General features: G+C 66.7%; 55 protein-coding genes and 1 pseudogene (1 of these 56 cut by a window edge). 28 read left to right on the top strand and 28 right to left on the bottom strand.

Features of this window, described 5'->3' with window-relative positions:
- Both BN972_RS16870 and BN972_RS16865 read right to left on the bottom strand, forming a co-directional pair.
- Window positions 1-529 carry the 5' portion of an SDR family NAD(P)-dependent oxidoreductase gene (locus tag BN972_RS16870; protein ID WP_167659578.1) on the bottom strand. 224 nt of this gene lie to the left of the window's left edge, so 529 of the gene's 753 nt are visible here — the first part of the coding sequence; it begins with the start codon at window positions 527-529; the stop codon falls past the left edge of the window.
- A 13-nt stretch (window positions 530-542) separates the two neighbouring features.
- Complete coding sequence (locus BN972_RS16865; RefSeq protein ID WP_142277109.1) at window positions 543-974, bottom strand: tautomerase family protein; 432 nt, start codon at window positions 972-974, stop codon at window positions 543-545.
- Between the two features lie 121 nt (window positions 975-1,095).
- Here BN972_RS16865 and BN972_RS16860 point away from each other — a divergent pair, with 121 nt between their 5' ends.
- Together BN972_RS16860 and BN972_RS16855 are read left to right on the top strand one after the other, a co-directional pair.
- On the top strand, window positions 1,096-1,929 hold the full coding sequence (locus BN972_RS16860; RefSeq protein WP_036360021.1) for a hypothetical protein: 834 nt from the start codon (window positions 1,096-1,098) through the stop codon (window positions 1,927-1,929).
- Complete coding sequence (locus tag BN972_RS16855) at window positions 1,926-2,654, top strand: hypothetical protein (RefSeq protein WP_036360020.1); 729 nt, start codon at window positions 1,926-1,928, stop codon at window positions 2,652-2,654. Before BN972_RS16860 ends, BN972_RS16855 begins: the two co-directional genes overlap by 4 nt.
- A gap of 62 nt (window positions 2,655-2,716) precedes the next feature.
- Here the strand turns inward: BN972_RS16855 and BN972_RS16850 are convergent, their stop codons facing one another.
- The 3 genes from BN972_RS16850 to BN972_RS16840 all read right to left on the bottom strand — a co-directional run bounded on the left by BN972_RS16850 (window position 2,717) and on the right by BN972_RS16840 (window position 4,855).
- Entirely contained in the window at window positions 2,717-2,986 is a 270-nt protein-coding gene (locus BN972_RS16850) for a hypothetical protein (protein ID WP_036360018.1), read from the bottom strand.
- Between the two features lie 100 nt (window positions 2,987-3,086).
- Complete coding sequence (locus BN972_RS16845; protein WP_036360017.1) at window positions 3,087-4,508, bottom strand: amino acid permease; 1,422 nt, start codon at window positions 4,506-4,508, stop codon at window positions 3,087-3,089.
- 74 nt (window positions 4,509-4,582) lie between these two features.
- Window positions 4,583-4,855 (bottom strand): EF-Tu/IF-2/RF-3 family GTPase, encoded by a 273-nt coding sequence (locus BN972_RS16840; RefSeq protein ID WP_036360015.1) that lies wholly within the window; start codon window positions 4,853-4,855, stop codon window positions 4,583-4,585.
- A gap of 22 nt (window positions 4,856-4,877) precedes the next feature.
- Here BN972_RS16840 and BN972_RS16835 point away from each other — a divergent pair, with 22 nt between their 5' ends.
- A complete protein-coding gene (locus tag BN972_RS16835) occupies window positions 4,878-5,246 on the top strand; it encodes a hypothetical protein (protein ID WP_036360013.1) in 369 nt (122 codons plus the stop codon).
- A 56-nt stretch (window positions 5,247-5,302) separates the two neighbouring features.
- Here BN972_RS16835 and BN972_RS16830 read toward each other — a convergent pair whose 3' ends face one another.
- Window positions 5,303-6,538, bottom strand: coding sequence for a TetR/AcrR family transcriptional regulator (locus BN972_RS16830; RefSeq protein ID WP_036360011.1), 1,236 nt, complete (start codon window positions 6,536-6,538; stop codon window positions 5,303-5,305).
- A gap of 45 nt (window positions 6,539-6,583) precedes the next feature.
- Window positions 6,584-7,477: a haloalkane dehalogenase gene (locus BN972_RS16825; RefSeq protein ID WP_036360010.1), complete on the bottom strand. Its 894-nt coding sequence runs from the start codon at window positions 7,475-7,477 to the stop codon at window positions 6,584-6,586.
- Between the two features lie 85 nt (window positions 7,478-7,562).
- On the opposite strand from BN972_RS16825, the gene BN972_RS16820 reads away from it, so the two are divergent.
- Window positions 7,563-8,171 carry a TetR/AcrR family transcriptional regulator gene (locus BN972_RS16820; RefSeq protein WP_036360008.1) on the top strand — a complete coding sequence of 203 codons (609 nt, stop codon included), beginning with the start codon at window positions 7,563-7,565 and terminating at the stop codon, window positions 8,169-8,171.
- Here the strand turns inward: BN972_RS16820 and BN972_RS16815 are convergent.
- On the bottom strand, window positions 8,161-9,174 hold the full coding sequence (locus BN972_RS16815) for an NADP-dependent oxidoreductase (RefSeq protein WP_036360006.1): 1,014 nt from the start codon (window positions 9,172-9,174) through the stop codon (window positions 8,161-8,163). The genes BN972_RS16820 and BN972_RS16815 overlap by 11 nt on opposite strands.
- 89 nt (window positions 9,175-9,263) lie before the next feature.
- On the opposite strand from BN972_RS16815, the gene BN972_RS16810 reads away from it, so the two are divergent.
- From BN972_RS16810 to BN972_RS16805, 3 genes are all read left to right on the top strand, one after another.
- On the top strand, window positions 9,264-10,112 hold the full coding sequence (locus tag BN972_RS16810) for a class I SAM-dependent methyltransferase (protein WP_036360004.1): 849 nt from the start codon (window positions 9,264-9,266) through the stop codon (window positions 10,110-10,112).
- Window positions 10,113-10,277: 165 nt separating this feature from the next.
- Entirely contained in the window at window positions 10,278-10,484 is a 207-nt protein-coding gene (locus BN972_RS28345) for a hypothetical protein (protein ID WP_080696881.1), read from the top strand.
- 133 nt (window positions 10,485-10,617) lie between these two features.
- On the top strand, window positions 10,618-11,667 hold the full coding sequence (locus BN972_RS16805; protein WP_036360002.1) for a M48 family metallopeptidase: 1,050 nt from the start codon (window positions 10,618-10,620) through the stop codon (window positions 11,665-11,667).
- Window positions 11,668-11,706: 39 nt separating this feature from the next.
- Here BN972_RS16805 and BN972_RS16800 read toward each other — a convergent pair whose 3' ends face one another.
- The 4 genes from BN972_RS16800 to BN972_RS16785 all read right to left on the bottom strand — a co-directional run bounded on the left by BN972_RS16800 (window position 11,707) and on the right by BN972_RS16785 (window position 15,317).
- Window positions 11,707-12,510 carry a glycoside hydrolase family 16 protein gene (locus tag BN972_RS16800; protein ID WP_036360000.1) on the bottom strand — a complete coding sequence of 268 codons (804 nt, stop codon included), beginning with the start codon at window positions 12,508-12,510 and terminating at the stop codon, window positions 11,707-11,709.
- A gap of 64 nt (window positions 12,511-12,574) precedes the next feature.
- Window positions 12,575-13,768: a PPE family protein gene (locus BN972_RS16795; RefSeq protein WP_036359998.1), complete on the bottom strand. Its 1,194-nt coding sequence runs from the start codon at window positions 13,766-13,768 to the stop codon at window positions 12,575-12,577.
- A gap of 27 nt (window positions 13,769-13,795) precedes the next feature.
- The gene (locus BN972_RS16790; protein WP_036359996.1) at window positions 13,796-14,983 is read right to left on the bottom strand and encodes a PPE family protein; all 1,188 of its coding nucleotides are present in this window, start codon (window positions 14,981-14,983) and stop codon (window positions 13,796-13,798) included.
- A gap of 34 nt (window positions 14,984-15,017) precedes the next feature.
- Window positions 15,018-15,317: a PE family protein gene (locus BN972_RS16785; RefSeq protein WP_036359995.1), complete on the bottom strand. Its 300-nt coding sequence runs from the start codon at window positions 15,315-15,317 to the stop codon at window positions 15,018-15,020.
- 742 nt (window positions 15,318-16,059) lie between these two features.
- Between BN972_RS16785 and BN972_RS16780 the strand changes: the two genes are divergently transcribed.
- A complete protein-coding gene (locus tag BN972_RS16780; protein ID WP_051545661.1) occupies window positions 16,060-16,299 on the top strand; it encodes a hypothetical protein in 240 nt (79 codons plus the stop codon).
- Here the strand turns inward: BN972_RS16780 and BN972_RS16775 are convergent, their stop codons facing one another.
- Window positions 16,300-16,968 carry a cutinase family protein gene (locus BN972_RS16775; RefSeq protein ID WP_051545533.1) on the bottom strand — a complete coding sequence of 223 codons (669 nt, stop codon included), beginning with the start codon at window positions 16,966-16,968 and terminating at the stop codon, window positions 16,300-16,302. It abuts the gene before it with no gap.
- A 222-nt stretch (window positions 16,969-17,190) separates the two neighbouring features.
- On the opposite strand from BN972_RS16775, the gene BN972_RS16770 reads away from it, so the two are divergent.
- Entirely contained in the window at window positions 17,191-17,781 is a 591-nt protein-coding gene (locus tag BN972_RS16770; protein ID WP_036361115.1) for a rhodanese-like domain-containing protein, read from the top strand.
- Here BN972_RS16770 and BN972_RS16765 read toward each other — a convergent pair.
- Together BN972_RS16765 and BN972_RS16760 are read right to left on the bottom strand one after the other, a co-directional pair.
- Window positions 17,778-19,148 (bottom strand): MBL fold metallo-hydrolase, encoded by a 1,371-nt coding sequence (locus tag BN972_RS16765; RefSeq protein WP_036359992.1) that lies wholly within the window; start codon window positions 19,146-19,148, stop codon window positions 17,778-17,780. The genes BN972_RS16770 and BN972_RS16765 overlap by 4 nt on opposite strands.
- A gap of 101 nt (window positions 19,149-19,249) precedes the next feature.
- Window positions 19,250-20,512 (bottom strand): L,D-transpeptidase, encoded by a 1,263-nt coding sequence (locus BN972_RS16760; protein WP_036359989.1) that lies wholly within the window; start codon window positions 20,510-20,512, stop codon window positions 19,250-19,252.
- A gap of 76 nt (window positions 20,513-20,588) precedes the next feature.
- On the opposite strand from BN972_RS16760, the gene BN972_RS16755 reads away from it, so the two are divergent.
- Together BN972_RS16755 and BN972_RS16750 are read left to right on the top strand one after the other, a co-directional pair.
- Entirely contained in the window at window positions 20,589-21,416 is an 828-nt protein-coding gene (locus BN972_RS16755) for a hypothetical protein (RefSeq protein ID WP_036359986.1), read from the top strand.
- Between the two features lie 17 nt (window positions 21,417-21,433).
- Window positions 21,434-22,216, top strand: coding sequence for a DUF1906 domain-containing protein (locus BN972_RS16750; protein ID WP_036359983.1), 783 nt, complete (start codon window positions 21,434-21,436; stop codon window positions 22,214-22,216).
- 150 nt (window positions 22,217-22,366) lie between these two features.
- On the opposite strand, the gene katG is transcribed toward BN972_RS16750, so the two are convergent.
- The 3 genes from katG to BN972_RS16735 all read right to left on the bottom strand — a co-directional run bounded on the left by katG (window position 22,367) and on the right by BN972_RS16735 (window position 25,871).
- Window positions 22,367-24,604, bottom strand: a complete 2,238-nt coding sequence (katG, locus tag BN972_RS16745; RefSeq protein ID WP_036359980.1) for a catalase/peroxidase HPI — start codon at window positions 24,602-24,604, stop codon at window positions 22,367-22,369.
- A 34-nt stretch (window positions 24,605-24,638) separates the two neighbouring features.
- Window positions 24,639-25,073: a Fur family transcriptional regulator gene (locus BN972_RS16740; protein ID WP_036359978.1), complete on the bottom strand. Its 435-nt coding sequence runs from the start codon at window positions 25,071-25,073 to the stop codon at window positions 24,639-24,641.
- Window positions 25,074-25,166: 93 nt separating this feature from the next.
- Window positions 25,167-25,871 carry a DUF899 domain-containing protein gene (locus BN972_RS16735; RefSeq protein ID WP_036359976.1) on the bottom strand — a complete coding sequence of 235 codons (705 nt, stop codon included), beginning with the start codon at window positions 25,869-25,871 and terminating at the stop codon, window positions 25,167-25,169.
- Between the two features lie 177 nt (window positions 25,872-26,048).
- Here BN972_RS16735 and BN972_RS16730 point away from each other — a divergent pair, with 177 nt between their 5' ends.
- The 3 genes from BN972_RS16730 (at window position 26,049) to BN972_RS16720 (ending at window position 28,047) form a co-directional block, all read left to right on the top strand.
- Entirely contained in the window at window positions 26,049-26,912 is an 864-nt protein-coding gene (locus BN972_RS16730; RefSeq protein WP_036359974.1) for a cyclopropane mycolic acid synthase family methyltransferase, read from the top strand.
- A gap of 65 nt (window positions 26,913-26,977) precedes the next feature.
- A complete protein-coding gene (locus tag BN972_RS16725) occupies window positions 26,978-27,256 on the top strand; it encodes a hypothetical protein (protein ID WP_036359970.1) in 279 nt (92 codons plus the stop codon).
- Window positions 27,257-27,360: 104 nt separating this feature from the next.
- Complete coding sequence (locus tag BN972_RS16720) at window positions 27,361-28,047, top strand: class I SAM-dependent methyltransferase (protein ID WP_036359968.1); 687 nt, start codon at window positions 27,361-27,363, stop codon at window positions 28,045-28,047.
- On the opposite strand, the gene BN972_RS16715 is transcribed toward BN972_RS16720, so the two are convergent.
- The 3 genes from BN972_RS16715 to BN972_RS16705 are packed head-to-tail and all read right to left on the bottom strand — an operon-like array spanning window position 28,028 to window position 31,099.
- Entirely contained in the window at window positions 28,028-29,104 is a 1,077-nt protein-coding gene (locus tag BN972_RS16715) for a prenyltransferase/squalene oxidase repeat-containing protein (protein ID WP_036359964.1), read from the bottom strand. The two genes, BN972_RS16720 and BN972_RS16715, sit on opposite strands and share 20 nt — an antisense overlap.
- On the bottom strand, window positions 29,091-29,849 hold the full coding sequence (locus BN972_RS16710) for a class I SAM-dependent methyltransferase (RefSeq protein ID WP_036359960.1): 759 nt from the start codon (window positions 29,847-29,849) through the stop codon (window positions 29,091-29,093). The genes BN972_RS16715 and BN972_RS16710 overlap by 14 nt, the downstream gene beginning before the upstream one ends.
- Window positions 29,843-31,099, bottom strand: coding sequence for a glycosyltransferase family 4 protein (locus tag BN972_RS16705; RefSeq protein ID WP_036359954.1), 1,257 nt, complete (start codon window positions 31,097-31,099; stop codon window positions 29,843-29,845). Before BN972_RS16705 ends, BN972_RS16710 begins: the two co-directional genes overlap by 7 nt.
- A 245-nt stretch (window positions 31,100-31,344) precedes the next feature.
- On the opposite strand from BN972_RS16705, the gene BN972_RS16700 reads away from it, so the two are divergent.
- From BN972_RS16700 to BN972_RS16690, 3 genes are all read left to right on the top strand, one after another.
- A complete protein-coding gene (locus BN972_RS16700; RefSeq protein ID WP_036359950.1) occupies window positions 31,345-32,154 on the top strand; it encodes a lysophospholipid acyltransferase family protein in 810 nt (269 codons plus the stop codon).
- A 1-nt stretch (window position 32,155) separates the two neighbouring features.
- Window positions 32,156-32,590 carry an SRPBCC family protein gene (locus BN972_RS16695; protein WP_036359947.1) on the top strand — a complete coding sequence of 145 codons (435 nt, stop codon included), beginning with the start codon at window positions 32,156-32,158 and terminating at the stop codon, window positions 32,588-32,590.
- A gap of 201 nt (window positions 32,591-32,791) precedes the next feature.
- On the top strand, window positions 32,792-34,177 hold the full coding sequence (locus tag BN972_RS16690; protein ID WP_036359944.1) for a PPE family protein, SVP subgroup: 1,386 nt from the start codon (window positions 32,792-32,794) through the stop codon (window positions 34,175-34,177).
- Window positions 34,178-34,210: 33 nt separating this feature from the next.
- Here BN972_RS16690 and BN972_RS16685 read toward each other — a convergent pair whose 3' ends face one another.
- Window positions 34,211-34,852, bottom strand: coding sequence for a cutinase family protein (locus BN972_RS16685; protein WP_036359942.1), 642 nt, complete (start codon window positions 34,850-34,852; stop codon window positions 34,211-34,213).
- Window positions 34,853-34,908: 56 nt separating this feature from the next.
- Window positions 34,909-36,195: an Rv1453 family transcriptional regulator gene (locus BN972_RS16680; RefSeq protein WP_051545531.1), complete on the bottom strand. Its 1,287-nt coding sequence runs from the start codon at window positions 36,193-36,195 to the stop codon at window positions 34,909-34,911.
- 119 nt (window positions 36,196-36,314) lie between these two features.
- Between BN972_RS16680 and BN972_RS16675 the strand changes: the two genes are divergently transcribed.
- Both BN972_RS16675 and BN972_RS16670 read left to right on the top strand, forming a co-directional pair.
- Entirely contained in the window at window positions 36,315-38,159 is a 1,845-nt protein-coding gene (locus BN972_RS16675) for an adenylate/guanylate cyclase domain-containing protein (protein WP_080696879.1), read from the top strand.
- Window positions 38,160-38,225: 66 nt separating this feature from the next.
- The gene (locus tag BN972_RS16670; protein ID WP_036359936.1) at window positions 38,226-38,546 is read left to right on the top strand and encodes a hypothetical protein; all 321 of its coding nucleotides are present in this window, start codon (window positions 38,226-38,228) and stop codon (window positions 38,544-38,546) included.
- 4 nt (window positions 38,547-38,550) lie between these two features.
- Here BN972_RS16670 and BN972_RS16665 read toward each other — a convergent pair whose 3' ends face one another.
- Window positions 38,551-39,012 carry a PPOX class F420-dependent oxidoreductase gene (locus tag BN972_RS16665; protein WP_036359932.1) on the bottom strand — a complete coding sequence of 154 codons (462 nt, stop codon included), beginning with the start codon at window positions 39,010-39,012 and terminating at the stop codon, window positions 38,551-38,553.
- A 57-nt stretch (window positions 39,013-39,069) separates the two neighbouring features.
- On the opposite strand from BN972_RS16665, the gene hrpA reads away from it, so the two are divergent.
- Both hrpA and BN972_RS16655 read left to right on the top strand, forming a co-directional pair.
- The gene (gene hrpA, locus BN972_RS16660) at window positions 39,070-42,987 is read left to right on the top strand and encodes an ATP-dependent RNA helicase HrpA (protein ID WP_036359929.1); all 3,918 of its coding nucleotides are present in this window, start codon (window positions 39,070-39,072) and stop codon (window positions 42,985-42,987) included.
- Window positions 42,988-43,095: 108 nt separating this feature from the next.
- Window positions 43,096-43,419, top strand: a complete 324-nt coding sequence (locus BN972_RS16655) for a DUF732 domain-containing protein (RefSeq protein WP_036359925.1) — start codon at window positions 43,096-43,098, stop codon at window positions 43,417-43,419.
- 24 nt (window positions 43,420-43,443) lie between these two features.
- On the opposite strand, the gene BN972_RS16650 is transcribed toward BN972_RS16655, so the two are convergent.
- Window positions 43,444-44,523, bottom strand: coding sequence for a YihY/virulence factor BrkB family protein (locus BN972_RS16650; RefSeq protein ID WP_036359922.1), 1,080 nt, complete (start codon window positions 44,521-44,523; stop codon window positions 43,444-43,446).
- A gap of 92 nt (window positions 44,524-44,615) precedes the next feature.
- On the opposite strand from BN972_RS16650, the gene zwf reads away from it, so the two are divergent.
- Entirely contained in the window at window positions 44,616-46,115 is a 1,500-nt protein-coding gene (gene zwf, locus BN972_RS16645; RefSeq protein ID WP_036359919.1) for a glucose-6-phosphate dehydrogenase, read from the top strand.
- A gap of 89 nt (window positions 46,116-46,204) precedes the next feature.
- The gene (locus BN972_RS16640) at window positions 46,205-47,440 is read left to right on the top strand and encodes an osmoprotectant NAGGN system M42 family peptidase (protein ID WP_036359917.1); all 1,236 of its coding nucleotides are present in this window, start codon (window positions 46,205-46,207) and stop codon (window positions 47,438-47,440) included.
- 8 nt (window positions 47,441-47,448) lie between these two features.
- Here BN972_RS16640 and BN972_RS16635 read toward each other — a convergent pair whose 3' ends face one another.
- On the bottom strand, window positions 47,449-48,297 hold the full coding sequence (locus BN972_RS16635; RefSeq protein ID WP_036359914.1) for an aldo/keto reductase: 849 nt from the start codon (window positions 48,295-48,297) through the stop codon (window positions 47,449-47,451).
- Between the two features lie 106 nt (window positions 48,298-48,403).
- Here BN972_RS16635 and BN972_RS16630 point away from each other — a divergent pair, with 106 nt between their 5' ends.
- On the top strand, window positions 48,404-49,279 hold the full coding sequence (locus BN972_RS16630; protein WP_036361112.1) for an HpcH/HpaI aldolase/citrate lyase family protein: 876 nt from the start codon (window positions 48,404-48,406) through the stop codon (window positions 49,277-49,279).
- A gap of 6 nt (window positions 49,280-49,285) precedes the next feature.
- Here BN972_RS16630 and BN972_RS30505 read toward each other — a convergent pair whose 3' ends face one another.
- Both BN972_RS30505 and BN972_RS16620 read right to left on the bottom strand, forming a co-directional pair.
- Window positions 49,286-49,678: a Crp/Fnr family transcriptional regulator gene (locus BN972_RS30505; protein ID WP_235192480.1), complete on the bottom strand. Its 393-nt coding sequence runs from the start codon at window positions 49,676-49,678 to the stop codon at window positions 49,286-49,288.
- Between the two features lie 314 nt (window positions 49,679-49,992).
- Window positions 49,993-50,250 carry a hypothetical protein gene (locus BN972_RS16620; RefSeq protein WP_036361110.1) on the bottom strand — a complete coding sequence of 86 codons (258 nt, stop codon included), beginning with the start codon at window positions 50,248-50,250 and terminating at the stop codon, window positions 49,993-49,995.
- Window positions 50,251-50,331: 81 nt separating this feature from the next.
- On the opposite strand from BN972_RS16620, the gene BN972_RS16615 reads away from it, so the two are divergent.
- The 4 genes and pseudogenes from BN972_RS16615 to BN972_RS28340 form a co-directional block, all read left to right on the top strand.
- A complete protein-coding gene (locus BN972_RS16615) occupies window positions 50,332-51,444 on the top strand; it encodes a spore photoproduct lyase family protein (protein ID WP_051545660.1) in 1,113 nt (370 codons plus the stop codon).
- Between the two features lie 25 nt (window positions 51,445-51,469).
- Window positions 51,470-52,573, top strand: a complete 1,104-nt coding sequence (locus tag BN972_RS16610; protein WP_036359911.1) for a M28 family peptidase — start codon at window positions 51,470-51,472, stop codon at window positions 52,571-52,573.
- 86 nt (window positions 52,574-52,659) lie between these two features.
- Window positions 52,660-55,272: an ATP-binding protein gene (locus tag BN972_RS16605; protein WP_051545530.1), complete on the top strand. Its 2,613-nt coding sequence runs from the start codon at window positions 52,660-52,662 to the stop codon at window positions 55,270-55,272.
- A gap of 76 nt (window positions 55,273-55,348) precedes the next feature.
- A pseudogene (locus BN972_RS28340) lies at window positions 55,349-56,233 on the top strand (PE family protein); the annotation flags it as partial.

The following is a 56,233-nucleotide window of genomic DNA, read 5'->3' as shown; positions in this document are numbered from 1 at the left end:
TCCCGTGCGGCGCATACTCGCTGGCGAGCGATTTCGTCAGGGTGATGACCGCACCCTTGGCGGCCGCGTAGTGGGCCATGTTGGGCGAGCCCCGCTGGGCACTCGACGAGGAGACCATCACGATCCTGCCCCACCCCGCGGCGACCATGTCCGGCAGCGCGACCTGACAGCAATGGAAGGTCCCCGTCAGGTTGATGTCGATGATTTCGGCCCACGACTCGACGGTGATGTCGGCGAAGGGCGCAAACGCCGCCTTGCCCGCACTGGTCACCAGGACGGCAACCGGACCCAGCTCGGCGCGTACCGCGCCGAACGCGGCCTCGACGCCCGGGCGGTCCCGCACGTCGACCTCGATACCCGTTGCGGTGACACCGTTTTCACCCAGCTCTGCGGCGACCCGCCCGGCGGCGCCGCCGTCGATATCGAGCACCGCGACTCGGTGACCGCGGCGGCCGAGCTCATGACAGATGGCCTCGCCGATTCCCGACGCGCCACCGGTGACCACCGCCACCCGATCCTGCACCGACAACCTGGTACCCCCTTCAAGATTCGTCCGTCAGATCCTGCACGTGGCGGCGGTATACGACTCTGCCGGCGCCCGCCCAATTGCCTTCCGGCACCTCTTGGATCAATGTCCACACGTGGTATGCGCGCGGACCCACCGGGTCGATGTCCGCCGCCGCGCAGACCGCCGCATGCACATCGGCGGCCAGCTGCTCCTTACCCTCCGTCGACAATGCCGCGTCGAACGCCGTCACATCCACCCGGAACCGGGGTTCGCCGGGGTGCCGCCCCCCGACCAACTGCGCATCGGGGTCGGTCGGGTGCAGATAGACCACGGTGTTGTCCCGCAGGAACGGGGTGTCCGGCGCGCGCTCGGCGCGCAGCAGCGCCGTGACCAGTTCGTCGGCCAGCGTCCGTAGCGCGTCATCACGTATCGATCCGCGCACGTACGTCAGATCGATCATCGGCACTTGGCGAGCCTAACCGCTGTGTCGATCGGCTTTTCTGCGGCCGTGCCGCGATAGTGTTACGCCCGGCAAACCCCGGTGGCGATGCGGTGCCGCGCTGGCCGGCCCGCGGGGAGGAGAGCGGATGGCAGCCGCCGCCCCCACTGCCGCCGCGGCGCGCCGCGCACTCTGGCCGCGTCTGGTGGGCGGTGCCGCTCTTGTCGTCCTCGGTATGTGTGCGGCCGGCGTGTTGGTGACCGCGCCGCGCTCGACCACCGGCAGTCTGGCCACGCGCACCAACTGGGCGCTGGCGACCGCGCTGCCGGTGAGCACCGATTTCCCGCAGGATTGGGGTTATTCGTTGACCGGACGGTTGGAGCGCCCCGCGGCGGCACCCGTATCCAAGACCGTCTCCAAAGCGTCGGGTCCGCCAAGCCAGGGTCCGGTTGCCGCGCTGTATGCCCCGGACAGCTGCAGGGACATCCCCGCCGTTCTTGACCATGCCGGTTCCGCGTTGGCCGCGTTTGTACACGTGGACCGGTACGCCCAGTTGTTCGTCCAGGACGCTCCGCCGGCCGATGCCGCAGCTACCGGGGAGTCGCATGAGCACGGCCCCAACGCCCGCTTCGCGATCTGGGTCGTCGACGACGGTCCGGGGCAGATCGCCCAGTACTCGACCTGGCTGGACCGATGCGGCTCATACCAGGTCACAAATCACTTCCTGGACGGTGAGGTCAAGAACCGGCGAGAGGTGAGCACGTCGGTCGAGGCGCGTTCGACCGAGGGCGCCGACGCAGCGGTCGCGGTGACTCGCACGTTCAAACCGATCGCCGGGCGTGACCCGGCTTCGACTTACCACGTCGAGTACTACGCCGTGCGTGGCGTGCTGCTGGAGTGCACGATCTATCTGGAAGGCGACGAACTCGGCCGCGCCAAGCAGATCGCGGCACGCACGCTGCAAAGGTTGCGTGCGTTGTGAATTCGCGGACTCCCTGGCTGGTCACGGGTGCGCTGTGCGTCGTCGCGGCGGCGGCAGTGCTGATTTCGGTCCCGGCCGTGCTCAAATCCGAACGCCATCAGGATAATTCGAGTCAGGGCGCGCTGGCCCCGGACCTCGCCGCACTCAGCGATAAGCAGCTGGCCGACCTGCTGCCCAAGGAGAACGATTTCCCGGCCGCATGGACGGTCAGCGAAATCAAGCAACTCTCGGATACGTTCGGTTACTTCAGGTATCACGTCGACGACGAGGGCCTGGGCATCAACCCGGTGGAGTGCTTCTCGGTGCTGGGCGTGGCGTCCACCGGCGCCTTCGATGCGGCCGAGGTCTTTGGACATGATCGCGCCGATCCGCCGGAAGTTGCCGCCCGCAGGGACATTCGACTGATGATCGGCCGGGAGTTCGATCCGGCGGGGTTCGACGCATTCACTCATCAGGTGTCGCGTTGCCTGCAGTTCAGCAGTGCCGCCGCGGGCAGCTACACCGTTCGTATCCTCGAGGACACGCGCTCCGGCGGTGGGCCGCAACGGTTCCGCTATTCGGTCACCACCACGATCGGCACCGACCCGTCCGACGAGACACGTACCGACTACTACTCCTATGCGCGCGCCTCGGGATTGATCCTGACCGGCGCGGCCAGCACCGGTCATGAACAACCCTTCGACGCATTGTTCGACAGCACGCTGAGCCGGATCGCCAACCGCTGACACCGGCCTTCAAACGGGAAATGGTTCCGGACCCCAGGGTCCGGAACCATTTCGGCTACCGGTCAAAGGCGGTCCGACTCGGCGCCCTTGTAGTAGCGAGTCAGGAATCCGGTCGCGCCGATGGCCGCGGCGATGCCGACGACGGCGGTGAACACCAGGCTGAAGGCCACCGACCCGGCGAACCAGCCGAACGTCATGGCGATGTAGAGCATCCAGAGCAGCCGGAAGAAGGACAGACCGGCCAGCACGGCCAGGCTGATGCCGATCCACAGGCTGCGCTGCCGGTCGACACGGTTGATTTGCGCTTCGATGCCGGCGGGGACGATGTTCATGGGAGTGTCTTCCTCTCGTGGGGCGCCGCCTCGTTGGCGTCGTCGTTGCGCCAACTACACATCCGCCGCACGGCTACCGATCCCAATCCTTGGTGCCTTATCAATGTTGAGGCGGGCGGCTCATCTCGTCCTGGAACATCCGGTACCGCTCGGCGCGGCCGGGTCTGCGCCGAACGATCAACCAACCCGCAACCAGGAGCACAAACCACGCCGGGAACCACATCATCCCGACGGCCGTATCCGGCTGGGTGGACAGTGTCCAGATCACAAATGCGAAGAACGCCAGGATTGCCCAGCACATCGCGACACCCCCAGGCATCTTGTAGATCGATTCGGTGTGCCGCGCGGCATACCGCCGGCGATAGACCAGGTAACTGATCACGATCATCGTCCAAATGAACATGAACAGCAGCGAGGCGACGGTGGTAACCACGGTGAAGACATCCATCACCGAGCCGCCGAGGTAGAGCAGCGGGATCGAGACCAGCAACAGCGGGGCGGTCAACAGTACTGCGGATGCCGGCACCCCGCCGCGATTGAGCCGGCTGAACAACGACGGCGCGCTACCTTCGTCAGCAAGGCCGAAAAGCATTCGCCCAGTGGAGAATACGCCGGAATTGGCCGAGGAAGCCGCCGATGTGATCACGACGAAGTTCACGATCGACGCCGCGGCGCCGAGGCCGGCCAGGGCGAACATGGTCACGAACGGCGACTCACCACTGGCGACCTTCCGCCACGGCACCACCGCCAGAATCGCCAGCAGGGCACCGATATAGAAAATTGCGATGCGCATCGGAACGGCGTTGATCGCGCGGGGAAGAGTACGTCGGGGATTCGCTGTTTCGGCCGCGGCGGTGCCGACGAGTTCCACGCCGACGAAGGCGAAGAACGCGATCTGGAAGCCGCCGACCAGTCCCATGACTCCGGTTGCGAAGAATCCGCCGTCTGTCCAGAGGTTTCCGATTGTGGCGAGGTCCCCAGTGGGGGAGACGAACCCGGTGGTCACCAGGACCACTCCGACCACGATCAGTCCGAGGATTGCGATGATCTTGATCAAGGCGAACCAGAACTCGATCTCCCCGAAGTGGCGGACGCTGAACAGGTTGATGAGCACCACCAGCGAGACGGTGGCCAACGCCGGCAGCCACAACGCAAGGTCGGGCCACCAAAACCGCGAATAGCCCACGATCGCAACGATTTCACCGATGCCGGTGACCACCCAGGCAAACCAGTAGGACCACCCGACGAAGAATCCCGCGGCCGGCCCCAGCAGGTCGGCGGCGAAGTCGACGAAGGACTTGTAGTTGAGGTTGGACAGCAGCAGTTCGCCCATCGCGCGCAGCACGAAGAACACAAAGAATCCGATCACGGCGTAGACCACGACGACCGCAGGGCCCGCCTGGGTGATCGTGCGTCCCGACCCCATGAACAAGCCGGTGCCGATCGCACCGCCGATCGCGATCAGCTGTATCTGGCGGTTGGACAGCGCCCTGCGCAGGTGGGAGACGCCGCCGGTCAACATGGGACGACAATAGAGGTCGCGGCGGGCAATTCAACCGCTTTGCCGAACCTTGCCCAGCAAGCCTTTTCTCCCGACTAGGCCAGGAAGGCACCACCCGTCGAGGTGATGATGTCCCCGGCGGCCAGGTCGTCCTTCTTAAGTTTCGACAACAGGATCCCGATGTTGTCGCCGGTGGTCGCGGTGTCCACCTTCTTCCGGAATTGCTCGATGGCGTCGACCCGCACCGTCGGCCCGTCGTTGATGCGCACCTGATCACCGACGCGCAGTTCTCCGTATTCCACTCGGCCGGTGGCTACCGCACCGCGGCCGCGGATGACGAACACGTCTTGCACGGTCATGCGAAACATGCGCCAACGCTACTCTGAGCCCGTGGGCTGGTTCGAAAGGGCAAGGAAGGCCAGCGCGGGCCGGCGAGTCACCCGGGCCGATCAGCGGGCGGCGCTGGAATCACTGGCAGAACTGCACGCCCTGAACGGCGACCGGGAGCGTCTGATGCGGGACGGCATCGAGGGCGTCGCCACCATCGCCGCGATCCGGCCGAACGTGGCAACCACCGCACTGGGCCATTGGCACGAGCTGGTGCTGGATGTGCGGCTGCCCGACCGAGACGAATACCGGGCCACGCGACGCATCGCACTCGAACTGTCTACGGCGCCGCACATCTCGGCGGGCGCCGAAGTGCCCGTCCGCGTCGACCCGCGGGATTCGTCGAAGGTCCTGGTGTTGGCGGATCTGTAGCCCGGTGGGCGCGAGCAGACCTAAAACCCCGCACACGCTCGCCGTGTCGCGGGCTTTTACGCCTGCTCGCCAGTCATGGCCCTGCCCAGCAGGGTGATCTCCATCAGCCGTCGCAGCACGGCATACGCACTCTGGTCCGCGGCCGGGCCGGATAACCGGCCGATATCCACGGCGAGGGCGAAGGCCGCGTGCACGGCGTACCGGGCCCGGCCCATGGTTAGCTCCGGCCGGGCGGCCACGGCGAGCCGGGCCCAGGATTCAACGGTGGAGCGCTGGATGTTGTACAGCATCACGGCGTCGGCTTCCGGAAGATTGTGCCGCTCGGTGAAATACACATGAGCAAGTTCGGGGTTGGTCAGCGACCGCGCGACGTAGGCGTCGATGAGCCCCGTCAACGCCGCCTCGGGATCGCTGTTGAGGGCCAGCACGGTGGAGAGGTCACCGGACTGCTGATCCGCTGCCCGGCGGTAGGCGACACCCAGGATGTCCGCCTTGCCCGGGAAGTACTGATAGATGCCGGCCACCGGAATGCCGACGGCGGTAGCAATGTCCTCCATGCTGGTCTCGCGGTAGCCGCGCTCGTGAAACAGCCGCATCGACTCGTGCAGCAGTAGTTCGTAACTCCCCGCGGATTTCGTCATCGACTGTGCCCGTTGCGGTTTGACTTCGCCGACGGGTGCGGTAGGGAGCTCGGCGAACAGCAGAGCGGTGGTGATGTCGGTCAATGTGGCGCGAATCTCGCCGGTGGCAAGGCGAGAGCGATGATCGGTGATGCTGCCGATCACGCTCAGCGTCGCCGCCGACAGTGTCCAGCGCTGGCGTGAGGTCAGCTCCGGCCGAATCGCCATCAGCGGCCGCTGCAGGCGCCGGTTGACCACTTTGATCTGGTCTCCCAGCGCTTGCTGGTCATCGCCGTGGAGATAGCGGCCTTCCCAGCGGTACAAGCCGCCGGCAGTGCGGTTGACGATCGTGATGTCGATCAGGGCGCGGATCAGTGCCCGCAGTGTCTGTTCAGGGTCCGCGTCGGCGGGCAACCCGTCGACGAATGCCGTGGCGTCCACCAGATTTTGTCCGAGCGCCAGCACGGCATCCCGAAACAGTTCGTACTTGCCTTGGGAGTGCCGGTACAGCGCCGCCGCCGAGATCCCAACGCGCGCCGCGATGTTTTCCATGCTGACCGCGTGGTAGCCGAGCTCGCTGAACGCATCGGCCGCGGCCCGCGCAATCTGGGCCTTGCGGTCCTTCGGGCGCCGCTTCACCTGATCCGTGGGCGGGCGGCTGGCCGAGGGCATAAAGATCACCGTAGCGGCGCGACGACCGCAGGAAATTCTGGCCCGCTAGGCGAGCCGGGCGAGTAGCTCGGCGGCGAGTTGTTCGCCCCGGTCCTCTTGCAGGAAGTGCGCCGCACCCTCGATCCGCACCTGCTGGCCCGCGGTCGGGATCAGCTCGCAGAACAGCTCGCCAGACTTCGGGTAGGGGAATACCGGGTCGCTGTCCGAAAAGGCAATCAGTGCAGGCTTATTCCAGCGCGAGAGCTGATCGGTGATCTCGAGCATCCGGGCGGCGCCGGGTGCGTCCTCGGCGATCGGGACCAGCAACGGGAACTGGGCGGCGCCGGCCTTCGATTCCGGGATGGGGAACGGCGCGTCATAGGCGGCGACGATCTCGTCGGGCAGCTCGGTGGTGGTCGCGCTCTGAATGACAAAACCCACCGGCAGGTCCGGGTTCTTCTCCGCGAAGTTGCGCCAGGCCATGAAACCCTTGGACACCCGACCGGTGAACAGGCCCGTGTTCATCACCATCAAGGCGCCGACGTGAGGCTCGTGCTCGACCGCCCAGCGCAGCCCGATCGGACCACCCCAGTCCTGGACGACGACGGTGGCATTCTTCAGCTCGAGAGCACCGAGCACCTTGGCGACGAACTCGCTGTGCCGGTCGAAGCTGTACCACCGCCGGTCGGTGGGTTTGTCGGACCGTCCAAAACCCGCGTAGTCGGGGACTATGACCCGGCGCCCGGCGGCGACCAAGGGCGGCAACATCTTCCGGTAGAGGTAGGCCCAGGACGGCTCGCCATGGAAACACACGACCGGTGAGCCATCCCTTGGGCCTTCGTCCAGGTAGTGCATTCGCAGGCCGTCGACCTCGAGATAGTGCGGCGTGAAGTCGTATCCGGGGAGGTTTTCGAATCGCGCATCGGGAGTGCGGAACACCTCGGGGGCGGGGGAACTCATAGCGGGCGATCTCCTTCGACGTGGTGGCCCGCGCCAAAGTATCCGACTTTTGACTGACCAGTCAACTATTCGATACCATGCGCGCGTGCCACGCACTTCGGACGCCCGCGATCGCATCGTGTCGAACGCTGCCCGCCTGTTCCTCGAACGCAGCTACCACGCCGTCGGGGTGGAAGAACTCTGCGCGGCCGCCGATGTTCGGAAAGGCAGCTTCTACCACTACTTCCCATCGAAAGCCGACCTGGCGAAAGCCGTCATCGATCTGCATCTGCAGCTGTTCGCGGCCCGGCTGGCCGGTCAGCCGGGGGATACGCCGGCCGAAACCCTGTCCTCGATCCCATCCGCGATCGGCGGGATTCAGGCAGCCCTACACGCCCAGTTCGGACGATTCGTGGGCTGCCCGTTCGGCAACCTCGCCGCCGAACTGTCCACCACCGACGAAGCTGTCCGCAGCCACCTCGCCGACCGACTGGCGGACCTGCAGGGCCGGCTCGCCGCGATCTGCCGTGACGCCGCGGCGGCGGGGATGCTGCGCGCAGACGTCGACCCGGACCGGCTGGCCCACGCCCTGTTCGCGCACTACCAGGGGCTTATCCTGCTCGCCAAGCTGCACGGCTCAAGCGTTTCCGAGTTGGAACCGGCCCTGCGAAATTTTCTCGACGCGTATCTGGCTGAGCCGGCCGCTAACCGTTGATCTTGACCATCAGTTTGCCGACGTTCTTGCCGTCGAACAGCATGTTGATCGCGGTTGGCAGCTGCTCGAAACCTTCGACCACCGTTTCCAGCGGTGTCAGCTTGCCCGCGGAGATCAGAGCGGCGATCTCGCTAACCGCTTCCTGTGTGCGGCCGAGGTGGTCCAGCACGATGAAACCCTGCAGCGTCGCACGCTGGACGAGCAGGTTGCCGAAGGCCCGCGGCCCCGGCGGCGGCTCCGCGTCGTTGTAGCCAGAGATCAAGCCGCACAGCGCAACTCGCGCATTGATGTTCAACCGGGCGAAGATCGCATCCATGATGTCACCGCCGACGTTCTCGAAGTCGACGTCGATGCCGTCCGGGGTCGCCGCCGCCAACTGTGCAGCCCAGTCCGCAGCCTTGTGGTCGACGGCCGCGTCGAAGCCGAGTTGTTCGGTCAGCAGCGCACACTTCTCGGGGCCGCCGGCGATCCCGACGACGCGCGCACCGTCGGCCTTGGCGAGCTGTCCGGCCACCGAACCCACCGCGCCAGCGGCGGCCGAGACCACCACCGTCTCACCGGGTTTGGGCTTGCCGATGTCGCGGATACCGATCCACGCGGTCAACCCCGTCATCCCAAGCGCACCCATGTAGGCACTCGGCGACACGCCCTCGGCGACTTCGACCGGCATCACCATTGTCGACGCCGAGGCGACCATGTACTCCTGCCAGCCAAGCAGGCCCTGCACGACCTGGCCCACCGGAAGGTTCGGGTTCTTGGACGCGATGACCTCGCCGATCCCGCCACCGCGCATCACCTCGCCGATGCCCACCGGCGGCAGATACGAAGGAATGTCGTTGATCCAAGCCCGATTGGTCGGGTCGAGCGAGATCCAGTCGACGCGGACCAGTGCCTCGCCGTCGCCGATATCGGTTATCGGCTGCTCGTCGAGTTCGAAAGTATTGGGCCCGATGCGCCCGGTGGGACGTTCGCGGAGCAGGAAACGACGGTTTCGGTCGGCCATGAGCGAACCGTACCGGACTCACAACTTGGGAAACTGCGCCCGCGAACGATCGGGGCTCGTTGTCACCGCCGGCTGCTATAACCCAACGTATGCCAGGCAGTGACCACGTCATCACCCACGTTTCCGATACCGCCCGTTGGACCGCTTTGCACCGGGCCACCGAGTCGGCTCGGCCGGATGCGTTGTTCGAGGATCCGCTCGCCGAACGGCTAGCGGGCCCACAGGGCCGGGCCATCGTCGCCCACGTTCCGCGGTCAACACGGGACGGCTGGTGGCTGGTCGCACGCACCAAGATCATCGACGACGCGATTCTTCGTGCGATCGGCGACGGCTGCGACCGGGTGCTGAACCTGGCCGCCGGCCTGGACACCCGCCCCTACCGATTGCCCCTGCCGGCCGAATTCCCGTGGGTAGAAGCCGATCTGCCGCCGTTGCTGGCCGAAAAGACGCAGTTGCTCGCCGACGAGACGCCGCGGTGCCGGCTAACCCGCGCCGCCGTCGACCTGGCCGATGCGGACGCCCGCGATGCGTTCCTGCAAGAAGCGCTCGCGGGGGCCACCCGGGCGCTGGTGCTGACCGAGGGGCTGTTGATGTATCTGGAGGAACCGGACGTGGCCGCGCTTTCGGCGGCCATCAAACGACCGGAGGTGGGGTGGTGGATGCTCGATTTCGCCGGCCCGGGCCTGAAAAGAATGATGAACAAGAAGATGGCCGGGCTGCTGCAGAATGCGCCATTCCGGTTCGCCCCCGACAACGGGTTGGCCTATTTCGAAGGCCTTGGGTGGCACGTCGTCGAAGCCGAATCGCTGCTGGGCGCGGCGCGCCGGTTCGGTCGTCTACCAGTGCCGATGCGCGCAGCGGCACTGCTTCCCCAGCCGGATCCGCGCCATCCCGGCCCCCGCAGGCCTTGGAGCGCGGTCGCCCTGCTGACTCCCTAGACCCGTCCGCATATCGGACCCCGATCGTCGTGCGATAACGAATTCACGGCAAATTCTCATCTTGGGACACGGTTAGGTCTCAGCTTTGCTGGGCATCCTGGCGAACAGAGCTTAAGAACCACAGGTTGTGGCTTTCGGTGGTAAATCGGAGAGGAGTTGACAATCGTGGCGAATTCTTCTGAGGCGAAGGTAATTTATCTGCAGTCCCATCCTCGCTGGGCCGCAGCTCAGCGCCGCGAACGCCAACTTCAGGAAGCGATGCGCCGGCACCCCGCGCATATCGGTAGGCAACGCGCCGCCGCGGCCGGTGGCACCCTGCACACCCGGGACCGTGCCTTCGGCCTGTACTCGGCCGGCGACGCACCCGCCTAGCGTTTTCGCACGGTAGCCGGTTTAACCACCGGCGGTTAACCGATTGCCCGACGCACGACTGTCCTCGGTATTTGCTGCATTTTTGCGGCTGGCTACCCCCTTATCCTGAGAGCGACCAATGAGGGGAGCGGCCATGTCCAACCCGCCAGCCACGACGCGCGCGGTTTTTCCCGACATCAGTTCCCGGGCATGGGAGCACCCCGCAGACCGGACCGCGCTGTCCGCGCTACGCCGGCTCAAGGGATTCGACCAGATCCTGAAGCTGCTGTCGGGGATGCTGCGGGAACGCCAACACCGGCTGCTTTACCTGGCCAGCGCCGCGCGGGTGGGCCCGCGCCAGTTCGCAGACGTGGACACGCTGCTGCAGGAGTGCGCCGACGTGCTGGACGCACCGGAGAAGCCGGAGCTTTTCGTCATCCAGTCCCCGGAGGCCAACGCATACACCATCGGGATAGACCAGCCGTTCATCGTGCTCACGTCCGGGCTGTACGACCTGATGACACACGACGAGTTGCGGTTCGTGGTTGGCCATGAACTCGGGCATGCGCTGTCCGGGCACGCCGTCTACCGCACCATGATGATGCATTTGATGCGGCTGGCGCGGTCGTTCGGATTCATGCCGGTCGGAGGCTGGGCGCTGCGGGCGATCGTCGCGGCCCTGCTGGAATGGCAACGGAAGTCGGAGTTATCCGGGGACCGCGCCGGGCTGCTGTGCAGCCAGGACTTGGACACCGCGGTCCGGGTGGAGATGAAACTTGCCGGCGGCAACCGGCTGGACAAACTGGACTCGCAGGCCTTCCTGGCCCAGGCCCGGGAGTACGAACGGTCCGGCGACATGCGCGACGGCGTGCTCAAACTGCTAAACCTGGAACTGCAGACCCACCCCTTCTCGGTCCTGCGCGCTGCCGCCCTGACCCAGTGGGTAGACACCGGCGGGTACGCCAAAGTGCTGTCCGGCGACTACCCGCGTCGCGCCGATGACGACAAGGCATCATTCGCCGACGACCTGGGCGAGGCGGCTCGTCACTACAAGGACGGCTTCGACCAATCCGACGACCCGCTGATCAAGGGGATTCGCGACGGCCTGGGCGGCCTGGTCGACGGCGTCGGGCGCGCGGCCACCACCGCGGCGGATTCGCTGGGCCGCAGAATCAACGAGTGGCGGCAGAAGCCGGAGGAGTGACGTCGACGGGTTCGGTGACCAAGGCGTCCGGAGGGCTAGTTACCAGACGCGGACATAGTCGACGAGCATCTGCGCGGGGTAGGTGCCCGGTCCGGGATCACCGCCGCCCGAACCCGCCACAGCGAGATTCAGAATCGGGAAGAGCCGGTAGCCGGGGTTGTTGAACGGCCAGTCCGCCAGCGAATTCGCCGGGACGGTGAAGTACGGCGCGGCCCCGTCGGTGTAGTCCTGCCAGAACCGCATGCCGGCGTCGTCCCACTGGACTCGCCACGTGTGCCAGGCACTGTCGAGGGCGAGGTTGTGGGTTTTCCATTCGGAGCCGTTGGCTTTGGCGTGCACGGTCGTCGCGGCGGGCCACTTGCCGTTGCCGTACCACTCGAGGATGTCGATTTCACCTTGCGCGTCACTGGACAACCACCACGCGGGCCAGCAGCCGGCTGTCAGGCAGTCCAATTTGATGCGGGCTTCCCAGGTGTGGCCGATGTCGCCTTCCCACGAGCTGAAAATCTTGCCGCCGTAGTAGGTGTTGCCGTCTTTCGCCGCGCGGATGACGAGATTGGAGTTTCCGTCCACAAACACGTTCTGCCGGTCGTCGCGGTACTGGCCGACGTGCTCGGGCAGCTCCCAGTAGGTGGGGTCCTTGATCGTTTCGCGGGCCTTGGACACCGTCCACTTGGCGGGATCGGGCGCAGAGCCGGCCGGCCCGTCGAACTCGTCGTGGAAGATGTATGGTCCCGATGCGCCGCTGGGCGCCGCGGACGCCTTTGGTGCGGGGGCCAGGGCGGCGGCACCTGTCATCAGGCCCGCCAGTTTGAGCATGCGGCGTCGATCCATTTCGGGCATTAGCAAGCGACCATAGCAGTCACACCAGACGCGTTGAAAATTCGCTGATCCGCACCGCTTGCCGTCAGCCGGCCGCCGGCGGCCGTGTCATAAAGGTCAGCCGGTGTCCATATGCCGGGGTCTTGCGTCCGTTGCCGGCGTTGATGAACTGCCCGAACGGCGGGGCCACGGGGGTATTGCCGACGACGGCTCCTTCCGCCGCGGCGGGGATGGCGGTGCCGTTGCTGATCGCCGTCGCCCCGGTACCGGTTGCCGCGTTCACCGAGCTGGTCCAGCTCGCGGGCACTGACAATCCGCTGAGCGGTACCGCCCTGCCGAGTCCCGCGGTGACGCTGCCGATCTTGGTGCCGAGGGTGCCCGCCGCAGTTCCCGCGGCTTGGGCCGCGCCCTGCGCCGCACCTTCGGCCGCCTTGAGCGCGTTGTTCATGAACGTTGTCATAGCGATCGAGCCGCTGCTGGCCTGGCCGAAGGCCTGCCCGGACTGGAACACCGCCGTGATCGCCGACACATACGGCGAGAGGTATTTGCTGTACAGCGGCACTATGTCGTCCAGCGGCGTGTTGGCCATCAGCCACTGGTCGATCGCCGGGCCATTGATCGGCGAGGAGAGTGTTTGTAGGACGTCCGCCACCCGCGGGTTTACCTGACCGGCGATATTCATGATGTTGCTGATGCCGTTGTTGTATTGCGACTTCAACACGGCGATCGCCTGGTCGATCAACGCGTAGGGATCTGCGACGTCCGTTGGCTCGGGCAATTCCACCAGTTCGGCCGCGGCCGCGGAGTTGCCCGCGTAGGTGTACATGGCCGTGGCGTCCTGCGCCCAGAATTCGGCGTAGAGGGCTTCGGTGGCCGCGATCGCCGGGGTGTTCTGCCCGAGGAAGTTGGTCGCGACCAACACCGCCAGCAGCGCGCGGTTGGCCTCGATCACCGGCGGCGGGATCGTTGCCGCAAACGCCGCCTCGTAGGCGGCCGCGGCGGCGAACGCCTGGCTTGCCGTCTGCTCGGCCTCGAGCGCGCTGTCGTCGAGCCAGGTGATGAACGGCGTCACCGCCGCAAGCAGCGACGCCGACGACGGCCCCAGCCAGGGGCCGCTGGTCAGTTCGGTGATCACCGACCGGTGGCCCGCCGCGGCGGACTGCAGGTCGGTCGCGAGTGCACTCCAGGCCGCCGCGGCAGCTAGCAACGGACCCGACCCGGGACCGGCGTACATGCGCCCGGAATTGATCTCAGGCGGCAACAAGCCGTAGTCAACCATTAGCTTTTTGTCCCCCAGAGCCGGCCGTTAGCCGGCGGCCGGCGGCTTCGCCATGACCGAAGGCTTGAAGCCATAGGTCGGTTGGTTGCGGCCGTAACCACCGTTGACGAACTGGCCGAACGGCGGGGCCATCGGGAAGCTGTTGCCTTCCGCGCCGGTCGAGATCGCCGAGACGAGGCCGGGGTTGGTGGTGGCCTGCCACGGAACCCAGTTCGCCGGCACCGACAGGCCCCCGATAGGAGTTGCCTTACCCAGACCCGCGGCCACGGCGCCGACCTTGGACGCCACCCCGGCCGCCGCCGAACCGGCGGCCTGAGCGGCGGCGCCGGCGGCCGACGCCGCACCCTCGGCCGCCTTACCCGCCGCCGCGGCTGCAGGCTTCGCGAAGTTGGCCATGGCGGTGAGACCGTTGCTGACCTGACCGAACGACTGCGTCGACTGGATCATCGCCGCCAGCGAGTTCACGTACGGGGACAGGTACTTGCTGTACAGCGAGACGATGTCATCCAAGGGAGTGTTGGCAGCCAGGAACTGGTCGATGGCCGCGCCGTTGATCGGCGCAGACAGCGTCTTCAGCACGTCGCCGACCCGTGGCGTGATTTGCGACGTCACGTTGTTGACGTTGGTGTAGACGCTGTTGACCTGAGCCTTGAAGACCGCGATGGCCTGGTCGGCGACGCCCATCGGGTCGGCGACTTCGGCCGGGGCGGGCAGCTCGGACAACTGGGCGGCCGACGCCGACCGGCCGGCGTAGGTGTACATCGCCCCCGAGTCCTGAGCCCAGAATTCGGCGTACTGCGCCTCGAGCTGCGCGATCGCCGCACTGTTCTGGCCCAGCAGATTAGTGGTGATCAACTCCTGCAACTGGGCACGGTTGGCCGCGATCAGGGGCGGCGGCACGCTTGCCGCAAAGGCCGCCTCATAGGCGGCCACGGCCGCGCTCGCCTGGCTTGCCGCCTCACCGGCCTGCTCGGCGCTGGTCTCCAGCCAGGTGATGAAGGGGCTCACGCTCGCCAGCAATTTCCCCGCCGCCGGCCCGAGCCACGGTCCACTGGTCAACGCGGTGATCACCGATCGATGCCCGGCCGCCGCGGCTTGCAGATCAGCCGCCAGCCCACTCCAGGCGGTAGCGGCCGCGAGCAGCGAACCTGCCCCCGGACCGGCGTAGATCCGCCCGGAGTTGATCTCGGGCGGCAGCAAGCCGTAATCAACCATCGCTATTTATCCCCTAAGTCCGGTGTTTGTGCGCTCAGTGAGCAGCAGCGGCGTTGGCGGCTTCGGTCTCCGCATACGAACCCGCGCTGGTCGCCAGCGTGGCCGTGAGAGCCGCCTGGATCTGGGCCGCACGCGCGTGCAGTTCTTGGAACCGCGCGGCGTGGGTGGCGAACTGTACGGCCGTCAGAATCGACACCTCGTCGGCAGCGGCGGGAACGACGCCCGTCGTGGGCCCGGCGGCTGCCGCGTTACCCACGTTCAAGGCGGCGCCCAAGGACCGCAGGTTGCTGGCGGCCGCGGCCAGGTGCTCTGGATAAGTGCGGACGAAAGACATAAAGTTCCTCCATCGGGGCTGTGGGGACGGTCGCTCGGCTCAATACACGTCTATGTGCTGCCGTTGTCTAAGGACGGTATTGACAGAGCGTCCGCCGGTTCAACGCACTCGATTCTCCGGAATGGACCCTGATCTTGATGTTTCCTCAACATTCATGTTGATTTTTAGTCACACCTACTTCATAGAAATCGCGCAGCCTCCCCGCAGTTCTTCGGCGGATAATCTGCGGCTCCGAGCTGGACGCTCCGACCCGCGTGTCGAGTGCGGGCCTGTCGATCTTCCGAGGCACCCCGGACCCGCATCCAGACCAGGGCTGGCATCTAAACCCGTTGCAGCGGCGGCTATTTCGCGCGGCAGGGGGTGACGCCTGACCCCCACCGATGGGGCCGCCTGGGTCGCCTCGGTGCCGGGATCGGCGCCGCGTTTTGCGCGCACGGCGAAAATCGGTCACCGGAAACCGGTGATAGGCGGCACCGGCGAACTCACCAAAATGCCGCCGCGGCCGCCCCATAGCACAGCGAAGTGAATCGATGAAGATAAATCCACACGCTGACCATATGAAATTCCACTGCAACAGTTCGGCGCAGCGTGAACTTAATTACCCGCTGGGCGTTCCCGGAATTCCATCCGTGACACCGTATTCTTCACGATGATTTTATTTCCGGCAGTCGGGGGGCCCACGGTGGCCGAGGCGTGGCTGGCATGTGACCCGGTTGCGACGCCGGGCGGGGACGCTGAACTCATGACGGTGCTGATCGTTGGCTGCGCGCTGGGGATGGCTTTGTGCATCGGTTACCAGTGGGGCCGTCGCACCGCCGGCAGACCAATGACCTGGAAGCAACGAACGAGCCGAATAGCCGTCGGCCGCCTTGTGGTGCAGCTGGCCGGGCTGGTGATGGCCCGTCGCATTCACCGCATGATGATGGTGCGCGGCGCGCTGCCAGCGATCGGCTGGACCGCGCTGCTTTCCAGGATCAGGTAGTTACAGCTTGCCGGCGACAAAGTCGGCGGCCTGGTTGGCCATCCCGGCGTCGACATATGCGCTCGCCAGGTGCTGCGGCCAGTTCTCTTTCCAGGTGTTCGGGTCGGCTGGGTTGCACACCGGGTCGGCGCCGTGACAGAGCTCGATGGTGCGATCGTTGTAGACAGGACTGAAATTGGTGATCGGCCCCACCCACTGGAATCCGTTGCCGAACAGAGCAACCGCTGCGATGTGTTGATCGGTGCCCTCCGGCAGCGGGCTGTCGAATCCGAAGGCGGACATGGGCACCGCCAACACCACGTCGGTCACCGCCGCACCGAGTGAGTAGCCACCCAGCACCAGACGAGTGTTCGGGCAGCTGTTCGCCATGTATTGGACGTGGCGGCTCATGTCGTTGGCGCCGATATCTACTTCGGTGTCGGCGGGGTACTTCACGGCGTAGGTGCCCATGCTGCGCCCGCCGATCTTGGAACGCAGCGAGCTGATGAAGGCGTTGCCGAGCGTGCCCGGACCGGCAGACTCGAAACGGCCACGAGCAAACACGACCTCGACATCGGGACAAGCAGCCGACGCCGTTGCCGGGGCACCGGGCGTGCCAGGAGGCAAGACCACGCAGGCGAGTAACAGCGCGGCCGCCGGCACAGCGGCGGCGAAACCGCGAACGAGCATTTTCCGGGCACCGAGAAGAAGCACAGCAAGATGTTAGCGACTCCCGCGCGGCCATAACGCGGCTTAACAACAAAGTTTCACCGGCGCAGGATCGCTGGGTACGGGTTAAAAGTCGCAGCGATTTGAACCGATACCCAGGAACGCCCGGCCGGGTATGCGAATCAGGACAGTTCACCGGATGTGCGGCGCGCACCGGCGACCGAGTTTTCGAGGGAGAACGACATGAACACACCGGCTGGGGCCACGATCAGCCCGGCGGAACTCGACAAGCTGCTCGACTCGTCCAGCCCGCCACGGGTACTGGACGTGCGAACGCCCGCCGAGTACGAGACGGCGCATATCGCCGGGTCCCACAACGTGCCCCTCGACGTGCTGCGGGCGCGTCGATCCGAAATCGCCGAGCAGCTCAAACAAGAGGAAGTGGTGCTGGTCTGCAAGTCGGGTCAGCGCGCGGCGAAAGCCGGCGAGTTACTGCGCGGCGCCGGTGTGCCGTCCGGCCGTGTCCTGGAAAACGGGATAACGGGGTGGCAGGAGGAGGGTCGGGCGGTCGACCGGGGCAGGCAACGTTGGGAACTCGAGCGGCAGGTGCGACTGGTCGCCGGCTCCATCGTGCTGTCGTCGGTACTGGGCAGCGTCGCGCTGCCGAAGCTGAAGTGGCTTGCGGCCGCTATCGGCGGCGGATTGACGTTCGCGGCCGTCACCGACACGTGCGCAATGGCCAGCGCCCTGTCCAAGCTGCCCTACAACCGGGGCGCGGATGCCGACGCCGACACCGTCGTGGCCAAACTCGGCGGCGGGACGTCGGTGGCCTAGCCGGCGGACTTCCGGCCGGCCTCGGTCAACCCGAGTTCCTCTGCGGCGCCGAACTTGTCGTCGACCAGAACGGCGGTACGGCCGTACTTGTCCAGGATCGAGGCCGCCACCGAGGCCCGGTATCCGCTCGCACAGTGCACCCAGATCTCCGCGTCGGGAAGTTCATCGAGGCGCCGCGTCAATTCGTGCACCGGGATGTTGATCGCCTTGCGGACGTGACCGTCCCCGAATTCGTCCTCCCGGCGGACATCCAGCACGGCGACGTCGTCGCGACGGATCTCGGTGACCAGCGCACCGAAGTCGGCCACCCGATAGGCACGCAATTCCGATCCGTCGGCCAGCTGCTGGATGTCTCCGGTTGCAGCGCCGCGCACATCGTCAACCCCGATTCGCACCAGTTCCCTTCGCGCCGTGGCAATCTGGTCGGCGTCGTCCCCGATCAGGGTCAATGGCTCGCCCCACGCGTACAGCCAACCCAGATAGGTGATGAACGAATCCGAGAGCTCGAACCCGTAGGAACCGCCGAGGTGGCCCGCGGCGAAAGCGGTCCGGGAGCGCAAATCGACCACCCATTCACCGGTCTCGATGCGCCGGCGCAATTCGGCGGGATCGACCGGCGCGGGCTCCGACAGGTCGACCGCCTCGGGCCCGTTGCGGTTGATGACCCCCATGTGTTCGTAGTAGGCGGGATAGTCCGACAGCCCGGCGAGCAATTCCTCGACGAAGGTTTCTTCATCCTTGGTCAGCGCCGGGTTGGTCCGGCGTTGCTCGCCGACGGTCGACGAGTCGCGGCCCGCGGTATCGGCCGAGCAGAAACTGCCGAAGCCGTGGGTGGGGTAAACCGCGGCGTCGGCGGGAAGCTCGGAAGCCAGCCGGCGCACCGACCGGTACTGGTCGACGGTGAGTTCGTGGGCGTGCTCGGCGCCGAGCAAATCGGTGCGCCCCGTGGTATCGAAAAGCATTGAGCCGCCGGTGAATACACCCACCGTCTCACCCGAGGCCGCGGTGAGAACATAGCTCACGTGCTCTCGGGTGTGGCCGGGCGTGTGAACCACCCGCAGGCTGAAATCACCGGCCTCGATGACGTCGCCGTCACCCACCCGGCGGGCCGGGTAGCCGAGCTGTTCGTCGCCCGCGGGCACCACATACTCGGCGCCGGTCGCTCGGGAGAGCTCCAGCCCACCCGTCACATAGTCGTTGTGCAGGTGTGTCTCGAGCACGTGAGTGATGCGCTCAGCACGGTCGCCGAGCAGCCGGGTGATCCGGTCGATGTCACGCTGGGGGTCGATCACCACCACCGCGACGTCGCTGGCCACCACGTAGCTTCGATCGCCCAGACTCGAGGTTTCGATGACGTCGACTTCCATACGACCGGACATACCCCCCGCGGCGGCCGTCATCCGAGCGCATCCCGGCCAACCGCCGGCGACCTGCACAGACTTGACTTCTCGGCGATTTCAACCGCGCGCTATTGCGCCTGCAGCGCGCTGCCCTTACGCCACTGCTCCCAGCTCAAAGTCCAGTCGCCGTTCTGCTCGGTCTTCAGCGGGGGGCCACCGCTGTTGCGGACCTCGACAACGTCGCCGGGCACCGAGAAGTCGTAGAACCATTTGGCGTTCTCGCCGTTGAGGTTCAGGCAACCGTGCGAGGTGTCGGTATGGCCCTGCGCCCACACGGTCGAGTCGAGCTGGTGCAGATAGATGCCGTCGATGCTGATCCGGGTGGCGTAATTGATGGTTTCGCGATACCCGAGCCGGGAGTTCTTGGGCAGCCCGAAGGTCGATGAGTCCATCACCACCGGGTTCGCCTTGTCCAGCACGGTGTAGACGCCCGGCGGGGTCCAGAAGGACAGGGTCCGGCCGCCGACCGTCTCGGTCCCGCCCATACCCATGGACGTCGGCATGGTGCGAACCAGTTTTCCGTTGTCGAAGACACTGATCAGCTTGGTGGCGTCGTCGGCGATGGAGACGTGCGCGTCGCCGATCCGGAAGGACACCCGGCTGTCCTCCTGGCCGAACAGGCCGTCGCCCACCGGGATTCCGTAGATCTTGGCCTCGGCCGTGACGGTGGTGCCGGGCGCGTAGTACCGTTCCGGCCGCCAATGGGCATGTTGGTCGTCGACCCAGAACCAGGAGCCCTGCACCGGGGGGTTGGTGGTCACCGTCAACCGCCGTTCGGCCGCGGCGCGGTCGGCGATGGGCTCATCGAAATGCGCGACGATGACCGTTCCGACACCATAGGTGCCGCCCTCGCGCAGGGCCGCCTCCGACGTCGTGGTGAACGCGACCTTGGTCTGGTTCGACGGCCGCACCGTCGAGAACGACGAAACCTGGGTGTTCTGTTCACCATTCGGTCCGCGGCTGGTGATGGTCAGTGTGTAGGTCTTCGCGTAGCCCAGTGCGGTGACGGGTTTCCAGACGGTGTTGTCCGGGGTCATCACGCCGTCGACCGGTTTGCCCGCGTCGTTGACCATGCGAACCTCGGTGAGGCTTCCCGTCTCGGCCTTCACCTCGACCTGGGTGACGGGCTGAACGTCATGCGCGTCGGCGCCTGGGGTCACGACGACGCGGGCAGGCCCCGTTGCGATCGTCAAAGCGCCCGAGCAGCGGCCGTCCGGGCACCGCCAGTGCGACACCAGCTGGACAGCGCCGATTACGCCGACCACGCCGAGCACGACGAGCAGGCACAGCAGCAGCTGGCGGCGCCGGCCATGGACTGGATTGGTTTTCATCACCGCGTTAGGTAGCCCTTGACTTCCGCTTCGAAACAGTTGCGTTACTCACCCGGCCGGGGGACATCATGGCGGTATGGCCGACGACGAGCTCGACACCCTGTACTGGGCGCCACCCAACGAGTTCACCGCCGAGCGCACGAAGTTGGCGAAAACGGCCAAGGGTCGCGGGGACGCGGCAGCGGCCAAAGAGATCTCGGCCGCCCGCCGTCCCACCACGGCGGCGTGGGTGGTCAACCGGCTGGTGATAGGGCAGCGGGAGGCCAAGTCGCGCCTGGCTGAGCTCGGCGACAGCCTGCGGGCGGCGCATGCCGCGATGGACGGCGTGCAGATCCGGGACCTGTCGGCCCGACAACACGCCCTGATCAACGAACTCACCAGGGCCGCCTTCGACGCTGCCGAGCTGAGGAACCCCTCGGCGGCGGTCCGTGACGACGTGGCCGGCACACTGCAAGCCGCAATTGCCGACCCGGACGTCGCGGCGCGGCTGGGCCGGCTCACCAAGGCCGAACAGTGGTCCGGATTCGGTGATTTCGGCGACGTGACGGCCGTTTCCAAGCCGGCCCGCAATGATCGGCCGCCGGCACCGCCGAAACCTAAACCGAAAGCGGCTGGGGCACCTCAACGCGACAAAGATGCCGAGGCAGCCCGCCGGCAACGGGAGAAACTGACCGCTGCGGTGGCCGCCGCCGAGGGCGCCGAAGCCAAGGCCGACCGGGTGCTGTCCGAACGGCGGGCCGCGGTCGAGGCTGCCGAGCAGCGCCGTGACGACGCGCTGAAGAGTTTGCGGACGGCCGAGCGCGAGTTGAGCGCGGCCGAGGACCGCTACCGGGCCGCGCAGGACGCCAGCGAGGCTGCCGCCGAAGCGGCAGCGGAGGCCAGGGCTCGGTTGCGGCGGGGGTGACGCGTTACCATCGCGCGATGCACGACTCGGCACCCAAGCGCGCCCCCGGCTCTGTTTCCCGACGCGACGTTTTCCGCTACGCACTGGCCCCGGCATTGCTCGGTGCCGCGCCGCTGGCCGCGGCGCTGAATCCACCGCCGGCCTCGGCGGCGGCGACCCGTCTCATCGACTTCGCCGAGCGCAGGATCGCCCCGGAGGAGATCAAGGCCGCCGGCTACGACGGGGTGGTGAACTACGTGTCCGAGCCGCGGCCCGGCTCCAATTTCGAGGCGAAACCCATCACCCGCCAGTACGCCGACTCGCTTCGGGCAGCCGGCCTGCAAATCGTCAGCAACTTCCAGTACGGCAAACCGGGCTGGCCAGACCCGTCGGATTACACCCGCGGCTACGACGGCGGCGTGGCGGACGCGAAAACCGCGCTGAACTTGCACAACGCCGCGGGCGGCACGCCGTCGGCGCCGATCTTTTTCAGCGTCGACGACAACATCGACCGCAACACCTGGAATGACATTGCGGTGCAATGGTTCCGCGGCATCAACTCGGTCTTGGGGGTGGGTCGCACCGGCATCTACGGGAGTGCCGCGGTATGCGGTTGGGCGATTGGGGACGGCGTGGTTGGCAACTCCACCACCCCGGGTCATCGCTGGGCATGGCAGACCAGGGCATGGTCGAACGGCCAGCGCGAGCCCGCCGCGGTGTTGTATCAGGGCGTGCTTGACGGCCCCGTGCTGGGCGGGATACACGTCGATGTCGACGACGTCCTGGCCGCCGACTTCGGGCAGTGGGACCTCAACCGCTGAACCCACTCCCGGGGAATTCGGGACGTTCGGGGAAGTTTCGGGAAATTCGGGGAGATTCGGGGAGATTCGGGGAGATTTCGGGGAGATTCGGGGAGATAAGGAACACCCCGCGAGCGCATGGCCCGCGGGGTGTCGCCTTACCTCAGTGCCTTATCTCAGGTCGAACCGGTCGTTGTTCATCACCTTGACCCAGGCCGCCACGAAGTCCTCGACGAACTTGCCGTGGTTGTCGTCCTGCGCGTACACCTCGACCAGTCCGCGCAGCACCGAGTTCGAGCCGAACACCAGGTCATTCGCTGTCGCGGTCCACTTGGGCGCACCCGTTGACCGATCCACGCCCTCGTAGACGTTCTCCGCTGTCTCCGACGCCTTCCATTCCGTGCCCATGTCGAGCAAGTTGACGAAGAAGTCAGTGGTCAGCGCGCCCGGCCGGTCGGTGAACACGCCGTGCTTGGAGCCGCCGTGGTTGGCGCCCAGCACCCGCAGACCGCCGATCAACACCGTCAGCTCCGGTGCCGTCACACCCAGGAAGTACGCCCGCTCCAGCAGCAGTTGCTCGAGCGGGGCCTTCTCGCCGGGCCGCACGTAGCTACGGAACCCGTCCGCCTGCGGCTCGAGCACCGCGAACGACTCCACGTCGGTGCTTTCCTGGGTGGCGTCGGTGCGGCCAGGAGCGAAGTGCACCGAGATCTCGTAGCCGGCATCCTTGGCGGCCTTCTCGACCGCCGCGGACCCGGCCAGCACGATGACGTCGGCCAGCGAGATCTTCTTACCGCCGGATGCCGACGAGTTGAAGTCCTGCTGGATCCGCTCCAGGACGGGCAGCACCTTGTCCAGCTCGGACGGCTCGTTGACCTCCCAATTGCGTTGCGGCTCCAAGCGGATGCGTGCGCCGTTGGCGCCACCGCGCTTGTCGGTGTTGCGGTAGCTGGCCGCCGACGCCCATGCCGTCTTGACCAGCTGAGGCACCGAGAGACCGGACTCGAGCACCTTCGCCTTCAGCGCCGCGACGTCTTGCTCGTCGACCAGTTCGTGGTCCACGGCCGGTACCGGGTCCTGCCACAGCTGCGGTTCGGGAATCCACGGACCGAGGTAGCGCGAGATCGGTCCCATGTCGCGGTGCAACAGCTTGTACCACGCCTTGGCGAAGGCCTCGGACAGCTCATCGGGATTCTTCAACCACCGGCTGGTGATCTCCCGGTAGATCGGGTCTTCACGCATAGAAATGTCGGTGACGAGCATCGTCGGGTTGCGCCCAGGGCCGCCGAACGGGTCGGGAATGGTCCCAGCGCCGGCGCCGTCCTTCGCGGTGAACTGCCATGCCCCGGCGGGACTCTTGGTCAACTCCCACTCGTAGCCGTACAGCGTCTCGAGGAAGCTGTTGTCCCACTTGGTCGGCGTCGGCGTCCACACCACCTCTAGCCCGCTGGTGATGGCGTCCTTGCCCACCCCGCTGCCGTAAGCGCTCTTCCAGCCCAAGCCCTGCTGCTCGATCGGGGCGGCCTCGGGTTCGGGTCCCACCAGTTCGGCATCGCCGGCGCCGTGCGTCTTGCCGAAACTGTGACCGCCGACGATCAAGGCGGCGGTCTCCTCGTCGTTCATGGCCATCCGGCCGAACGTCTCGCGGATGTCGTGCGCGGCGGCGACTGGATCCGGTTTACCTTCCGGGCCTTCGGGATTGACATAGATGAGGCCCATCGTGGTGGCACCGTACGGTTGCGCCAGCTCGCGCTTGCCCGAGTAGCGCTTGTCGGTGCCCAGCCATTCGTCCTCTTCTCCGAAGAGGATGTCTTCCGGCTCCCAGACATCGGGCCGGCCGAAGGCGAACCCGAATGTCTTGAAGCCCATCGACTCCAGGGCCACATTGCCGGCGAAGACCAACAAGTCCGCCCAAGAGATCTTGTTCCCGTACTTCTTCTTGATCGGCCACAGCAGCCGGCGCGCCTTATCCAGGCTGGCATTGTCCGGCCAGCTGTTCAGCGGCGCGAACCGCTGCAGGCCCTGGCCGCCGCCCCCGCGTCCGTCGTATATGCGATAGGTGCCGGCCGCGTGCCAGCTCATTCTGATGAACAGACCGCCATAGTGGCCATAGTCGGCCGGCCACCAGTCTTGCGAGGTGGTCATCAACGTCACCAGGTCCGCCTTGAGCGCCTCGGGGTCGAGCTTGGCGAACTCCGCGGCGTAGTCGAAGTCATCGCCGAGCGGGTTGCCCTGCGGCGAGTGCGGGTGCAGCTTCGACACATCGACCTGGTTGGGCCACCAGTCCTGAATGGTGCGCGGCGTGTCCGACGCCGGCTTGGGCGACGGGATCCCCGGGTTTTCGCTCTCGCTGGTGCTGGCCGAGTGGTCGGGGTGGGGTGGGCGGCTATCGGATGTATCGGATGACACTGCATTCCTTCCGGGTGTTAGTGAATCGGGCTGATCAGGAATCAGAACAGTCGGGGCACAGGCCCCAATAGATGACTTCGGCCTCGTCGAGAACGAAACCATCCAAGACATTGCTTTCGTCCGACGGCGTCAGACATGGTGCCTCGCCGACCGCGCAATCGACGTCGGCGATCACCCCGCACGCCCGGCAAACCACGTGGTGATGGTTGTCGCCGACGCGCGACTCGTACCGAGCGACCAAGCCGGACGGCTGAATTCGCCGAACCAGTCCCACCGCCGTCAGCACGTTCAGGACGTCATACACGGCTTGGCGCGACACGTCGGGAAGTCCTTGCCGCACCGCCGAGAAGATCGTGTCGGTGTCGGCGTGCGGATGGGCGCGCACTGCTTCCATCACTGCGACCCGAGGGCGCGTCACCCGCAAATCCGCCATCCGCAACTGCTCGGCGTAATCCTGGGCTGAGGACACAAACCCCTATATTTCGCCCTTATCTGGAGTCGGTCAAGACTTTGCGGGCGCCGAACGTGGGCCTTACGAACGAAATGTCGGCTGAGCGCCGCCCTAAGCCCCACGCTCGACGGTTGAGGAGCCGGGTCCGTAGGCGCGAGCGATGTCGGGCGAATCGAGCCAACCGGAGTAGGTGGGCCGCGACGGCCAGCCCGGCGGTGAATCGAGCCATTCCTCCTGCCGACCCCAGGGCAGGATGTCGATCAGCGCGAAGGAGTGGCTGAGCTGCTCGGTGCCGCGGCCGGCGGTGTGCCAGGTGCGGTAGACGGTGTCCCCGTCGCGCAGGAACACGTTGACCGCGAACCCGCCCCCGGGCGGCGCGTCCATGTCGGCGCCGAAGGTGCTGTCGGCAGCGGAGTACCACTCCATCGCGTTGCCCACCTTGCGCTTGTAGGCCAGCGCCTCGTCGATCGCGCCGTTGGTGACGATGACGAAGCGGGCGTCGTAGTTGTCCAGGAATTCGAGCCGGGTGAACTGCGAGGTGAACCCGGTGCAGCCGCCACACTGCCACTCGGCACCCGGGGTCCACATGTGGTGGTAGACGATCAGCTGCGCGCGACCGGCGAAGACATCGGCCAGCCGGATCGGCCCGTCGGCACCGATGAGCGTGTAGTCGGGCAACTCGACCATCGGCAGCCGGCGCCGCTGGGCGGCGATCGCGTCGAGCTCACGGGTGGCGGCCTTCTCGCGTTTGCGCAGCTCGTCCAGTTCGGCGCGCCAGGTCTGCAGGTCCGCTACCGGCGGCAGGGCGTTCGGCATGGCATTCCCCTTCGCTGTTGATCCGTCCGTTCTAGAGGTATGACCGGCGGCCGCCCCGAAACTCATCGCTACCTCATCGCTCGGCGTTTGACGTGGGTTGCGGCGGGAATTCTGCTGCGGGCCGGCGTCGGGCGCGCGGGTTGATTACGCAGCTTCGGGCCAGGAAGGCACATCCACATGTCTGAGCGACTGACGCCGCATTTCGCCGATGTGCAGGCACACTACGACCTGTCGGACGACTTCTTCCGGCTGTTCCTCGACCCCACCCAGACGTACAGCTGCGCCTACTTCGAGCGCGACAACATGTCGCTCGAGGAGGCCCAGCTCGCCAAGATCGACCTGTCACTGGGCAAGCTTGGGCTGCAACCGGGCATGACACTGCTGGACATCGGCTGCGGTTGGGGCGCGACCATGCGCCGGGCGATCGAAAAATACGACGTGAACGTCGTGGGTCTCACCCTGTCCAAGAATCAGGCGACCCACGTGCAGGCGACGTTCGACCAACTGGACACCCAGCGCAGCCGGCGGGTGCTGTTGAAGGGCTGGGAGGAATTCGCCGAGCCGGTGGACCGCATCGTGTCCATCGGTGCGTTCGAGCACTTCGGTCACGACCGCTACGACGACTTTTTCGGGCGGGCCGCGAGGCTGCTGCCGAATGACGGGGTAATGCTGCTGCACACCATCACTGGTTTGACCATGGCGGAGTTGCTGGCAAGCGGCCTACCCATCTCCATGGAGCACATCCGCTTCGTGAAGTTCATCAGCACCGAAATCTTTCCCGGCGGACGCCTGCCGTCGGTGGACATGGTGGCGGACGGCTCTGCAAAGGCGGGTTTCCGGCTGACGCGCCGCCAATCGCTGCAGCAGCATTACGCAAGGACCCTCGACATCTGGGCACAGGCGCTGGAAGCCCGCCGGGACGACGCCCTGGCGCTCCAGGGGCAAGAGGTCTACGACCGCTATCGCAGGTACCTGACCGGCTGCGCGGAGGCCTTCCGCGCCGGCTACATCGACGTCAACCAGTTCACGCTGCAGAAGTGAGGCGTTTGGGGAGACTACGCCGCGGATAATAGACAGCTGAGACTCCGACTTGAGGAAGGGTAAAGATGAAGCGCCTTGCACCTGCCATGGTTGCCATCGCCGCGCTGATGTTCAGTGGGTGTTCGGCCTCAGAAGTCATCAATACCGGTGGCGACACCAAGTGCAAGGACTACACCACCCAAGACGAGAAGAAGCAGAGCGAAGAAGTCAGCAAGATGCTCAAGGACAAGAGCGGTGCTGAACCGAGCTCGCTGGAGATCACCGCGACCCGGGCGTCTGTGCAGGCCTACTGCCAGACCGTCGGGAAGCCGGACAGCAAGATTTCCGAGGCGCCGCACGGCTGAGGCCTGCGCCGGACGGCTGTCCAGCGAGCGTCGTTGGCGCGAAGCGCCAGCAAGGACTGTGACCACGCTGTCGGTGCTGGGTAGGCGCCCGATAGGTTCGGCTGATGGGTGATAACCACACCACTTCGACCGAGCGCTTGTTCGGGCTGGCCGAGCAAGTTCGGGGCTTTATGCCCAGCGACGAGGGCCGGGCACTGTATGAGGCGGCACGGCGCTTCCTGAGCGGCGGGATCGGCGTCGAAATCGGCACGTATTGCGGCAAGTCGACACTGTTGCTGGGCGCGGCGGCGCAGGAAACCGCCAGTGTGCTCTACACGATCGACCATCACCATGGCTCCGAGGAGCATCAGGCAGGCTGGGAATACCACGACGCGTCGCTGGTGGACGAGGTCACCGGATTGTTCGACACCTTGCCGACCTTCCGCCGGGCGCTGGACGCCGCTGCCCTCGACGACCACGTCGTCGCTGTCGTCGGCAAGTCACCGGTCGTGGCTCGAGGGTGGCGGTCCCCATTGCAGTTTCTGTTCATCGACGGCGGTCACACCGAGGCGGCCGCCGCCCGCGACTTCGAGGGCTGGGCCAAGTGGGTTGATGCCGGTGGGGGATTGGTCATCCACGACGTGTTTCCCGATCCCGCGGACGGTGGTCGGGCACCATACCAAATCTATTGCCGCGCAATGAATTCAGGCCAGTTCCGCGAGGTCGATGCGACGGGATCGCTGCGGGTGCTGCAGCGGGTGGACGGCCTGGCGGGGGAGCCGGTCGAGGTCCTCAGCGACCAGGCCCGGTAGACACGCACTCACAGTCGAAGTCGGTCTGCAGCCCCATCGGCAGGCCGTCGCCGCGGAAGATGCCGCTGCCGGGTGTGGTGTCGGACAGCGCGTCGGCCGCCAGGATCACAGCCGCGCCGGTCCAGGTGGTGCGCTCCTCGGGCCACCGCTTGCCGTCGGCGAATACCAGCCCAGTCCAGTAGGATCCGTCGTTTTCGCGGAGGTGTTGCATCGCGCCGAACTGCTGGTGTGCGGCTGACCGGTGACCGATGGCATCGAGGGCCATCACCAATTCGCATGTCTCCGCACCGGTCACCCACGGCCGGTCGAGCACGCAGCGAATACCGAGCCCGCCGACCACGAAGTCGTTCCAGCGCTGGGAGATTCGGGCTTCGGCCGCCGGACCCCGCAGGGCACTACCGAGGATCGGGTAGTACCAGTCCATCGAGTAACGGTCCTTCTCGGTGAACGCCTCGGGGTGCGCGACGATCGCGTGGCCCAGCCGGCCCAACGCCAGTTCCCATTCCGGTTGCGGCTCCCCGATCAGGGCGGCCAGCGCCAGCGCACACCGAATACTGTGGAATATGCTGGCGCACCCGGTCAGCAACGCCTCCGGCAACGGCCCGGCTTCGCTTCGGGCCCAACTGATTTCGCCGTATCCGGTCTGCAGGTCGATGACGAAGTCGATCGCCCGCTGCACGACCGGCCACATGGTCTGCGCGAAGCTCTCGTCACCGGTGACAAGCACATGGTGCCAAACGCCCGCGGCGATGTATGCGCAGAAGTTGCTGTCGCTATTGGCATCTTCGATCACGCCCGCACGCAGCTGTATCGGCCAGGATCCGTCGGGCCGTTGCGTGCGGCGACACCAGTCGTAAGCGGCCCGCGCCGGCTCAAGCAGGCCGGCCGCAGTGAGCGCCATCGCGTTCTCGACGTGATCCCACGGATCGGTGTGCCCGCCGGTGAACCAGGGAATGGCGCCCGACGGCTCCTGCGCAGCGGCGATCGACAGCGCGGTCTGTCGGCACTGCTCGGGGCTCAGGACTCCCGCAACGGCCGGCACGTTATCCCGACGCAACTGAGTACCCCTGGGGTGCTGCGGCTTTCGCCGTCAGCGGTTTGGTGAAATACATCGCCACGCTCTTGCCCACCAGCGGATTGAGCACCGTCTCGGCGAGGTGGGTGATCTTGGGCCGTTGCATCAGGTCCCAGACCAGCAGCTTGTGATAAGCGGTGACCGCGGGGTGGTCGTTGTTCGACGGACCCACCGCGCATTTGAGCCACCAGAAGGGTGAGTGCAGTGCGTGGGCGTGATGGGTATGGGTCAATTCCATGCCGCGGCCGGCAATCTTGTCGCGCAGATCGGAGGCCCGGTAGATCCGGACGTGTCCACCCTCATTGCTGTGATACTCCTCGGACAGCAGCCAGCAGACCCGCTCGGGCAACCAGCGCGGTACGCTGACCGCAAGTGTCCCACCGGGTTTGAGCACCCGGATCAATTCGGCGATCGCGGCGTCGTCCTGTGGGACATGCTCGAGGATCTCCGAGGCGATGACGCAGTCGAAGGTGCCGTCGCTGTAGGGCAGGTTGAGCGCGTCACCGCGCACCACCTTCGCAGATGCCGTCGCCGGCGCCTCGCCCGTCTCGGCCATGGCCCGCAGCAGGGTGTCCACCGAACGAAGCTCGGCGGCATCCTGGTCGAACGCGACCACGTCGGCACCCCGCCGGTAAGCCTCGAAGGCGTGTCGGCCGGCGCCGCAGCCCACGTCGATCACCGTGACGCCCGGGCCGATGCCGAGCCGGTCGAAGTCAACTGTCAGCATCGCGCTTCGCCCTCGACGGCGGCGCGGCGCGCAATCGCCCGCTCGTAGACGCGCACCGTCTGCGCGGCCACGGCTTCCCAGCTGAATACATTGACCGCGCGCGCCCGCCCGGCAGCGCCGAGGCTCCGGCGCCGCTCCGGCGAATCAAGCAGGTTGCCGAGAGCCTGGGTCAGGGCGTCGACGTCAGCGGGCGCCACGAGTTCCGCGCACGCACCGTCGGTGCCGAGGACTTCGGGCAGCGCACCGACCCGGCTGGCAACGATCGGGGTTCCGCTCGCCATGGCTTCCACAGCGGGCAGCGAAAACCCTTCGTAGAGCGATGGAATGCACGCGACCTCGGCCGAGGCGAACAGGGCGGCCAGCTCGGCGTCGGGCAGCCCGCTGGCGATGTGGACGATGTCGGAGATTCCCAGTTCGGCGATCAGCTTGTGCGTGGGGCCGTTGGTCTCCACTTTGGCGACCAGACGCAACTCGAGGTCCCGGCTGGTCCGCAACTTCGCGACGGCGTGCAACAAAGTGCTGACGCCCTTCAGTGGGGTGTCGGCGCTGGCAATCGCCATAACCCGGCCCGGTTGCCGCGCAGTCGATCCCGGTTTGAAGAGTTCGGTGTTCACCCCCAGGGGCACCACGTGCAGTTGCTCGGCGGAGACGCCGAAATCAGTGACGATGTCGGCGGCCGACGACGACGAGACCGTCAGCAGGTCCGGGATCTGGCGGGCGACCTGCTTTTGCATATTGGAGAACCCATACCAGCGGTGCACCAACGGCTTTCGCCACCAGCGCGCGGCGGCCAGATCGAGCAGCCGGTCACGGGTGATGGGGTGGTGCACGGTGGCGACCACCGGCATCCCCGTCTCGGCGAGCGTCAGCAGCCCGGTGCCAAGACTCTGGTTGTCGTGCACGACATCAAACTCGCCTACCCGCTCGGCCAGTAGGCGCGCTACTCGCAGCGTGAACGTGCGCGGTTCGGGGAATCCCGCGGTCCACATTGTCGCGAGTTCCAGCAGGTCGATCGAATCACGGATCTCGCTGGGGCGGGGCACCCGGAACGGGTCCGGCTCGCGGTACAGATCCAGGCTGGGGACCTTGGTCAAGCGCACCCGCGGATCCAGCAGCTCGGGATACGGCTGCCCGGAGAACACCTCCACCTCGTGACCGAGATCCAATAGGCCGCGGCTGAGATGCCGCACGTACACACCCTGTCCGCCGCAGTGGTCCTTACTCCGGTAGGACAGCAGAGCAATTCGCATACTCAACCCTTCGCTGCCAGCGAGCCACCGCGAAAACGCGCCGGGTGCATTGCGGTCAACGGGCCCGCGTAGACCGCGACAGCAAACTGGACATGTGTCCAGATGATAGTTCGATCAGCTAATCGACGCAAACCCAACCCCCGAACGGCACCGTCGCAACAATAGCCGCTGCGTCCAGGGACCCCGGTGCGGCCACCGACAACGATCGTGATTAAAAATTCGCCGCGCGGGATAGTGTCAATCGAGTGACCCGGCAACGCCTTCCGCAGGAACTTCGCCACCGCGATCCCGAGTTCATCCGCTCCGTCCTGCCCCCGCTGTGGCTGGCGGCCACGGTGTGGTTCCGCGCGGAGGTGCACGGCTTCGAGAACGTTCCCGACGAGCCGGTGCTGTTCGTCGGAAACCACAGCGGTGGCGGCGCGACCCCGGACACGTTCATCTTCCTGCTCGCTTACAACACCTATTTCACGGTTGAGGGCCGCCCGCTTTACGCCCTCGCCCACGACACGATCACCGCCGCGCCGGGGATCGGGGGATTGACCCGCAAGCTCGGTGTGGTTCCGGCCGCCAACTCGTTCGCTGAGCGCGTCTTCAACAGCGGCGGCTCGGCGCTGGTTTATCCCGGCGGCGACGTCGAGGCGCTGCGACCCTGGCGCGACCGCAACAAAATCATCTTCTCCGGCCGCAAAGGTTTCCTGCGGTTGGCTCACAAGTGCAACGTGAAAATCGTCCCGGTGGTGGCCACCGGCGGCCACGACACGTTGATCGTGCTCAACGACGGTCGTCGCACCGCTCAGCTGCTGCGGCTGGACAAACTGGCCCGGGTCAAGAGCCTGCCGATGACGTTGAGCATCCCGTGGGGCCTGTCGCCGCTGCCGCTGCCGCACTTCCCGCTGCCGGCCAAGATCCGCATGCAGGTGCTCGAACCGGTGGACCTGCGCGAGCGATACGGCGACGACCCCGACTGGGGTCACGCCTACGACTACGTCACCAGCGTCATGCAGGTGGGACTTTCGAAACTGGCCAGCAAGACGATCGTTCCGCTGGTCCGGTGAGATGACCCAGACCGTCACGGTTAGCCGCCATGTCCGCTGCCCTCTGGAAGAGAGCAGCAGCTTCGTCACCGACCCGCACCGGCTGATCCCGCAGGTATCCACATTCAGCCGGTGCCGGTTCGTGAAATCCCGCGCCGACGGCGAACTTTGGGACGTCTACCTCGACGGGGGCACGATCCAGCTCGGTGGCCGGGTGCTGATTGCCCCACCCCGGGGCAGCCTGCTCAAATGGCGGTCGGTGCAGGGCACCCGGCACTCGTTCATGGCGCTGGTAGAGCCCGAGGGCGACGGCAGCCGGCTTACACTGAGCCTGACGTTCTCCACGAAGGGCCTGGGCCTGGCCCGGCTCAGCGAATGGATCGGCCGGGGGCTGGTGAACCGCAATCTCGAGGCTGCCGCCGAGGAAATTCGTCATCACCTGGAGTTCGAGCTCTAGCTGCCACGGATTAGCTACCGGCCCCGTGGCCCAGGGAACGCGGGCCGCAAAGAAGAATGTGTGATTTATTAGTGACGGCTGTGGGAACAACAAGCGTTTAGCAGGTAGTTCGGGCCTAGCACTCGCGCCGGCAGTTGGGCGGCGCACCGAGTCCGCGTGCAGGCAGGCTCGCAGCCGCCCAGACCGATCGGAGAGGGTGCGATGGACTTTGCATTGTTGCCACCGGAGATCAATTCGACCCGGATCTACACCGGACCCGGCTCGGGGTCCCTGCTGGCCGCCGCCGCGGCCTGGGATGAAGTGGCAACCGAGCTGTATTCGGCAGCCAGCGCATATCAGTCGGTGATCTCAACCCTGACCGCCGGGCCGTGGACCGGTCCGTCGTCGGCCGCGATGGTCGCCGCCGCCGCTCCCTACGTGACATGGCTGCAGGGCACCGCCCTACAGGCCGAGGAGACGGCCGCTCAAGCCACCGCCGCGGCCGTCGCCTACGAAACGGCGTTCGCCGAAACGGTGCCGCCCCCGGTGGTCGCGGCCAACCGGCTGCTGCTGATGACGCTGGTCGCCACCAACTTCTTCGGACAGAACACCCCGTTGATAGCGCTGACCGAAACCCAGTACGCGGACATGTGGGCCCAGGACACCGCCGCCATGCAGGGCTATGCCGGCGCCTCAGCCAAAGCCACCACGCTCTCGCCTTTCACCGAGCCGGCCGCCACCACCGACCCAGCGGGTTCGGCCACCCAGTCCACGGCGGTCAGTCAGGCCGCCGGCACCGCCGCGGGCAACGCGCAGAGCAGCGTCGCCAATGCCGCTCAGGCGTTCTCGGCGGTGCCGAACTCGCTGAGCAGCCTCGCCGCGCCGGCGGCTGCCGCTGACGCGGTGGACCCGATACAGGTCCTGGACATTTTGGGCGACCTCAGTGGCCTGTTCCTGGACCCCGGTATCGGCACGGCCGGGTTGTCCACCGACGCGGTGCTGGCCGGTGCGGCGCTGCCCTATGACATCAACGGGTACTTCGTCGGCCTGCACACAGACGACATCGTCAGCGGCTGGGCGGGGGTCGAGAGCTGGCCCGGCACAGCGGCGGTGCCGCCGAAACCGTTCCCGGTTATCACCAATGTGGGGTCGACGGCCTCGGCCGGCCTCGGTGAGGCCCGGACGATCGGCGCGTTGTCGGTGCCACCCGGGTGGACCACCGCGGCTCCGGCTACCCGGCTGGCCGCCTTGGCGCTGCCTATGACCAATACCGCCACCACCGCTGCCGCCGCCGCGGAGACCTCCGCCAGCGGGGCGGGAACCCTGTTCAGTCAGATGGCACTCGCGGGCATGGCCGGCCGCGCGATGGCGGGCACCGTCGGCGGCGGGGGCGCTAGCGCGCGCACCCGGGAGCGAGTCGCGGTGACCAAGACCGACGCGCAACCGCCCGAGGCAACCGAGGACGCCGCGGCCGCATCGCCAGTCCCGGCGGGTGGGCCGATCACCAGCATCGCCGCCGAACTTCGCGAGCTGGCGTCGCTGCGCGACGCGGGCATCCTGACCCAGGACGAGTTCACCGAGCAGAAACGACGCTTGCTCGCCCACTGAACCCCTGCGGTGGACGGCGCGAGCGTAGAAACGCTACTTGAGCCTGTTGGCCGCGAACGTGGCAGCCTGGTTCGTCATGCCGTTCTCGATGTAGACGACGTGCGCCATGATGTTGCCGCCGCCGGTGCAGATCGGGTCATCCGGGGCGCATTGGCTGATCAGCTTGCCGCTGTAGAGCGGGCTGATGGCCGGAAGCGGTCCGCCCCACAGCGCGCTGGAGAATCCGCTGGACGGTTCGCCGAAGTAGGCGACGGCGGCGACGTGGTTGGCGACCGGGGCCGGCATCTGGGTGGTGGCCAGGTTGATCACGGTCGCGCCCTGGGAGTACCCACCCAGCACGATCTTGGTGTTGGGGCAGCTGGCCACGGTGCCTTGAATGTGAGCGCTAGCGTCGTCGGCGCCACTCGGTGCACTGTGCCGGTAGTCGTCGTTGGCGGGGTAGTTCACCGCGTAGACCTCGACGGAACGGCCGGCGACCTGCGAAGTGAGGTCGTCGACGAACGCCTGTCCGACGTTGCCCAACCCGGGGTCCTGATGGGTGCCGCGCGCGAACACGATGGACACGTCGGAGCAGGGGTCAGCCGAGGCGGTCGGGCCCGCGATGGGCACGCTCAGCAGCGCCCACGTCATCACGACCAGAACTCCACCAAAACGTGCCAAGCTGCGCGCAGTCATGCCGAGAATCCTGGCATACGCCGATGTCACCAACTGAAGCGGGGAAGACGGCCACCTCAGGACATGTTGTCGTTGCTGAGGTCTTGTTCTTGACTACCAGACCATTTCAGCGCTTCCAGCGCGACGGCCACCCGAACGGTAGTGCGGTCCAGCGGCCGAGGCAGTAGCCGTTGCGCCGTATCGAGGCGGCTCAGCAACGTGTTGCGGTGAATGTAAAGCTGTTGCGCGGCCCGGGCAGCATTGCACTGCTCGTTGATATAGGTCAGCAGGGTGTCCCGCAGCACCGAACCCGCCGAGGCAAAAGCGCCCAGGGTGTTGGTGACGAAATCGTCTGAGTAGTCCGGCTTTTGCGTAAGCAGCGCAACCATTTGCACGTCGTCGAAGAACGCGACCTGTTGTCGTGAACGCAGCCGGACCATCATGTGCTGTGCGGCGAGGGCCTGTTGATGGCTGCGCCGAAAACCTTCCACACCCCGGGCGCTGGTTCCAATTGCGATGCGTAGCTTGGGCGTTTCGTCGAGCACTCGGCGAACCTGATCGCTGTCGATGTCAGTGACGTCCTTGAACCACACCCACCTGGTCGCCTCGGCGGCCAATATGGTGAGCGGTTGCGGACATCCAACAGCGTGGCACACCGCGGCGGCTGTTCGATCCAGCATGCGATACTCGTCGTCCGATTCGTCGCACCAGATCACCGCTGCCGTATGCGATCCGGAGAGGGTATAGCCGAGCCGGGCCTCGGCGCGCTTGTGGTTGACCGACTCGCGGGCAAGGATGAACTCCACGATCTTGCGGCGTTCTATGAGCGCCCCCTGGGCCAGCTCGGTGTGCTCCAACTTCATCTGCCTGGTGATGCCGGCCAGGGTGGCATCCACGAAATCACTGGCCGACTTGGCAACCAAATTGAGCAACTCGTGCAACTCGTGCGGTGTCGAGGTGAGGTCGAAGACGATGTCCATCCACCGTTGCAGGGCGACGTTCTGGCCGATGCGGAAGACGTCGTGCACGGACGCGCCGAGGCCACGCCGCACCAGGACCCGAGCCATGCGCAGCGGTTCGGGGCCCAAATACGCGGTGACGGGGGCGCCCGGGTCACGCAGATGACTGGTGGCGAAGTGCACCAGGGTTGCCCTGTTGGACGAGCTCACCACTGCCGCCAGGGTGGGATCACCGGCGAGAGCGGGGTTTGCGGCGACCGTGGCCCGGTCGAGTTCGGCGAGCCATTCCGGGCTGGGGTTAAGAGCGATCCAGGCTCCCTGGCGGATCAACTCGCGGATTTGCGGGGCCAAGCTGCTGTCTACCACGGAAAACCATTCGGTCGTAGGCGTGCTGTGCAGTGTCATCGAGGTCTCTTGCCTGGGTGGGTGAATCGACGCGGGCCACGGCCCACTGCATAAGCTACATCTATGTATTGTATACAGTCAAGTATTATATACTAAAATGTATCTGTTGCAGTTCTACCATGTCCCTACCCATCCGCCGGGCGCTACAGTCGCAAGCGATGCGCCGCACCTGGACCTGGACATTCGATCTTCCGCCCGAGAAACTCTGGCCGTTGCTGGCCGACACCAACCGGCTCAACGAAGCGCTCGGTCTGCCGCCGTACACCCTCGAGGAGACGCCGCAACCCAACGGCACGGTGCTGCGGACCGGCCGAGGCAAGGCCGCCGGCTTTGCACTGGAGTGGGAGGAAAAACCCTACGAATGGATCTCCGGACGGCATTTCAGCCAGTCGCGAGTGTTCAGCAAGGGCCCCTTCCGCCGCTTCGGCCCGGTGTTTGATCTCGAACCCGACGGCCAGGGCGGCTCCCGGGTCAGCTACGCACTCGAATGGGAACCGCTGAGCCTGACGGGCCGGATGTTCGGTGCGCGCCTGGCGACCCAGGCGGGGGAGAACGTGGCCAAGCGCGTTCTGGAAGCGATTGCCTTCGCTCGCGGCGAGCACGCCGGCGAACGCCTCACCCCGTTCGTCGTCCCGGAGCCCAAACTGCCGTTCGGCGCGCGCGAGCGGGCCACCGCGATGACGCGCGAAATCGACCGCAACCCGTACGGAAACGGACTCGGCGGCCGGCTCGCCGACCTCGTCTTGCGCGGCATGGCCGCCGATCTGGCCCGGCTTCGGCCCAAGAGCCTGGCCAGGGATTTCGGCGTGCCACCGCGCGCCGCGGCCGAAGCCTGTTTCTCCGGCGTCAAGGCCGGTCTGCTCAACATGAAATGGGATGTGCTGTGCCCCAATTGCCGTGGCGCCCAGGCCAGCGTCACCACGCTCGCCGACCTGCCCCGGGGCGCGCACTGTTCGTCGTGCAACATCGACTACGAACGCGACTTCGAGCGCAACGTCGAGCTGACGTTCACTCCGGCTCCGACGGTGCGGCCACTGCCCGTGGGGAACTTCTGCCTGTCCGGCCCGTTGGCCACGCCGCATGTGGCGATTCAGGTGTTGCTCAGCCCGGGGGAGCAGCGCACCGTGGCCGTCGACCTGCCGCCCGGTTCGTACCGCCTTCGGACCCTGCATCCCGGTGACGTCGTCGACGTCGACTACGTGTCGGGATCTTTCCCGGGCTTGTGCATCACCGAGTCGGGGGTGGGGCTGCTGCCCGTCACCGGCGAGCCGGGAACGGTGACCTTCGTCAACGACGCCGGCTTCGAGCTGGCCGCGGTGGTGGAGGACCGCACCTGGACGCGGGACACCCTGGGGGCCCCGGAAGTGATCTCGCTGCAGGCTTTTCGCGACATGTTCGCCGAGGCGACGCTGCGGCCGGGCGACGACGCCGGCGTCAGCCAGGTGACGCTGTTGTTCACCGACCTGCGCGGCTCGACGGCGCTGTACGAACGGGTCGGTGATGCCGCCGCCTACAACCTGGTGCGCGAGCACTTCACCCTGCTGGCAATGATCGTGCGCGAACACGACGGCGCGGTGGTCAAGACGATCGGGGACGCGGTGATGGCGTCGTTCAACGATCCCGCGCAAGCGGTGCGCGCGGCGCTGGCCATGCAGGACCGGATCGCGTCGTCGGCGCATGGCGGCGAGGATCTGGTGCTGAAGGTGGGTGTGCACGCGGGACCGAGCGTGGTTGTCACGCTGAACGACCGCCTGGACTACTTCGGCTCGACGGTGAACATGGCCGCGCGGTTGCAGGGCCAGAGCGAGGGCGAGGACATCGTGCTGTCCGAGGCCGTGGCCGCCGATCCGGCGGTGCAACGGCTGCTGGCCGGTGTGCCGGCGCGGCGGGAAACGGTCGCGCTGAAGGGATTTGCCGAGCCGGTCGGGTTCCTGCGGTTGCTGAGTTTGGGATCTGCGCCGTAAGGGCAAGATATAGCAGTGTGCTAGCGCCGTAGGTTGCACGAACTGTTGCGCGAAACGAGGTGTGCCATGTGGTCAGTCGTATGCCGTCTGATGGCCGTCGCGGCCATGGTCTTGGCGCCGATGGCGGTCATCACCGCCGTGTCGCCGGGGGTGAGTCACGCCGACTGCGCCGACGGCGAATGGTGGGATCCGACCGGAAAGGTGTGCCGGCCCCTGGGGGTGGGACCGCAGCCGCTCAACTGCGCGGCCGGCGAATGGTGGGATCCCACCGCCAATGTGTGTCGGCCGCTCGGGGTGGGACCACAGCCGCTCGCATGCGACAACGGCTTCTGGTGGGATCCCGCCACCAACACCTGCCGACCCCCGCTGATCCCGCCGGCCGGATAACGACTCAGCTTGCCGGCGGCGGAAATCCGCCCGTCGCCACGGGACCCCAGCGGCGCGGTGTCACCCGGATCAGGCACTTGCCCTGATCCGCCATCGCGCGCCGATAGTCCTGCCAGTCCGGGTGCTCCCCGGCGATAACGCGGTAATAGTCGACCAGTGGCTCGATCGCCTCGGGCACGTCGATCACCTCAGCCGCACCGTCGACCTGCACGTACGGACCGTTGAAATCGTCGGACAGCACGACGACGCTGGCCTGCGGTGTGCGGCGAATGTTCACGCTCTTGGCACGCTGCGGGTAGCTAGCGATCACCAGCCTGCCGTGCGCGTCGACGCCGCCGGTCACCGGCGAGCTCTGCGGTGACCCGTCGGCGCGAAAAGTGGTGAGCAGCATGCGGTGCCGCGGCCGGATGAAATCCAGCAACTCGGATCGGCTCACCGCCTCGGCGGTCGCGAATTTCGGTGCCATGCCACCAACGTAGCGGGCCGGGCGCGGGCGTTCGTTTCGCCGCCTATCCTGGCCCGAGTGGCCGAACTGACGCTGGCGGAGTTGCGCAGCCGCCTCGGCGACGTGACCGTCCGCGACGCCACTCGGCTGCGCCGACGCCTGCAGAACCTGCGCGGTCAGAACCCGGCGAAGTTGCAACAGCTCGCCGACCAGATCGCCGCCGCGCAGACGCTGGTCGCCAATCGTCGAGCCGCCGTCCCGACCATCGCCTACCCCGACCTGCCGGTCAGCGAGCGGCGCCAGGAGATTGCTGCGGCGATACGGCAGAACCAAGTGGTCGTCGTCGCGGGCGAAACCGGCTCGGGCAAGACGACTCAGCTCCCCAAGATCTGCCTCGACGTCGGCCGGGGAGTGCGCGGCACTATCGGGCACACCCAGCCGCGGCGGCTGGCGGCGCGCACGGTCGCACAGCGCATCGCCGACGAACTGCGCACACCGCTGGGTGATGTGGTCGGCTACACGGTCCGATTCACCGACCAAGTGAGCGACCGGACCCTGATCAAGCTGATGACCGATGGCATCTTGCTCGCCGAGATCCAGCGCGACCGGCGGCTGCTACGTTACGACACCCTGATCCTCGACGAAGCGCACGAGCGCAGCCTCAACATCGACTTTCTGCTCGGCTACCTGCGCGAGTTGTTGCCGCGCCGCCCGGACCTCAAGGTGATCGTCACGTCGGCGACCATCGAGCCGCAACGATTCGCGGCGCACTTCGGCGGGGCGCCGATCGTGGAAGTGTCCGGCCGGACCTATCCGGTGCAGATCCGCTACCGGCCGTTGGAAGTGCCCGTTGCGCCGGACCCGGACGACGATCCCGACGACCCCGACCGGGAGATCGTCCGCACCGAAACTCGCGACGAGGTCGAGGCGATTGTCGACGCCATTGAGGAACTGCGCTCCGAACCGCCGGGCGACGTCCTGGTGTTCTTGTCCGGTGAACGTGAAATCCGTGACACCGCAGAGGCTTTGGCCGGCGTGCAGCGCGGGCCGATGCCAACCGAGGTGCTGCCGCTCTACGCCCGGCTGCCGACCGCCGAGCAGCAAAAGGTATTTGCTCCCCATACCGGGCGACGCGTCGTGCTGGCCACCAACGTGGCCGAGACATCGCTGACGGTTCCCGGAATCCGCTACGTGGTGGACCCGGGCAATGCTCGCATCTCGCGCTACAGCCGGAGACTCAAAGTGCAACGGCTGCCGATCGAGCCGATCTCCCAGGCATCGGCGGCGCAGCGGGCCGGTCGCTGCGGGCGGGTGGCGCCCGGTGTCTGTATCCGGCTGTATTCCGAGGAAGACTTCACCGCCCGACCGCACTACACCGAGCCGGAGATACTGCGGACGAATTTGGCAGCAGTCCTCCTGCAGATGGCTGCGCTGCAGCTCGGTGACATCGAGAACTTCCCGTTCCTCGACCCACCGGACCGGCGCAGCGTGCGCGACGGTGTTCAACTGCTGCAGGAGCTCGGCGCGTTCGACCAGTCCGGCGCGATAACCGATCTCGGCCGGCGGCTGGCCCGGCTGCCCCTCGACCCACGGCTGGGCCGCATGATCCTGCAGGCGCAGACCGAGGGCTGCGTGCGCGAAATGCTGGTGCTGGCAGCGGCGTTGACTATTCCCGACCCGCGGGAGCGCCCGGCCGACCGCGAAGACGCCGCCCGCCAGAAGCACGCCCGGTTCGCCGACGAACACTCCGACTTCATCGCCTACCTCAACCTGTGGCGCTACTTGCGCGAGCAGCGGAAGGAACTGTCCGGTAACGCTTTTCGACGGATGTGCCGCACCGATTTCCTGCACTACCTGCGCATCCGCGAATGGCAGGATTTGGCCGGGCAGCTGCGCAGCATCTGCCGGGACCTGGGCATCGTCGAGTCCGACGAGCCGGCCGAACCCGCGCAGATTCACGCGGCGCTGCTCGCGGGGTTGCTGTCCCATGTGGGGATGCGCCGCGAGGACGGGCGTGAATATCTGGGTGTGCGCAATGCGCGGTTCGTGCTCGCGCCGGGTTCGGTGCTGTCCAAGCGACCGCCGCGGTGGGTGGTCGTCGCTGACCTGGTCGAGACCAGCCGCCTCTACGGCCGGATCGCGGCCCGCATCCAGCCCGAGATCGTCGAGCGGGTCGCTGGTGACCTGGTGCAGCGCGCGTACAGCGAGCCGCACTGGGACGCCAGGCGTGGGGAAGTGATGGCCTTCGAACGTGTCTCGCTGTATGGCCTGCCGCTGGTGGCGCGCCGCCGCGTGGGGTACGCGCGGGTGGAACCGGCGGTCGCCCGGGAGTTGTTCATCCGGCATGCGCTGGTGGAGGGCGATTGGCACACCCGGCACCATTTCTTCGGCGACAACGCGCGGCTGCGCGCCGAGCTCGAGGAGCTGGAGGAGCGGGCGCGCCGGCGCGACCTGCTCGTCGGCGACGACGAGATCTTCGCGTGGTACGACGCTCGCATCCCGGCCGAGGTTGTCTCCGCCCGGCACTTCGACGGCTGGTGGAAGAAGCAGCGGCACCAGACCCCAGATCTGCTGACGTTCACCCGCGACGACTTGCTGCGCACCGAGGATCACGCTGATAGCGACCGCCCGGATGCCTGGCGCACGAGCGACGCCGCATTGCCGTTGACGTACCGGTTCGACCCCGGCGCCGCCGACGACGGCGTCACGGTGCACGTCCCAATCGACGTGCTGGCCCGCCTCGGCGGTGACGAATTCGCCTGGCAGGTACCGGCGCTAAGGGAGGAACTGGTTACCGCACTCATCCGCTCGCTGCCAAAAGATCTGCGGCGCAACTTCGTTCCGGCGCCCGACACCGCCCGCGCCGTGCTGGCCCGGATCGACCCGGGCAAGGAGCCGCTGCTGGAGGCGCTGCAGCGCGAATTGCGCCGTGGCACCGGCGTTGTGGTGCCCATCGATGCCTTCGACCTCGACAAGCTGCCCGCACATCTGCGCGTGACGTTTGCCGTGGAGTCCGCCGACGGCACCGAGGTGGCTCGCGGCAAGGACCTCCAAGCGCTGCAGGAACGGCTCGCCGCCCCCGCCCGGCAGGCCGTCGCCCGCACCGTCGCAGCTGAGCTGGAACGGACCGAATTACGCACCTGGCCGGAGGAGCTCACGGAGCTGCCGCAAGTCGTCGAGCGCGCGGTCGACGGGCGTGCGGTGCGTGGCTACCCGGCCTTTGTGGACAACGGGAGCGCCGTCGATCTGCGGGTGTTTGCGACCCCGGCCGAGCAGCAGAGTGCGATGGGACCGGGCTTGCGGCGGCTGTTGCGGTTGAGCGTGCCTTCGCCCGTCAAAAGCGTTGAGCGGCAACTTGATCCGCGTACCCGTCTGACGCTGGGCAGCAATCCGGACGGATCCCTGGCCGCGTTGCTGAACGACTGCGCCGACGCCGCCATCGACGCGCTGGTGTCCAAACCGGTGTGGACGGCCGCGGAGTTCGCGGCGTTGCGCGATCACGTTGGGCAGGCCCTGGCGTCCATGACGATGGACCTGGTGGGCCGCACCGAACGGGTGCTGGCCGTCACGCGGGAGGTAGAGCTACTGCTGCCCGCCCAGCCCGCGCCGGCACAGGCGGAAGCGATCGCCGATATCCGGGCCCAGCTCGACGGGTTGTTGCCGCCGGGGTTCGTCACCGGCACCGGGCGCGGACACCTCGACGATCTCACCCGCTACCTGACCGCAATCCACCGGCGCCTCGAGCGGCTGCCCCATGCCGCCGCGGCCGACCGGGAACGGATGCAACGAGTGCACGCCTTGCAACGGGCGTATGACGACCTCGTGCACACCCTGCCGTCGGCTCGGGCCGCGGCCGCGGCCGCCGACGTGCGTGACATCGGCCGTCAGATCGAGGAACTACGGGTGAGCCTGTGGGCCCAACAACTCGGCACCCCACGCCCAGTCAGCGAGCAGCGCATCTACCGGGCGATCGAGGCCGCACGCGACCGCTCTTGAACATGATTTGAACTTGATGTGCTCTTCGTGTTGCGTAATGCAGCCCTCCGTACTGTACTGACATGGTGTCAATAGCGGCACGTACGCCGACATGGAGGAGGACTCCAGATGTCTTCACACCGCTGGATGACGAAAGTGGCTGTCCCCGTAATGGTCGGCGCTGCCTTGGCGACGGGCACCGGAATCGCACTCGCCGACAGCACCGACGATTCATTCCTTTCCAAGATGCATTCGCTTGGCTTCAGTTGGCCTGCAGGCGATGACTCCGACATCGTGTCGATGGGGCACCAGATCTGCGCCGACCGCACGGCCGGAAAGACACCCGATCAGATCGCCCAGGACATTCACACCACGTTGGGCGGCAAAGGCATCACTTTCGCCGACGTCACCTCGATGGTCAGCGCAGCCGAATCCACATACTGCCCAGGCTAATCCAAAGCCTGCGTGGGGTAGGTCCTAGTCTCGCCGGCCGCCCGTCCGGCGCAGCCACCGACCGCGCTTGATGTCCTTCTCCTCGGTCGCCTCGTTCTTCTCGGCGGCGCGAGTGTCCTTGGGCGGCAATTGAAGTTCACGTTCGGCCGCGATCCCGGCCTGTAATTGCCGGCCCCGTTCCAGTTCGGCGTCAAGTTCGGCGCCGAACAACAAGGCGAGATTGGTCAGATAGAGCCATAGCAGGAACACGATGACGCCGCCGACCGCGCCGTAGGTCTTGTTGTAACTGCTGAAATTGCTGACGTAGAAACCGAATCCGAACGATGCGAGCGCCCACAGCAGAATCGCAATGGCCGCACCGATGCTCAGCCAGCGGAACTTCGGCTGCTGCACATTGGGCGTGATGTAGTAGAGGATCGCTACCGCCAACGAGACGAACACCAGAATGGCCGGCCACTTGGCGATGGTCCACAGCGTCTGTGCGGCCTCGCCCAGTCCGATCGCCGCGCCGACCGCGTCGGTGACCGGCCCGCTGACCACCAGCATCAGCGCCACCGCGGCCACCAGCACCAGGCCGGCCAGGGTGAGCGCCAACTGCAGCGGGCGCAGCTTCCAAATCGGTCGCCCTTCGGCGACCTCGTAAATCCGGTTCATCGCCCGCCCGAATGCGCCGACATAACCGGAGGCCGACCACAGCGCGGCGAGGATGCTGAAGACGAGCGCAAACCCCGCCGACTGGTTCTCGACCACCTGCTCGATCGGCTGACGCAGCAGGTCGACCGCTGAGGCCGGCACCAGGTCGCCGGCCGCGTTGAGCAACGCGTCGGTGGTGCGCCGTCCCTCGCCGAAGACGCCCAGCAGCGACACCATCACCAGCAGCGCCGGAAACACCGACAACACCGCGTAGTACGTCAACGCCGCGGCCAGATCGGTGCACTGGTCGGTGACGAACTCTCGTGCCGTCTTGCGCAGCACGAAACGCCAGGATGCCCTGGTCAGGTCGTGCGGAGATGCCGGCTTGCTCGGGTCGTCGGGATCGGGCGCCCGCTCCTTGTTCTCGGTGCGGGCCTCGGTGCCGGCGTCGTCAGTTCCGCTGGGGGCCATACCCGTCCGTTCCCGCCAACTGGGGCGTTCACACCGATGCGATACGGGCAACTCTGATGCACACGAGGCGGGCCGATGGAAGTATCGCCAGGGTGCCCTCCAAAAAACCGCAGACGATCGCCTATCCCGCTCCCGACCATCGCCCGCAGCGCCACGACGCCGAGCCGCTCGACCCGCACGTCATCGTGCTGTTCGGCGCAACCGGAGATCTCGCCAAACGCAAGCTGCTGCCCGGTCTGGCCTACCTGGACCAGTCCGAGCTGGCACCGAACATCGAGATCGTCGCGACGTCGCTCGAAGACCTCAGCGACGACGAATTCCGGGAGCTGGCAAAGAAGGCGATTGACTCGTTCGGCACGCACAAGCTGACCGACGAACAGTGGGCCAACTTCGCCAAGATAATCACCTACGTCCCGCAGGGGGCCGGCCCCGAAGCCCTGGCCGCAGCGGTCGGTCGGGCCGAGGAGAATTTGGGTACGAATGTGCGGCGACTGCATTATCTGTCCGTCCCACCCAAGGCGGCGCGCGCCGTCATCACCATGCTGCGCGACGCCGACCTCGTCGACCGGTCCCGGGTGGTGATGGAGAAACCGTTCGGCACGGATCTGGAGAGCGCGGTCTCCCTCAACGACTTTCTGCACGAAACCTTCGACGAAGCCCAGATTTTCCGCATCGACCATTTCCTTGGAAAGGAAGCGGCGCAAAACATTCTGGCGTTCCGTTTTGCCAATGGGCTCTTCGAGCCGATCTGGAACCGCAACTTCATCGACCACATCCAGATTGACATTCCCGAGGCTCTCGGGCTCGACGAGCGCGCGAACTTCTACGAGGAGACCGGCGCCTATAAAGACATGGTCGTGACGCACCTGTTCCAGGTGATGGCGTTCGTGGTGATGGAACCACCGACGGCGCTCGAGCCGCGCGCCATCAGCGAGGAGAAGAACAAGGTCTTCCGGTCCATGCTGCCGGTGGAGACGTCGCACGTGGTGCGCGGCCAATACGCCGGTTACCGCCAGGAGAAGGGCGTGGCGAAGGACTCCGACACCGAGACCTTCATCGCGCTGAAGGTCGGGATCGACAACTGGCGCTGGGCCGGGGTACCGATCTACCTACGGACCGGCAAAAAGATGGCCGAGGGCATCCGCATCATTTCGATCGCCTTCAAAGAGGCGCCGCGAACGATGTTCCCGCCCGGTTCGGGGGTGGGCACCCAAGGTCCGGATCACTTGACGTTTGATCTGGCCGACAATTCGAAGGTGTCGCTGTCCTTCTACGGCAAGCGGCCCGGCCCCGGTATGAAGCTGGACAAGCTGTCCATGCAGTTCTCGACGCAGGAGACCGACTCGGCGGAAGACGTGCTCGAGGCGTACGAACGGCTGATCCTGGACGCGATGCGCGGTGATCACACACTGTTCAACACCGCTGAAGGCATCGAATCGCTGTGGGAGCGATCCGAACAGCTACTCAACGACCCGCCGCCGGTCAAGCTGTACCAGGCGGGAACCTGGGGCCCGAACGCCATCCACCAACTGATCGCCCCTAACGCGTGGCGGTTGCCGTTCGAGCGGGAATGGCGCGAACGCAAGGGGTGAGCCGCACAGCCGGCCCCGGCGGCCACCCGGAAGATCGGAGCCGATAACCCGATAGGTTGAACACCGTTCCCGGAAGAAAAGGAGGCACGGTGCCTGAAACCGCGGCCATGGCCGAGGCCGATCGCGCGTGGATGATCGACACGCTGCTCGCGCTGCTGCAGACGCCCAGTCCTTCCGGGCGTACCGACGCGGTGATGCAGCTGATCGGCGACACGTTCGACGACTTCGGCGTGCCGTTCTCGCTGACCCGCCGCGGAGCCTTGACCGCCGAACTCGCGGGGGAGTCAAAGACCACCGACCGGGCACTGGTCGTCCACGCCGACACGATCGGTTGCATGGTGCGCCGGCTGAAGGACAACGGCCGCCTCGAACTCGTCCCGGTGGGCACATTCTCCGCGCGGTTTGCCGCAGGCGCCCGAGTCCGGATCTTCATCGACGATCCCGACGAGTTCATCACCGGCACCGTGATGCCGCTCAAGGCCAGCGGGCACGCCTTCGGCGACGAGATCGACACGCAGCCCACCGATTGGGAACACGTCGAGGTCCGCGTCGACCGCAAGGTGTCGTCGCGGGAGGATCTGGTCCGGCTGGGCCTGCACGTGGGCGATTTTGTTGCACTGATCGCCAGCCCTGAACTCGCCGCCGACGGCTTCATCGTGTCCCGTCATCTCGATGGCAAGGCGGGCGTGGCGGTCGCGCTGACCCTGGCCAAGAACTTCTCCGAGAACAAGGTGGTGCTGCCGCACCGCACCACGATCATGGTGACCATCACCGAAGAGGTCGGCCACGGCGCCAGTGACGGCCTCCCCGCCGGGGTCGCCGAGCTGATTTCGGTGGACAACGCCGTGTGTGCGCCCGGCCAGCACTCCCTCGAGGATGGCGTCACGATTCCGATGGCCGACCTGCACGGCCCTTTCGACTACCACCTCACCAGGAAGCTATGCCGCCTCGCCGAGGAGCACGGGATTCCGTACGCGCGCGATGTGTTCCGCTACTACCGTTCCGACGCCGCGGCGGCCATCGAGGCCGGTGCGGGCACCCGGGCCGCACTGGTCGGCTTCGGCCTGGACGGTAGCCACGGTTGGGAGCGAACCCACATGAGTTCGCTGGAGGCGACGTACAACCTGCTGCACTGCTGGCTGCAGACGCCGCTGACGTTTGCCAAATGGGACGCCAAGCCCTCGGGCAAGCTGCGCGACTTCCCGTCGTCCAAGCAGCCCGCCCCGACCGAACAGTGGGTGCCGCTGGCCCGCGGCGATCATGCCGAACCCGGCGACGCGTCACCCGGCGCCCCGTGGCCACCGTCGGAGGGCCCGCACCACTGATCCCGGAGTCAGTCCGGGATGTAGTCGAAGGTGTCGGGGTGGGCGCCGGTGCGGCCGTTCTCGCCCCGATCCAGTCCGGTGATGGAAGCCACGTCGTCGTCGGCCAGCTCGAAGTCGAAGATCTCGAAGTTGGACTTCACCCGCTCGGGTGACACCGATTTCGGGAAGATGATGTCGCCGCGCTGAATGTGCCAGCGGAGCACCACCTGCGCCGGAGTCTTGCCCAGCTTTCCCGCGATCCGGCTGATGACCTCATCGTCCAGCACTTTCCCCTGAGCTATGGGTGACCACGCCTCGGTCGCGATCCCGTGTTCCCTGTTGTAGGTCCTGACCCGCTCGTTGGTGAGGTAGGGGTGGACCTCGATCTGGTTCACCGCCGGGACGGTCTGCGAGCCTTCGGCGAGCCGGTCGAGATGGTCGGGTTGGAAGTTGGAGACGCCGATGCTGCGGGCGCGTCCGTCGCGGGCGAATTCTTCGAGCGTTTTCCACGTCGAGACAAAATCCCCGTCGTACAGCGTCGGGAGTGGCCAGTGGATCAGGAAGAGGTCGACGTAGTCCGAACCTAGCTTGGACAGGGTCTCGTCGAACGCCCGGCGCGCGTCGTCGGGCCGGTGGAAGCCGTTGTTGAGTTTGCTGGTGATGTAGACGTCGCCGCGGTCGACGCCGGCATCCCGGATGCCTTGCCCCACCTCTTTTTCGTTGCCATACATTTGCGCGGTGTCGATGTGGCGATAACCCACCTCGAGCGCGGCGCGCACCGCCGCGGCGGTCTGATCGGGTTCAATCTGGAAAACACCGAAGCCCAGCTGCGGGATCGCGTTTCCGTCGTTGAGAGTGATTGTCGGAACATTGCTCATAGAGCTGGGGTGCCCACTTCCGGGGGTAACCCAACACCCGCGAGTCGCGCCCAAGAACGAGACATTCGCTACCCGATAGGCAACCGGACAGGAAGTGATCAACCGCATGGCACCGACAGTGCGTCCCCGCCGATCCGCGCTCTATTTGCCGGGCAACAAGCCCCGCGCCCTCGAGAAGGCCAAGACGCTGCCGGCGGACGTGTTGATCTTCGACCTCGAAGACGCCGTGGGCCCGGACGCGAAAGCGGAGTCGCGCGCTCAGGTGCGCGACGCCGTTTCATCGGGAAGCTACGGGCCCAGGGAGGTCGTAGTACGCATCAACGGGCTGGGGACCGAGTGGCACGACGATGATCTCGTCGCCGCGTCCGACTCGGGCGCCCACGGAGTGCTGGTGCCGAAGGTCGAGACCGGCGAACAGGTCACGGCACTGACCGGCGCGCTCGACCGGCTCGGCGCGCCGGACACTATGCAGCTGTGGGCGATGATCGAGACACCCCGCGCCTTCCTGCGGGTGGAGGAGATCGTGTCGGCCAGCGAGCGATTGGCGGTACTGGTGATCGGTACCAATGACCTGGTCAACGAACTGCACGCGATCCACCTGCCCGGCCGCGCACCCGTCGTGCCCGCCCTGGCCCTGGCGGTCCTGGGAGCGCGAGCGGCCGGGAAGGTCATCCTGGACGGCGTCTACAACGACATCGCCGACGAGGCGGGTTTCCGGGCCGAAGCCCGTCAGGGCCGCGAGATGGGTTTCGACGGCAAGACCCTCATCCATCCGTCCCAGATCGGCCCGGCCAACGACGTGTTCGGGCCGTCGCAGGAGGAGGTAGCGCACGCCCGCAAGGTGGTGTCGGCCTACGACGAAGCCCGTGCGCTCGGCAACAGCGTGATCACGATCGACGGACGCATGGTCGAAAACCTGCACGTGCGCGAAGCGCAGCGCATCCTGGCGCTCGCCGATCTCATCGCCGAGCGGGACTCCTAGCGGTATTCAGCGCGCGGACTGCGCGGTGCTGTGCTGCTCAATCCACCCGGCCAGCGCCTCCTCGAGCGCCGTCGCCGCATCGATGCCGGCGTCGTCGGCGGCTCGCTCGAACTGCTCGACGATCTCGGTCGGGATGGACGCATTCACCCGGGAACGGGTCGCCTTGGGCTTCGGCGGCGGGGCTTCCGACACGTGGCGGGCCGCGGTAGCTTCCATGGTCTCGCGCAACGCGGGTATCTCGTCCAGCAGCCGGGCCAGGTCGTCGCGCTCGATTCGCAACATCTCGGCCGGCCCGATGGTCGTCACGGTCGCGGAACGCAGTTTCCCTCGCCGCAGCGCGGATTCGCCGATCACCTCGCCCGGCCCGACCACGGCAACACGGTCGTCGCCGATGTACACCCCGGCCTGCCCCGCTGAGCAGGATGTAGCAGGCGTCCGAGGGGGTCTGCTCCCGAATCAACGGCCAGGGCACCGACTGCGAACTGTGATGGGCGGCGCGCACGAGGCGCTCGAGGTCGCTGTCCGAAAACTTCTCGAAGGCGGTGAACCCGCGCAGCCGTTGGGCGTCTTGGCGGGCCTTCTGTCGATCAAAGTCCTCGTCGTCGTGTTTCATGGTGGGCTCCCGATCCGCGATGTGACCCTGACGTCGCAGAGCCTAACGCGAATTCCGGCATTTTCCTCGAACTGATTTTGCGGCGCCCGCCCAGGACGGTTCAGTGGCGCCGGCTGTTCGCTGTCGGGCTTTGCGCGGATTCCCACTTCGACGCCAACGACCGTTTCACCGTGGTGCCCGCCGCCAGTTCGATCTGGAAGGTCTCGCCCTCGTCGCCCTCGAGCGTGACGACGAACCCGCCGTTGGCGGTGTCCTTGAATACCACCTTGTAGGACCCTTCGCCCTTGCCGCGGTCCAGCGCGATGACATCGCCAGGAGAGACGTCATCGATACGATCGGTTCCGGAGACTTCAGACATGCTCTCGAAGGTAGCCGATCGGCGCGCGACCATCGGCCCGCGGCGGGAACCCCGCCGGACGCGCGTCCGTTGGACGGGGCGATGACTGCGACGCTTCCAGAGCACGAAATTCGCGGCCTGCGGCCGGTTGAGCTGGCCGATCGCCTGCTCGACATCAAACGCATCTACCACGAACCTGGTATTCAGCGTTTCGACCGGGGGCGCGCGGTTCTCGACCGATTCTCGGACGCCGAGCGCATCGAGGTCGCTTCACATCAGGCGATACCCGGCCTGTACGGCAACGAGGGCAACGTCGGGGACTGGGTGCGCATCAAGCGGGAGACGCTGGTCCTGGGGGAGAAGAAGAGTCTGTCGGCCCGCCGCAACGAGCGATCGAGCGACTGGATCGCGCCGTCGACGGCCAACGGCTGCGCGATGGCCTGCTCGTATTGCTACGTCCCGCGCCGCAAGGGATACGCCAACCCCATCACGGTGTTCGCCAACATCGACAAGATCGCCGGGTACCTCGAGCGGCACGCCGCCCGCCAGGGTGTGAAGCCGGGGCCCAACCAGTGCGACCCGGTCGACTGGGTGTACGACATCGGTGAGAACAGCGACTGTTCGGTGGACGCGATGGTGTCGGACAATGTCCGCGATCTCGTCGACCTCTTCGCGAGAATTCCCAACGCCAAAGCCAGCTTCGCGACCAAATTCGTCAACCGGGACCTGCTCGGCTACGACCCCCGCGGCGGCACTCGGGTGCGATTCAGCCTGATGCCCCAGGAGACCTCCCGCCTGGTCGATATCCGCACGTCGAAGGCGGCCGACCGCATCGCCGCGTTGGACGACTTCGTCGAGGCGGGCTTCGAGGTGCACCTGAACTTCAGCCCGGTCATCGTCTACGAGGGCTGGCAAAACGACTGGGCCAAGCTGCTCGAGCAGGTCGCCGACGGCACCAACGAGCGCACCAAGCGGCAGCTGGCCGCCGAGATCATCTTCCTCACCCACAACGAGGGTTTGCACGAGGTCAACCTGGGTTGGCATCCCAAGGCGGAAGAATTGCTGTGGCGTCCCGACCTGCAACAGCTCAAGCGCAGCGAGAGTGGTCAGTGGAACGTGCGGTACAAGAGCCCCTGGAAGGGCCGGTGGGTACAGGAGCTCACCGATCTGCTTGCGGTCAAGCTGCCGACCTGCCGGGTGCGCTACGCATTCTGAGCGGCTCGGTCGCGGAAAGGGAGCAATGACACCGGACTCGACCGACGCCCTGCTGCAGGAGTTGCTGTGGACCTATGGTCCCTGCGGCCAGGAAGACGAGGTGCGTGCGGTCTGTGCCCGTGAGCTGCGTCCGTTCGTCGACGACATGTGGACGGACGACGCTGGGAACCTGATCGGCTACATCCGGAGCAAAGACGCCGGCGAGAGCGGTGAGGCCCGGCATAGGTGGAATCCGGCTGGCGGACCGGGCACGGGAACGCGAGTCATGGCGCACCTGGACGAGTTGTCCATGCTGGTCAAGCGGGTCGAATCCGACGGCACGCTGCACCTGACCCAGCTGGGCGTGATGTATCCCGGCAACTTCGGGCTGGGCCCCGTCGCTGTGCTCGGCGACCACGACGCCCTCACAGCGGTGCTCACCCTCGGCTCGGAGCACACCACCAAAGAGAGCAAGCGGATCTGGGAGACCAAACCCGATCAGGGTGACCGGGCGCTGGACTGGGAGCACGTGTACGTATTCACCGGCCGGACCACGGACGAACTGGCCGCCGCGGGCATCCATCCCGGTACCCGGGTCTGCGTCCATCGCAGCAAGCGCACGCTGGTCGACATCGGCGACTACATCGGCTCCTACTTCCTCGACGACCGCGCCGCGGTGGCCGCACTGCTCAAGGTGGCGCGACTGCTGCACGAGGGCGGCCAGCGACCCAACGAGGATCTGTTTCTCGTCTTCACCACGAACGAGGAAGTGGGCGGCATCGGCGGTTCCTACGCCAGCGCCACACTGCCGGGCAGCCTGACGCTTGCTCTGGAGGTCGGTCCGACGGAGCAGGAATACGCCACCAGTGTCGCCGGCGGCCCGATCATCGGCTACAGCGACGCGCAATGTGTCTACGACAAGGGCGTCGCCGACCGCCTGATGAAGATTGCCGGAGACCGCGGGCTCGCGCCACAGGCGGCGGTGCTGGGGGCGTTCGAATCCGACGCTTCGCACGCCAAGAGCGCCGGCCTCACCCCGCGCGCGGGCCTGCTGTGCCTACCGACACTGAGCACCCACGGTTTCGAGGTCATCGCCCGTAACGCCATCGACGACATGGCCGCTGTCGTCACGGATTTCGTCCTCCAATAGCGACACAGCATTCCGGCACCGAACTCACAGATTCTGCACATCGATTAGCGGCCGCGGCCCGGCCTCGCGGTCCGTAAGGTGCGCCCATGGAGCGTCTGCTGGAGCGGGACGCGGTGCTGAGCCAGCTCAGGGCACTGACGCGCGCGACGCGACGGGGAGCGGGCCGCTTGGTGCTGGTGCGCGGCGAGGCCGGGGTCGGCAAGACCGCGGTGATCACCCGTTTCACTGCCGGTCTGGATGCCGACCTGACCGTGCTGCGGGGGTGGTGTGACCCGCTGGCCGCCCCGCGGCCGTTGGGCCCGCTGCTGGACGCACTGACGGGAATCGGTCCCCGAGCCGCCCGGGCGCTGGACGCGGCGATCGAATCCAGTGACACCGCGGCGCTGTACCGGCGACTGCTGACGGTCTTGCGGGACGGACACCACTGGGTCTGGGTGATCGAGGACTGCCACTGGGCCGACGGCGCCACGCTCGACCTGGTGCGTTTTCTTGCCCGCCGCATCGATTCGTTGCCGCTGCTGCTGGTCCTGTCGTATCGCGATGATCAGCTTGACCGGCAGCACCCGCTGTCAATTGCCCTGGGCGACATAGCGACCTGCGCCGCAATCAGCCGTATCGGCCTGAAGCCGCTGAGCCGGGAAGCGGTCGCGATACTGGCCGCCGGCAGCGGCGTCAACGCGGATCAACTGCACCAACTCACCGGCGGCAATCCGTTCTATGCCACCGAAGTGCTCGCGGCCGGACCGCAGGCTTTGTACCAGAATGCGTTGCCGCGCAACATCACCGAGGCGGTCTGGGGTAGGTTGGGTCGGCTATCGCCGAACGCCCGCGACACCGTGTACGCGGTGGCGGTCTGCGGCCCGCGCGTACACCCCGGCCTGCTGGACGAAGTCTGCCCGGCCGCCGGCACCGGCCTGGCCGAATGCCTGGACGCCGGAGTGCTGCTCAGCCAGTGGGAAGCGATCGGGTTTCGCCACGAACTCGCCCGGCGCGCAACCCTGGACCAGATCCCCGACCATCAGCGCAGGACTCTGCACGCCCGCGCGCTGAATGCCCTGGCGCAACCACCGATCGACCCGAACACGTTGGCGGCGTTGACCTTTCACGCCGCCCAGGTGGGTGATGCGAGCGCCGTGATCCGGTACGGAGTGGCCGGAGCGGAACGCGCCGCGGACTTGGGAGCCCATCAGCAGGCCGCGGATCTGTACGCGCTGGCACTGCGGCATGCCGACACCGTTGCCCCTGGGCAGCGGGCGGGCTGGCTCGAGCAGCACGCGGAGGCCTGTTATCTGTCCGGGCGCGGTGAGGATGCGGTGACATCGTGGCGCGCCGCGATCCAGCTGCGTGGTGAGCTCGGCGATTCGCTGCGTGAAGGTGACGACCTGCGCTGGCTCTCCCACGGGTTGTGGGGCTTGGGCCGCGTCCGCGAATCCGATTCTGCCGGGAGGGCTTCGCTGCGACTGCTGGAAGGTGGCGATGCGTGCCCCGAGCTGGCCTGGTCACTGGTGAACATGGCCGAGCAGGGTCTGTGGAACTTCGACCCGGCGTGCGCCGGGTACGCCAGGCGGGCGATCGCCGTCGGCAACCAGCTCGGCGACGACGCGGTGGTGCTGCGCGCGCGTGGGTATATGGCGCTGACCGAGGTGGTGCGCACCGACACGGGCTGGGAAGAGCTGGAAACGGTCTGGCTGGATGCAATGGCCAAGGACACCCGCGGCGAGACGGCCGCCTTTCTCGGGGCGGTCACCGGCTACATCGCGGCGATGAACTACAACCCCGATCGAGCCGACCGCTTCACCGCCGAGACCGTCGCATACTGCCGTGACCACGGCATCTACTTGTTCGAGGGCATCGCCGGCGGCGCGGACGCCCTGGTCGGGCTGCACCGGGGGCAATGGGCTCGCGTCAAAGCCCGCGCGGAGGACCTGCTCAGCCGCCCCGGGCTAACGCTGGTGAACCTGCTCGCACCTCGGATTGTCCTGGCGCTGATCAACGCCCGCTGTGGCGACCAGCCGGTCGACTCCCTGCTCGACGACATCGAAGCAAGTTCGGAGCTCGACCAGCAGCGGTTTTTCCCAGTCTGGGCCGCCCGGGCCGAAGTCGCCTGGCTGGCCGGCGATGACGACACCGCCCGCACCGTCGCGCGCAACGCGTTGGTCAAGATGGGTGACGATCGCAATCCGTGGCTGATCTGGCAACTGCGGCGGTGGGCGAAGCTGCCGGGCGCCGCGGCGGTGCCCGTCGGGCACGACGAGCCGACGACGCCGTTTCAGCTGGAGGTCAGCGGTGATTGGCACGCCGCCGCTCGGGCATGGCGAGACCGCGGCTGCTCCTACGATGCCGCGATCGCGGAGCTCGGCGGGGATGTCGCCGCGGTCGAGTCGGCGCTGGCCACGTTTCGGCACCTCGGTGCGCGGGCGGCGGCCCGGCGGGCCCAGCAGCGGTTGGCGGAATTGCGCGGCCCCACTCGGCGCGGTCGACGCGCCGACACCCTCTCCGATCCCCACGGTTTGACGCGCCGCGAACGTGAGGTGCTGGCGTTGCTGGCGGCCGGTGACAGCGACGCCGAGATCGCGGCGAAACTGAGTATCAGCCCGAAGACCGCCGGACACCACGTCGCGGCGATCCTGGCCAAGCTCGGCGTGGACAACCGCACCCAAGCCGCCGCCCAGCTGCGGACGCGGCTGCCGCAAACATAGGGAATTCTCCCGATCAATCGGGCGGTACAACCGGCGCACACTGACCCCGTCAAAGCCCGACTAACTGGGGGTCGTCATGTCGTTTGTGATTGCTGCGCCGGAGTACGTCACCGCGGCGGCGTCAGATCTCGCGGGCCTCGGCTCGACGATCAGGGCGGCCAATGCGGCCGCCTTCGGACCGACGTCGAACGTGCTGGCGGCCGCGGCCGACGAGGTTTCGGAGGGCATAGCCGGTCTGTTTGGTGCGCACGGGCAGGCCTACCAAGCGCTCAGTGCCCAATTGGAATCCTTCCACCAGGAATTCGTGGGGCTGCTCAGCGGCGGCGCCGCCCAGTACGCCGGGGCCGAAGCCGCCGGCGCCAACCCGCTGCAAGCCCTCGAGCAGCAATTCCTCGACGTCGTCAACGGCCCCCAGCCTGCTGCTGACGGGACGCCCACTAGTTGGCAACGGCGTCAACGGCGCACCGGGCACCGGGGCAAACGGCGGCGACGCCGGATGGCTGTTCGGCAACGGCGGAGCGGGCGGGTCCGGCGGCGGCGCGCAGGCCGGGGGAAACGGGGGAGCCGGCGGACTCTTCGGCGGTGTGGGCGGAGCCGGCGGCACCGGCGGAACCGCCGGTTCGGCAGGGGGCAACGGCGGCGCCGGCGGCCTGTTCGGCGGCGCAGGCGGAGCCGGGGGAACCGGCGGCCAAAGCGGCACGACCGGCGGAGTCGGCGGCACCGGCGGTGCCGGTGGTCTGTTCGCCGTGGGCGGCACCGGCGGCACCGGCGGATTCGGCAGCATCAACGGCGGCACCGGTGGCCAGGGTGGAATCGGCGGAGCGTTTGCCAGCGGCGGAGCCGGCGGCAACGGCGGCTACGGAAGCTTCACCGCCGGCGGGACGGGGGGTAGCGGGGGTGCGGGTGGGTTGTTCGGTAGCGGCGGCGCCGGCGGCGCTGGCGGTGCCGGGCTCGGAGCGAC

The organism is Mycobacterium asiaticum DSM 44297, from assembly GCF_000613245.1.
GTDB lineage: Bacteria > Actinomycetota > Actinomycetes > Mycobacteriales > Mycobacteriaceae > Mycobacterium > Mycobacterium asiaticum.
The sequence above is the reverse complement of the archived record's forward strand: the minus strand, read 5'-3'. Positions and strand labels throughout refer to the sequence as shown.

Bases quoted from the DNA above. Each gene is read 5' to 3' on its own strand.
- BN972_RS16860 (WP_036360021.1), top strand. From the start codon at position 1,096: ATGGCAGCCGCCGCCCCCACTGCCGCCGCGGCGCGCCGCGCACTCTGG.
- BN972_RS16850 (WP_036360018.1), bottom strand. From the start codon at position 2,986: ATGAACATCGTCCCCGCCGGCATCGAAGCGCAAATCAACCGTGTCGAC.
- BN972_RS16845 (WP_036360017.1), bottom strand. From the start codon at position 4,508: ATGTTGACCGGCGGCGTCTCCCACCTGCGCAGGGCGCTGTCCAACCGC.
- BN972_RS16840 (WP_036360015.1), bottom strand. From the start codon at position 4,855: ATGTTTCGCATGACCGTGCAAGACGTGTTCGTCATCCGCGGCCGCGGT.
- BN972_RS16830 (WP_036360011.1), bottom strand. From the start codon at position 6,538: ATGCCCTCGGCCAGCCGCCCGCCCACGGATCAGGTGAAGCGGCGCCCG.
- BN972_RS16825 (WP_036360010.1), bottom strand. From the start codon at position 7,477: ATGAGTTCCCCCGCCCCCGAGGTGTTCCGCACTCCCGATGCGCGATTC.
- BN972_RS16815 (WP_036360006.1), bottom strand. From the start codon at position 9,174: ATGGCCGACCGAAACCGTCGTTTCCTGCTCCGCGAACGTCCCACCGGG.
- BN972_RS16810 (WP_036360004.1), top strand. From the start codon at position 9,264: ATGCCAGGCAGTGACCACGTCATCACCCACGTTTCCGATACCGCCCGT.
- BN972_RS16805 (WP_036360002.1), top strand. From the start codon at position 10,618: ATGTCCAACCCGCCAGCCACGACGCGCGCGGTTTTTCCCGACATCAGT.
- BN972_RS16800 (WP_036360000.1), bottom strand. From the start codon at position 12,510: ATGCCCGAAATGGATCGACGCCGCATGCTCAAACTGGCGGGCCTGATG.
- BN972_RS16795 (WP_036359998.1), bottom strand. From the start codon at position 13,768: ATGGTTGACTACGGCTTGTTGCCGCCTGAGATCAATTCCGGGCGCATG.
- BN972_RS16790 (WP_036359996.1), bottom strand. From the start codon at position 14,983: ATGGTTGATTACGGCTTGCTGCCGCCCGAGATCAACTCCGGGCGGATC.
- BN972_RS16785 (WP_036359995.1), bottom strand. From the start codon at position 15,317: ATGTCTTTCGTCCGCACTTATCCAGAGCACCTGGCCGCGGCCGCCAGC.
- BN972_RS16780 (WP_051545661.1), top strand. From the start codon at position 16,060: ATGACGGTGCTGATCGTTGGCTGCGCGCTGGGGATGGCTTTGTGCATC.
- BN972_RS16775 (WP_051545533.1), bottom strand. From the start codon at position 16,968: ATGCTCGTTCGCGGTTTCGCCGCCGCTGTGCCGGCGGCCGCGCTGTTA.
- BN972_RS16770 (WP_036361115.1), top strand. From the start codon at position 17,191: ATGAACACACCGGCTGGGGCCACGATCAGCCCGGCGGAACTCGACAAG.
- BN972_RS16765 (WP_036359992.1), bottom strand. From the start codon at position 19,148: ATGGAAGTCGACGTCATCGAAACCTCGAGTCTGGGCGATCGAAGCTAC.
- BN972_RS16760 (WP_036359989.1), bottom strand. From the start codon at position 20,512: ATGAAAACCAATCCAGTCCATGGCCGGCGCCGCCAGCTGCTGCTGTGC.
- BN972_RS16755 (WP_036359986.1), top strand. From the start codon at position 20,589: ATGGCCGACGACGAGCTCGACACCCTGTACTGGGCGCCACCCAACGAG.
- BN972_RS16750 (WP_036359983.1), top strand. From the start codon at position 21,434: ATGCACGACTCGGCACCCAAGCGCGCCCCCGGCTCTGTTTCCCGACGC.
- BN972_RS16735 (WP_036359976.1), bottom strand. From the start codon at position 25,871: ATGCCGAACGCCCTGCCGCCGGTAGCGGACCTGCAGACCTGGCGCGCC.
- BN972_RS16730 (WP_036359974.1), top strand. From the start codon at position 26,049: ATGTCTGAGCGACTGACGCCGCATTTCGCCGATGTGCAGGCACACTAC.
- BN972_RS16725 (WP_036359970.1), top strand. From the start codon at position 26,978: ATGAAGCGCCTTGCACCTGCCATGGTTGCCATCGCCGCGCTGATGTTC.
- BN972_RS16720 (WP_036359968.1), top strand. From the start codon at position 27,361: ATGGGTGATAACCACACCACTTCGACCGAGCGCTTGTTCGGGCTGGCC.
- BN972_RS16710 (WP_036359960.1), bottom strand. From the start codon at position 29,849: ATGCTGACAGTTGACTTCGACCGGCTCGGCATCGGCCCGGGCGTCACG.
- BN972_RS16705 (WP_036359954.1), bottom strand. From the start codon at position 31,099: ATGCGAATTGCTCTGCTGTCCTACCGGAGTAAGGACCACTGCGGCGGA.
- BN972_RS16695 (WP_036359947.1), top strand. From the start codon at position 32,156: ATGACCCAGACCGTCACGGTTAGCCGCCATGTCCGCTGCCCTCTGGAA.
- BN972_RS16690 (WP_036359944.1), top strand. From the start codon at position 32,792: ATGGACTTTGCATTGTTGCCACCGGAGATCAATTCGACCCGGATCTAC.
- BN972_RS16685 (WP_036359942.1), bottom strand. From the start codon at position 34,852: ATGACTGCGCGCAGCTTGGCACGTTTTGGTGGAGTTCTGGTCGTGATG.
- BN972_RS16680 (WP_051545531.1), bottom strand. From the start codon at position 36,195: ATGACACTGCACAGCACGCCTACGACCGAATGGTTTTCCGTGGTAGAC.
- BN972_RS16675 (WP_080696879.1), top strand. From the start codon at position 36,315: ATGTCCCTACCCATCCGCCGGGCGCTACAGTCGCAAGCGATGCGCCGC.
- BN972_RS16670 (WP_036359936.1), top strand. From the start codon at position 38,226: ATGTGGTCAGTCGTATGCCGTCTGATGGCCGTCGCGGCCATGGTCTTG.
- BN972_RS16665 (WP_036359932.1), bottom strand. From the start codon at position 39,012: ATGGCACCGAAATTCGCGACCGCCGAGGCGGTGAGCCGATCCGAGTTG.
- BN972_RS16655 (WP_036359925.1), top strand. From the start codon at position 43,096: ATGTCTTCACACCGCTGGATGACGAAAGTGGCTGTCCCCGTAATGGTC.
- BN972_RS16650 (WP_036359922.1), bottom strand. From the start codon at position 44,523: ATGGCCCCCAGCGGAACTGACGACGCCGGCACCGAGGCCCGCACCGAG.
- BN972_RS16635 (WP_036359914.1), bottom strand. From the start codon at position 48,297: ATGAGCAATGTTCCGACAATCACTCTCAACGACGGAAACGCGATCCCG.
- BN972_RS16630 (WP_036361112.1), top strand. From the start codon at position 48,404: ATGGCACCGACAGTGCGTCCCCGCCGATCCGCGCTCTATTTGCCGGGC.
- BN972_RS16620 (WP_036361110.1), bottom strand. From the start codon at position 50,250: ATGTCTGAAGTCTCCGGAACCGATCGTATCGATGACGTCTCTCCTGGC.
- BN972_RS16615 (WP_051545660.1), top strand. From the start codon at position 50,332: ATGACTGCGACGCTTCCAGAGCACGAAATTCGCGGCCTGCGGCCGGTT.
- BN972_RS16610 (WP_036359911.1), top strand. From the start codon at position 51,470: ATGACACCGGACTCGACCGACGCCCTGCTGCAGGAGTTGCTGTGGACC.
- BN972_RS16605 (WP_051545530.1), top strand. From the start codon at position 52,660: ATGGAGCGTCTGCTGGAGCGGGACGCGGTGCTGAGCCAGCTCAGGGCA.